Consider the following 55,057-nt stretch of genomic DNA (forward strand, 5'->3'; position numbering starts at 1 on the left):
GGAGGGTGCGGGAGGGGGCCCCGCGGGGGGCCCGCCGGCCGGCACCACTGCCACAGCCCTCCTCAGAGGTCCCTGACGACCTCGACCAGCTGGTCCAGCGCGGCGCTCCAGCCCTCGGCGAAGCCCATCTCCTCGTGCGACTTCTTCGCCGCGGCGTCGGCGTGGATCGCCGTGGCGGTGTACTTCGTGCCGTTGCCGGTGCCCTCGATGCGGATGATCGCGGTGAACGGGAAGCCGTCGTCGACGACCTGGGGACGGAAGCCGGGGCCGAGCCCCGAGGTGAAAATCAGCGTCGAGCCCTCCTCGACGAGCAGGATGCAGCCGGTGCTCGGGTACTCCTGGCCCTCCGGTGAGCGCATCACGGTGTTGAACCTGCCGCCGGGCTCGAGGTCGATCTCGCAGGAGGAGGTCGACCAGGGCCGGGGGGCGAACCACTGCACGATCAGCTCGGGCGTGGTCCAGGCCTTCCAGACCAGCTCGGGCGAGACGTCGACGGTGCGCTCCAGGACGAGGTCGAGATTCGGGTTCACGCTCGGGTGGGTGGTCATTTCTGCTGCTCCTTGAGGTCGTGGAGGAACGAGTCGAGTTGGTCGAGGCGTCGGGACCACACCGCGCGCTGGCCGGCGAGCCAGGTGTCGACGTGCTCGAGCGGCCCCGGGGCGAGCCGGTAGGTGCGCACCCGCCCCTTCTTCTCCGACGTCACCAGACCGGAGCGCTCCAGGACGCCCAGATGCTGGGTGAACGACGGCAGTGCCATGTCAAAGGGGCGGGCGAGCTCGCTGGTCGTCGCGGGCCCCCGGCCGAGCAACTCGACGACCCGGCGGCGGGTCGGGTCCGACAGCGCGTGGAACACGCCGTCCAGGGCCACGTCGCCGCTGCCGTCACCACCGCCCGATTGCTTAGGCATGAACCTAAGCATGCCCTGGCCCGAAACTTAGGTCAAGCCCTAAGTGAAACCGCCAGCCGCCCTCGGCCGGCCGTGCGGGTGGGACCCGGCCGGCACCGCGGCGAACAGTGCCGGCACGGTGAGGTCGGCCAGCCTCCTCGTCCGACCGGACCAGGCCGGCGACTCGCCGTCGCCGACCAGCACCACGGGGCAGCCGGCGGCGACCGCGCTGGATACTCCCGTTGGTGAATCTTCCACGGCAACGCATCGCGACGGTGGAAATTGCAATCGGCGCGCACCGAGCAAATAGGGGTCGGGTGCGGGCTTCGGTCGAGTGACATCGTCGCCGCAGACGACCGTGTCGAATTGGGGAACGTCATTGTGAGTCAGTAACGCGTTCACGATCTCCCGGCTGCTCGACGTGACGAGCCCGACCGGCACGCCCTGCCGTCGCAGATCCTCGACGAGGCGGAGCCCGAACCCGTCCCAGCGAGCCGCGCCGTCGAGATGGCGCTGTCGTACGAACCGCTCAACCCAGGTCACGTCGGCGCCGGTATCGACGTCCGACCAGCCCAGGCGGCGATGCACGGTGCGTACGGCAGCCAGCGCGGTGAGGCCGCGCAGCCCGTCGACCGCCCCCGCCGGCACGGCCTGCCGCCGACCGACCAGCGCGGTGAGCGCGGCCCGCCACAACGCTGCCGTGTCGACCAGTGTGCCGTCGAGATCGAAGAGCACCGCCCACTTCTTCACTTCGGCCATGTTCCATTCTTCGGCGCTGCGGGTCAATGTTCGGACATCGCGGAAGCGATGATTTCCGATAGGATGGCCATTCCGCAGCGGAACGGAGGTCCCGGTGATGTACCGGGTCGAGCGCGTCATCGCATTCGTGCTCGGTCGACGCGACGCCGAGCGCGTAGGGCTGGCATTCCTGGTCGGGGAGCGCCTGATGATCACCTGCGCCCACGTGGTCAACGCGGCGCTCGGTCGACCGGCGCGGCACGCGGAGCCGGTGCCGAGGAACACCCGCGTCTCCCTGCACTTCGCGCTGCTCGGGCCGCCGAACAGTTGGATCGAACGCAGCGCCGAGGTGGCGGCCTGGCTGCCCACCGGCGAGAGCTTCGACGGGGCGGACGTGGCGGTGCTCCGCCTCGGCGAGGGACTGGACAGCACCGGCGCCGAACCGCTGCGCGTCAGGGCCGACCTGAAGGACCGCTACAACGCCGCGGTGCAGATGTGGGGGCCGGGGCACGGGCGTGACCTCGGACGGCACGTGCGGGGCAGTCTGCTCGGCGCGGTCGGCAAGCACCGGCTCCAGGTCGACGAGACGGTGCACCGGGTCTTCCGGGTGCAGTCGGGCTTCAGCGGAGGACCGGTCTGGGACCCGGAGACCTCCCTGGTGTTCGGCATGCTCCAGGCCATCACCACGGACGCGTCCGCCGAGGTGCTCGTGCTCGACGGGGCGCTGCTGGAGCGGGCACTGGCGGCGGTCGCGACCACCCGTCCCGGCCTGGCGCTGCTGCACGACCACGGCGAGGTGCACTACGACGGCAGCCACTACACGCTGCGACAGCGCCGGCTGCTGCGCCACGGCGGCGGCAGCCCCCGCGCCAGGTACGAGATGAAGGTCTCGGTGGCGCGCTTCCTCAACGACGAGGCGTCCCGCAACCTGCGGCACCACGCGCGGCATCCGCTCAGCGTCGGCAACCCGGTGCGGGACATCGACCTCCGGGCCTGGTGCACCGTCGACGACCTCACCAGGCCGATGGACGTCAAGGCGACCAAGGTGCGCCACGAGGAGATCAACTTCGACCTCTGCTTCCCCGGGTCGGGCCTGCTCACCCCCGGTCAGCAGGCAATCATCGAGTACCGGTACCGGGTGAGCGACGAGATCTGGGGGCAGTGGTACAAGCGCAACGTCAAGCCCAACACCGACCGGCTCTCCATCGAGGCGCACCTGCCGGCCGAGCTGGAGCCGGAGTGCTGGGGCATGACCTCGCTGCCGTCGGAGACGGACCTCGAACCACTCTCCGCCGTCGAGACGCGGGCGGAGGGCGACCGGATCGTCTACTCCTGGGACCGCACCGCCGAGGAGGAGAGTCTCGCCGAGGAACGCCGCATCCGACTGGACTGGTTCTTCTGGCGCCGAATCCCCGACAGCAGCGAGTGTGACGACGCGGCGAGCGTGCTGCGGCAGTTCGGCATCCGGCAGCTGCGCGACCCGGCACGCGGGCGCGAGTCGTCGAACCTGCCGCCGAGGACGCGGCTCATCGACTTCGAGTCGCCGAACGACCGACAGCTGGCCGTCCGGGTGCTCGCCCACCTGCTCCGGGTGGCCGGCTGGGTCAACCGTTACCACGCCTTCAGGCCGGAGGTGAGCATGGGGATAGCGGCGCCGCAGCTCGGCATGGCGTACGCCATCGCGATCGTCCGTCAGCCGGGGTCGCCCGACTACCTGGAACTGGTCAACCCGAGCGTCGTCGAGCAGACCGACGAGGAGGTGCTCGACTTCGAGGGCTGCCTCAGCTTCTTCGACGTGCGGGGTCGGGTCCGGCGGCCCTACGGTCTGCGCGTGCGGCACCGCACGGCACAGGGAGACGACCGCGACGTGGTCCTGACCGGGGCCCTGGCCCGCAGCGTGGCCCACGAGATCGACCACCTCGGCGGCAAGGTCTACACCGACACCGACCGGATGCCCGACGACGAGGCCCCGATCGGCGTACGGCAGTACCGGCAGCTGCGCGACAACGACCGGTTCACACCGCCGGCGCCTCCGCAACGGCTGACCTGGCGGGCGGCGGAGCATCGGCGCGCCGCCAGGTGAGGTTCACCTTGAACGTCGCCTCGGCGGTGCCCTTCGTGAAGATCAGACCCGTCTCCCCGCCCACCGTCAGGCCCAGCTCGACGGAGATCTCGTCGGGGGTGGACGCCGCCGCCCGCAGCCCGGCGACCACGGCCCGCACGGCGGGCAACACCCTCTCCAGCGAGCTGGTCAGCGTGACGGCGGCCCACGGGGCACGCCCGTCGCCCGTCGCCACCAGCTCGATGTCGCCGAGATCCCGGCGTTCCGCCTCGACCTCGACGTACGCGTCGTCGCCGTCGGCGACCGGAACCCTGAGGATCAGCGTGGTCATGCGACCTCCGTGCGTCGGCGGTGCCAGGGGTGCCGAGGACAGTGCACCAAGGTGTAGCAGCCCAGGGTGCCGAGCGGTAGCCATCCGACGGCTTCCTTGCAGCAACGCGTCCGGTCGCCCGATGGCGGGAGCGCCGCCGGGCGTTCCGCACCGGCGGCACGTGGGCCATGCTGGTGCCATGACCGACGTCGGTGCCCCGGAACCGCTCACCCTCAACGTGTACTGCCGGCTCACCGTGGCCGTGACCGACCCGCAGGTGCTCACCGAGCACGCGGTGGCGGATCTGCGCGCCGCGGACGTCGACTGGACCGGGGAGGAGGACGACCTCGAGACGGCGGTGGCGGACCTGCGCAACGACATCGTGGTGTCGCTGGCGTCCGTGGTGGACATCGGCCGGATGGTCGACGGACTGCCGGGCGTGGCGGCCCGGGGCGGGCTGTGCTGGGCCGAGCCCGGGCCGCCCCGCGAGGCCGTCTGGCGCGCCGAGTAGGGGCCGACCCCCGAGCGCGGCCCCGCGCGCGCCGTTCCCGCGGGGCTCCGGGGAGGGCCCTGCTCAGGCCGGCGCGTCGCTGCCCACCAGGCGGGCGTCGGCCGCTGCCCGACCGTCGGCGTCCCCCGCCTGCTCGCACACGCCCGCCGCGTCCGCCCAGTGCCGCCGGGCCTCGTCGGCGTCGTCGAGGGCCGCCGCCGCGTCGCCCAGGTGCAGCAGCGTGCGCCCCAACCCGGCCGTCGGCCGGTCGCCGCGCAGCCGCCGGCTCTCCGCCAGCATCCCGTACGCCTGCCGGGCCTGGGCCGGCGTGGCGGCCAACAGCGCGGCACCCGCGTTGAGCAGCGCGGCGGCCCGGTTGGTCGGGTCGGCCACGGTGTCGTACTCCCGCAGCGCCGCCCGCCACGACTGCGCCGCGTCGAGATGCTCGCCGAGCCCGGCGTGCACCAGCACCAGGTTGGTCAGCGCCGCCGCGTAGCCCCGGGCGTCGCCGAGCGCGCGGAAGGCGTTGGCCGCGCGGACCAGGTGGTGGTGCGCGACCTCCAGCTCCCCACGGGCCAGCCGGGCGGCGCCCAGGCCCAGGTCGGTCAGCGCGTGCCCGGACCGGTCCGCCGCGGAGCGGTGCCGCCGCGACAGCTCCAGGTGCTCCACCGCGTCGTCGAGCTGCCCGAGATCCAGCAGCACCAGCCCCAGGTTCATCCGCGCCTGCGCGGTGCCGCGCCGGCCCCGCTCCGCCACCGCGAGGCTGAGCGCCGTCGCGGCCCCCTGCGGGTCGTGCCGGCGGCGGCGCAGCACCCCCAGTTCGTTGTGCGCCCAACCGGCGATCTCCGGCCGGTCGTCGGCCGTGGGCGTGGCGAGCACCGTGCGGCACACCTGCGCCCACTCGTCGAGCCGCTCGGCGTGGGCGAGCCACCCGCACAGCGCCACCGCCAGCCGGAACCACCACCGGCGCACCCGCCGTGGCAGGGTCTCCGCCGCGCCCGCCGGCACCCGCACCACGGCCAGCAGCAGCTCCTGGTGCAGGTCGAACCAGCCGTACGGGTCGTCGTCGAGCGCCAGCGTCGGCTCCCGGTCCGGTGGCGAGCCGGCCACCGCGAGGCTCGCCGCGTGCCGCTCGGCCCGCCGGGCCAGGTGCCGGGTGAGTCGGGCCTGCGCGGCGACCCGTCGCCGCGCCGGCTCCGCGTCGCGCAGGTGCATGCGGGCGTACGGGGCCAGCAGCGGACGCACCTCGTAGCGGTCGCCGGGCGCGCCGGTGACGAACCCGCCGGTGGCCAGCTCGTGCAGCAGGGCGGCCACCCGGTCCGGGCGACGACCGGCGAGCGCCGCGAGCGTCGGCCGGTCCAGCGGCACCGGGCTGAGCGACATCAGCCGCCACAACCGCCGGGACTCGCCGCCCAGCGCGTGGTACGCGGTGTCCCGTGCGGTCACCAGCAGGGTCGCCGGGGAGCCGGCGACGTGCTGGTGCGGGGGCGTGTCGACGGCGCGGCGCAGCGCGTCGAGCACGTCGGTGTGCCGCCAGCCGTGCTGGGCCGTACGCCGACCGAGCTCCGCGACGGTGCGGGGCTGGCGCCCGCAGAGCTCGACCAGGGCGCGTACCGCCGGGTCGGTGCGCGGGTCCGGGCGGTGCGGCCGGGCGACGGGCGCGGTGGCGCCCGCGGCGGCGAACAGCTCGACGGCGTCGTCGGCGTCCGGCTCGGCGAGGCCGTGCGCCACCACCCCGTCCAGGGCGGCGAGCGCTCCCGTGCCGGCCAGCAGCAGGCGGCACGTCCGCGCGGTCGGCGGCAGCAGCGGCCAGACCTGGGCCGGGTCGTCCACGTTGTCCAGCACCACGAGGACCGCCCGGCCGTCGAGGTGACCGCTGAGCTCGTCGGCGGCGTCGGCGAGGTCGTCGGCGCGCCCCGACGCCGGCGGCCGGGTGCCGAGGATCCGGGCCAGCGCGGTCAGCACCTGCCGGGCGTCGTGGCGACGGTCGCCCCGGCGCAGGTCCAGGTAGTACTGGCCGTCGGGGAAGTCCTCCCGGCACAGGTTGGCGGCCTGGATCGCGCAGGCCGACGTGCCGACGGCCCGCCGGCCGACCACCGCGACCGCGTGCTCCTTCTCCAACAGGTCGATGACCGCGTCGACGTGCCCGGCCCGCCCGCTGAACCCGGCCGGCCAGGGCAGGGTGGGCGCGCCGGCGGTGGGCGTCGCCTCGGTGTCGTCCGGCGGCGCGGCCGGCTGCCGCTGGCGGCGCCACTCCACGACGAGAGCGGCGGCGAGGCCGAGCACGATCACGCCGGCGCTGGCGGAGCCGAGCTGGGCGACGGAGAGCTCGGAGAGCAGGTTGCCGGTGACGTTGCCGAGCACCGCGCTGACCGTCCCGCCGACCACGCCGCCGATCGCGAGCAGCAGGCTCAGCCGACGGGGCCGCCGCGAGCGGCGGGCCGGCCCCGGCCCCGTCATCGGACGCCTCCGGCCACCAGGCCGGCGACGAGCTGGCGGCGGGCCAGGACCACCAGCAGCACCGGCAGGACCGAGGCGATGACCGAGCCGGCGGCGAGCGCCCCGCTGTTGGCCCCGAAGCCCCGGGTCTGGCCGGCGAGGAACAGCCCCAGCGGCAGCGCGCCCGGCCCGCTGAACAGCAGACCCACCACCAGGTCGTTCCACACCTGCACGAACTCCAGCACCGCGACCGCGACCACGGCCGGGCGGTTGTGCCGGGCGAGCAGCCGCAGGCTGCCCCACCAGTGCCGCCCGCCCACCCGGGCCGCCCGCACCTGCTCGGCGGGCAGGTCCGCGAACGCGTTGCGCAGCACCAGTACGGCGAACGGCACGCCCAGCGCGACGTGCACCAGCGCCAGGCCGCGTGCCGTGCCCGAGGAGAGCACCACGCCGAGCACCTCGTTGACCGGCCCCGCGATCACCTGCACCGGCACGATGCTGGCCGCCATCAGCAGCAGCCCGGTGGCCTGGGCGGGCGGCCCGGTCAGCCAGGCCAGCGGGTACGCGGCGAGCAGCGCGACGCCCAGGACCACGGCGGTGACCACGGTCGCCAGCACCAGCGTGAGACCCAGCGTGCGCCACAGCTCGGTGCCGGTCAGCAGGTCCCGGTAGGAGTCGAGGCTGGGCGGGCTCCACCACCAGCCCCGGGCCGCCGCGTCCACCGCCGAGTGCAGCGAGGTGGCGAGCAGCACCCCGAGGGGCACCAGCCAGGCGAGCGCCGCGCCGGCCACCAGCAGCCGGGTCGTCCGGCGTGGCGCCGGCGCCGCCGGCTCGGGCGCGACGGGCACCGGGTCCCGCGGCGGCGGCCACGCCTGCCGCACGAACAGCGCCGCGACCAGCATGCCGGCGACCACCGCCACCAGCCACACCACCCCGAGCGCGGCGCCCTCGCCGGTGGTGGCGCCGTTGGAGGTCTGCCAGACCCGCAGCGCCAGCACCGACGCCTCGTCGCGCACCGAGCCGGGGGTCATCACCAGGATCAGGTCGAACGTCCTGGCGGTGCCGAGCGCCGCCAGGGTGAACACCACCGCCACGGTACGCAGCAGCAGCGGTCGCCACTGCGCGTCCCAGAGCACGTCGCGACGGTTGCCGCCGTAGGCGCGCACCGCGTCGGCGAGACTGGGCGGCACCGCGTCGAGGGCGGCCCGGAACACCAGCACGGCCAGCCCGACCCACGCCCACACGAACGCCGACATCAGCGCCACCGTGACCAGGCCGGGGCCGAGCAGTTGCGGGGCGTCGGCGGCCGACCGGCCGGTCAGCGTCGCGGCGACCAGCGTGGCCAGCCCGCGCTCCGGGTCCGGGTCGTACATCAGCCGGAAGGTGACCCCGGTGACCACCAGCGGCAGCGCGGTCGGCACCACCAGGATGAGGCGGACCAGCCCACCCTCCTGCGAGCGGCGCGAGGCGGCGGCGAGCAGGTAGCCCAGCACGGTGACCACCGCCGGCACCAGCAGCGCCCAGAGCAGCGTGCGCCCCACCACGGCGCCGGTGCCCGGCGCGGCCAGCGCGGTGCGGAAGTGCGCCGCGCCCACCCACCGGCCGTCGGTGGTGACGCTGGCGTGCAGCGTACGCAGCACCGGCCACGCCACCAGCCCGCCGAGCAGCAGCAGGGCGGGCAGCAGCAGCGCCGAGGTGGCTCCGGCCGCCGGGTAGGCCCGCCCGCGCCGGGGCGGCCCGACGTCGTCGAGGACCGCCAGCTCGCCCAGGACCCGGCTCACCGGCCGCCACCCGCCGACCGGGCCGCCGCCGCCAGTTGCCCGACGGCCCGGCGGGTGGCCCTGCCGGCGGGGACCCCGTCGGTGACGTCGGCGAAGAAGTCCTGCATGATCCGCCAGATGCCCACCCCGTCGGAGCCGGTGAACGGGCCCGGCAGCCGGTCGGAGAGGTCGAAGCGCACCGCCCCGGCCGTACGCAGCTCGGCGGCGAGGCGGCGGCGCACGGGATCGCGGTAGTCCGCCAGCGGCACGGACACGTTGGGGGAGAGGTAGCCGCCGGCGCGCAGCCACGGCCCGAACGCGGACCCGTCGCTGAGCCAGCGCACCAGCTCCGCGCCACGCGCCGAGCCGGCGAACGCCACGGCGGCGTCCCCGCCGACGATCAGCGGACGGTCCGCCACCCGGGAGCCGGGGAACCGGAACGTCCCCGGCGGCTCGGGGCCCCGACGGAACCGGCGGCTGACGTCGTCGACGAAGTCGGCCTCGAAGAGCATCGTCGCCCGCCGGTGGTGCACCAGCTGGATGACCGAATCCTCGTACTGGGTGAGCAGGGCCCGGCGGCCGCCGCCGGGGAACGCGCCGTCGACGCTCCACAGCTCGGCGAGCCGGTCCAGCGCCGTGTGCACCGACGGGCTCCGCCAGTCGGCCTCGCCGCGGGCCAGCGCCTCGTAGTGGCCGGGCGGCGCCACGTCGGCGAGCACGTTCTCGAACCAGTCGGTGAGCACCCAGCCGTCGGCCGCGCCGACGGCCAGCGGTGCCGGGCCGTCGCCCGTACGGGCCCGCGCGCCGAGCCGTTTGGTGAGCGTCACCAGCTGGTCCCAGGTGCGCGGCGGCGTGGGGAGCATCGACGGGAAGTACCAGAACAGCGACTTGTGGGCCGCCTTCACCCAGACGCCGTAGCGGCGCCCGTCGGTGGCGCGCAGGTCGGCCATGCCGGGCGGGAGGTCGTAGCTGGGGGCCGGGCTCAGCTCGCGTAGCCAGCCGCGCCGAGCGTACTCGACGACCAGCCCCGAGCGGGGCAGGATCGCCACGTCGGGGCTGGTGCCGGCCAGTTGGCGGGCGCGCAGGAACGCGTCGATGTCGTTGCCGGCGCTGATCACCTGCACTCCGGCGCCGTAGCCGGCCACGACCTCGCGGAAGCGGGCCAGCTCGCCGCCGCTCCACACGACCGCGACCTGGACCGTCGGCGGCCCGCCGGAGCAGCCGGCGACGGCGGTCGCGGTGGTCGTGGCGGCGGCCCGCAGCAGGGTACGGCGGCTCAGCCGCGCCACCGGCGCGGCGCGACCCGCGGGCGTCACCCGCCCACCTCGGCGGCGACCGGCACGTCGGCCAGCGCGTCCGGCTCGGCGGTGCAGACCAGCACCGCCACCCCCGGCGTGTCCGGCGGGGAGAGCCGGCCGAGCAGGTCGGTCAGCCGCCCACCGTCGGCGGGCCCCGTCGGCAGGTCGACCACCAGCGCCTCGGGCAGGCAGACCACGGCCCGGGCGAGCGCCACCCGGAACCGCTGCGCCTCCGACAGCAGGTGCGGCCGCAGCCCCAGCGTCGGGGCCAGCTCCAGCCGGTCGACCACCGTCGCCGTCCACGCGTCGGCCACCTCCCGCACCCGCTCCCGACGGCGCTGGCCGTAGGCGATGTTGCGGCGCACCGTCAGGTGGGGCAGCAGCGCGCCACCGGCCGGCACGTAGGCGATGCGGCGGTGCGGCGGCGGCAGGGCGGTCACCTCCCGGGCGCCGACCAGGACCCGGCCGGTGACCGGCGCGGCCAACCCGGCCACCACCCGGGCGACGGCGGTGCCGACGGGCGGGTCGGCCACCAGCGCGGCCGAGGCGCCCGCGGCGACCTCGAGAGTCACTGCGGCGGCGCCGGGCACTGCGACGAGCTCACACAGTCGTAACGTGGCCATCACCTCCGGTGACCGGGCGGTCGCCCCCAGGGTGGCACAACCGGGCGACACGTGGCGGCCCCGGCGGACCCTCCGCTGTGGAGTCGTGGCCGGTTCAGGCCGGCGCCTGCCCGCCGCCGCCGTGCCCCGAAGGGCGCGGGGCGTAGAGGGCGGCGAGGTCGGCGGCGGTGGTGGCCAGCCGTTCGCGCAGCGCGGTCGGGGTGAGCACCTCCACGTCGGCGCCGAGCCGCAGCAGGTCGCCGTGGGCGTGGGTGAGCGACTCGATCGGAATGACGGCGGTCACCCAGCCAGCGCCGTCGGGCAGCCCGGCGGTCCGGTCCACGGAGGTCGCCACCAGCTCGCTGGCGACCTCCCGGAGCCGCTCCCGGCCCCGGGGGGAGAGCCGGATCGTCGCGTCGCCGCGGTGCAGGTGGGCCCGGAAGCGCACCACGTGCTCCCGCCACCAGGAGGGCAGGTCGAACCCGGCCGGCCGGGTGAACTCCTCGTCCAGGGTGGTCAGGGACAGGATCTGGTTGACCCGGTAGGTGGCAGGACCGTCGCGCCCGGGCCGGCCGGCGACCGTGTACCACCGGCCTCCCTTGAGGACCAGCCCGTAGGGGTCCAGCACCGGGTCGACCTCCCCGGTCCAGCTGCGGTAGCGCACGGCGATCCGGCGTTGCCGCCAGACCGCCTCGGCCACCTCGGCGAGGTGCGGTGAGGCGTCGCCGTCCGCGTACCAGTTGGGGGTGTCCAGGTGGAAGCGTTCCTGGACGCGGGCGGCCCGGTCGGCCAGCTCGGGCGGCAGCGCGGCGTGCAGCTTGAGCTGGAGCGTGGCGACCGCCGCCCCGTAGCCCAGCTCGGCGGCGGGACCGGGCAGCCCGGCGAGGAAGAGCCGCTCCGCCTCCTGCGCGGTCAGCCCGGTCAGCCTCGTCCGCCAGCCGTCGACGAGCTGGTAGCCGCCGGCGTGACCGGCCTCGCCGTAGAGCGGGATGCCGGCCGCGTGCAGCGACTCGACGTCGCGGTAGACGGTGCGGGTGGAGACCTCCAGCCGCTCGGCGAGCTGTGCGGCGGTCATCCGTCCGTGGGCCTGGAGCAGCATCAGCAGGGAGAGCAGTCGACTGGCCCGCACTCCACTGACAGTAGTTGTCAGGGGAGTGTCCGTACCGTCCCGGCATGGCTTTTCGCGACAAGGAACTTCGGGTGCCCGGACCTGTGACGGTCGCCGGCCGCCAGCTCAAGCGCTACCACGTCGACCAGCCGGGCTGCCGGATCTCCCCGGCGGTGCACCGGGCCGCGTATGCGGTGCTGCCCCGCCTGCTGCCCACGCGCGACGGCGACGACACGCCGTCGGCCGGCTGGGTGGTGCTGCACCGGGGTGCCGACACGGGGGCGTACCTGGTGGCGTACAGCTGGGTCTGGGACAACGTGGTGGAGGTGCGGATCGCGGCGGCCGGCCAGCCCGCCGTGAGCTGCCCGGACGACGACCCGACGCACTTCGTGGACCTGGCGCGCCCCTGGGCGGGCTGCGTCTGGGAACTGGGGGTGCTGGAACACGAGCGGGCCGCCTGGGTCCGGCACGTGTTGGCGCCGCAGCGTCCGGACCTGGCCGGCTGGCTCGCCGACAGCCACGCCGAAGGGCCGGTGGGGCGCTGACGGGCGACTTCGACCTCCTCGCCGACGACGTGGCCGAGCCACGCCCGGTGCGGTGCCGGAGACCAACCGGGTGATGGAGTCCGCCAGGACGTCGACTGGCTGACCGGTGCCACCGGCGGGGTGCGCAGTTCAGCCGGCCTGGCGCGGCGGCAGCCCGAGTCGCCGGCACGCCTCGCGGTACATCCGTACCACCTCCTGCCGGACCTGGGCGCGTTCGGTCAGCCGGTGGGCGAACGGCACCCGCACCGGAACCTCGACGTCGTCGACGGCGACGGCGAACTCCATGCCCTCGGCGTCCAGCCCGGTGGCCCGGGCCCGGGTGGCCGCGGGGTGACCGCCGAGCGCGCGGCAGATGAGTAGCGAGTCCTCGGCGTGGTCGTCGTTCATGTGCCGGCAGACGGCGGCGACCACGTCGGCGCCGAACGGGGCGCTCACGCCGCCGCCTCGGCGTCGGTGGCCGGCGCGAGGTGCGACAGGGCGGCGAGGACCTCGGTGTTGTGCCGGTACGCCACGAGCACCTCGGCCCGCAGCGCGGCCCGTCCCGCCTCGTCGAGCGGGAGGTCGTCCAGCCTGGCCCGGTAGGCGTCCTTGTACGCCTTCGGGCTCGGGATCCGGTCGAACCGGTAGAACGCCGCCCCGGCGTCCCCGGTCAGCCCGTAGTGCCGGGCGAGCGACCGTCCGATGTGCAGGCCACCGGAGAGGTCGCCGAGGTAGCGGGTGTAGTGGTGGGCGATGAACCGCTCCGGTGAGCCGGCACGGACCGCGCCGAGGCGCCCGGCGTAGCCGGCCGTCGCCGGGGTCGGCTCGATCCGCCGGCGCCAGTCGGGACCGAGCAGGAACTCCAGGTCCGCGGCGAGGGCGGGCAACCGGGTCAGCGCGTCGTCGACGAACGGACCGGCGAGCGGGTCGTGGCGCATCGCCTCGGCGGCGCCCTCCAGCGCCTCGTAGATCACGTGGTGCTGCATCACGAGCGCGGCGTAGGCGTCGCGGTCCAGGTCGCCCGCGACCAGTGCGGAGACGTACCGCTGGGACTCCGCGCCCTGGTGGGCCTCCTTGCTGGCGGCCCGTAGTTCGGCCGAGAACGGGGTGCTGGTCGCGCTCATGTCTCCTCCAGGGTGACGGGAGGCCGGGCCGGGTCGCCGCCGTCGGGGAACGATCAACGGTAGCCGGGTGCGGGGTCCGGCACGACCTCGGGCCCCGGCGGCTCAGGCCGGTGGGGGAGGGGTGCCGCGGTAGATCGCCGCCAGCCAGACGTCGCGCAGCACGTCGACCACGTCGCCCTCGGCCACCGCCGGCCCGTCGCCGGCGAACGTGGCGTACCAGACGCGCTCGTTCATCGAGTTGAGCGCGATGGCGAGGTCACGGGCCGCCACGCCCCCGGGGGCCGCCCCGCGCCGCCGTTCGGCCTCGATCGCGGTCTCGATCGCGTGCACCCAGCGCTCCAGCACGGCCGCCCACAGCCGGCGCACCTCGGCGTTGGTGCCGCGCACCTGCGCGCAGGCCAGCACCACCGAGCGGTGTGCGCCGAACGTCTCGTGGAACCGGTGGATCAGCTCCCGCCAGCGCGCCGGCGGATCCTCGGCCAGCCGCTCCAGCACGTCCCCGGCGGCGGCGTCGGCCTCCTCGATGACCCGGTCGAGCAGCGTCAGCAACACCGCGTCCTTGGCCGGGAAGTAGAAGTAGAAGGTGGGCCGGGAGATGCCCGCGCCGCGCGCCAGGTCGTCGATGGAGATGTCGGCGAAGGCCCGCTGCCGCAGCAGCCGCTCGGCGGTGGCCAGGATGGCCAGCTCCCGTTCGTCACCGGTGGAGCGCGCCGCGCGCCGTCCACGCCCGGTGGCGCTCCCGCTGGCCGTACGGGCGGGTGTCATGCCCGGTGACTCTACACCTGATCAACACCCTGTCGATCGTAGTCGACAGGGTGTTGACGCGCCTCGACGGCCGTGGCTAGTGTCCGGTCACACCGGCGGACGGGAGACGAGATGGCCACCGACCACGTCGACGTGCTCATCGTCGGGGCCGGCCTGTCCGGCGTCGGCGCCGCCTGTCACCTGCGCCGCCACTGCCCCGACAAGACGTACGCGGTGCTGGAGTCCCGCGACGCGATCGGCGGCACCTGGGACCTGTTCCGCTATCCCGGGGTCCGGTCGGACTCCGACATGTTCACCCTCGGCTACTCCTTCGAGCCGTGGACCGACCCGAAGGCCATCGCCGACGGCGACTCCATCCGCGACTACGTCCGCCGCACCGCCGACGAGTACGGCGTCACCGGCCACATCCGCTTCCGCCACCGGGTGCTGCGGGCCGACTGGGACAGCGACAGCGCCCGCTGGACGGTGCACGCCCACCGCGACGACACCGGCGAGACGGTCATGCTGACCTGCTCCTTCCTGTTCACCTGCGCGGGCTACTACCGCTACGACGCCGGCTACACCCCGCGCTTCGCGGGCACCGACCGCTTCGCCGGGCGGATCGTGCACCCGCAGCACTGGCCGCAGGACCTCGACCACACCGGCAAACGGGTCGTGGTGATCGGCAGCGGTGCCACCGCCGTGACCCTGGTGCCGGCGTTGGCCGAGCGGGCCGCGCACGTCACCATGCTCCAGCGCTCACCCACGTACGTCCTGGCGCTGCCGTCGCGCGACGTGCTCGCCGACGCGCTGCGGCGCTGGCTGCCGGCGAGGGCCGCGTATCCGGTGGTGCGCTGGAAGAACGTCCTGCTCTCCACCGCCAACTTCCAGCTCAGCCGGCGCGCGCCCGCCCTGGTCCGCAGGCTGCTGCTGCGCGCCGCCCGGGGGCGGCTGCCGGCCGGCTACGACGTGGACCGGCACTTCTCGCCCCGCTACGACCCCTGGGACCAGCGGCTGTGCGTGGTGCCCGACGGCGACCTGTTCACGTCGCTGGCGCGGGGGAGCGCGTCGGTGGTCACGGACACCGTCGAGACGTTCACCGAGAAGGGCGTCCGGCTCGCCTCCGGCGAGGAGTTGGCCGCGGACGTCGTGGTCACCGCCACCGGGCTCAACCTGCTCGCCCTCGGCGGCATGAGGCTGACCGTGGACGGCGCGCAGGTGGACCTGCCCGGCACCGTCGCCTACAAGGGCATGATGCTCTCCGGGGTGCCGAACTTCGCGATGACCATCGGCTACACCAACGCCTCCTGGACGCTCAAGGCCGACCTGGTCGCCACCTACGTCTGCCGGCTGCTGCGCCACCTGGACCGCACCGGCCAGCAGGTCGTCACTCCGCTGCCACCTCCCGACGGCGACCTGGAACCGATCATCGACCTGACGGCCGGCTACGTGCTGCGCAGCGTCGACGTCCTGCCCAAGCAGGGCGCCCGGGCGCCGTGGCGGCTGCACCAGAACTATCCCCGCGACGTCCTGCTGATGCGGCACGGCCGACTCACCGACCCCGGCGTGCGGTTCTCCCGCGCCGGCACACCGCAAAGGAGGACCGTCCGTGCGTAGGTTCGTCTTCACCGGCGGCACGGCCGTGGTGACCGGCGCCGCCAGCGGGATCGGGGAGGCCCTCGCCCACTCGCTCGCCCGCCGGGGCAGCGACCTGGTGCTCGTCGACCGGGACGCCGGCCGGCTCGACGCCGTCGTCGCGGCGGTCCGCGCCGCGCACCCCGACCGCCAGCTCACCGCCTACGTGGTCGACCTGGCCGACGCCGCCGCCACCGCCCGGGTGGCCGAGGAGATCCGGCAGCGGCACCCGGCGGTACGGCTGCTGGTCAACAACGCCGGGGTGGCGCTGGGCGGGCGTTTCGACCAGGTGAGCCTGGACGAGTTCAGCTGGGTCGTCGACGTCAACTTCCGGGCCGTGGTGCAACTGACCCACGCGCTGCTGCCCACCCTGCGGGTCGAGCCGGGCGCGCACCTGGTCACCGTCTCCAGCCTCTTCGGGATCATCGCCCCGGCCGGGCAGACCGCCTACTCGGCCAGCAAGTTCGCCGTCCGCGGCTTCACCGAGGCGCTGCGCCAGGAGTTGGCCGGCGACGGGATCGGGGTGACCTGCGTGCATCCGGGTGGCATCCGCACCCGCATCGCGCAGAACGTCCGGGTGGGCGCCGGCGTGCCCGCCGAGGAGTTCGAGACCAGCCGCCGGCAGTTCGAGAAGCTGCTGACCATCGACCCCGCCAGGGCCGCCGAGGTGATCCTGCGCGGTGTGCACCGCCGTCGGGGCCGGGTGCTGATCGGCTGGTCGGCGAAGCTGCCCGACCTGCTGGCCCGGGTGGCGCCGGTGTCGTACCAGCGGGTCCTGGCCTTCGGGCTCGACCGGATCGCGGGCGGCGCCGTCCGGCGGGTCAGCACCGGTCCGCACCATCCGGCGCGGCGGCAGACCGACCCGGAGCGGCGGCAACCCGAGGCGGCCCCGGCGGCCGACCCGGCCGGGGAGCCGGCGTGAGCGCCCCGGCGGCACGCCGGCACGTCACGGTGGACGGCCGGCGGGTGTGCCACCGCGTCGACGGCGACGGGCCGCCGGTGCTGCTGCTGCACGGCATCGGCCGTACCCTGCGCGACTTCACCGAGCTGCACGAACTGCTCGCCGAGCGGTTCCGGGTGCACAGCGTCGACCTGCCCGGCCACGGCGGTTCACTGCCGATGACCCGTCCCTGCACCCTGCCGGCGCTGGGCGAGTTCGCTGCCCGTTACCTCGACACCGTCGGCGTCGAGAAGCCGGTGCACGTGGTCGGCAACTCGCTCGGCGGCGCGGTCGCCATGCGCCTCGCGGTGTCCGAGCCGGCCCGGGCGGCCAGCCTGACGCTGGTCAACAGCGCCGGCTTCGGCCGGGAGGTGACCATCGCGCTGCGGCTGCTGGCGCTGCGTCCGCTGGGCCGGCTGCTGCTGCGGCCCACCCGGTGGGCCGCCCGCCGCGCCGAGCGGTCCCTCTTCCACGACCCGGCCTTCGCCACCGCCGAACGCGTCGCCCACGCCCTGGAGGTCGCCCGTCAGCCGTACGCGGCCCGGGTGATGGTGGAGACCGCGCGCAACCTCGGCACCTTCCGCGGTGTGAGCCCCCAGTGGCGGGAGGAGCTGCTGGCCGAGGTGGAACGCCTCGACGTGCCCACCCTGGTCGTCTGGGGCGACCGGGACCTGATCCTGCCGGCGACGCACCTCGACGCCGCCCGGTCCCGGCTGCCGACGGCGCGCACCCACCTGTTCGCCGACTGCGGCCACATGCCGCAGATCGAGTGCGCCGCGGAGTTCCACCGCCTGCTCGTCGACTTCTGGGCCGAGGCCGCCGCCGTCCCACCCGCCGACACCGTCCCGCCCGCTGCCGTCCCGCCCGCTGACGCCGCCGGTGACCGGCCGGGGGTCGCCGGAACCGGCTGAGCGGGCCGGCGTCCGCGACGATCGGGGGTAGTTTCGCCCGAGGAACGTGATCAGGGTGCCGGGTCAGCGCACCGACGGACGACGGCGCGACGCGTCGGCGTGGAGCAGGAGGAACCGTGAGCCAGGAGGTCAGGGGAGTCATCTCCCGCGGCAAGGGCGCGCCGGTCGAGGTGACCACGATCGTGCTGCCCGATCCGGGGCCGGGCGAGGCGATCGTGCGGATCCAGTCCTGCGGGGTCTGCCACACCGACCTGCACTACCGGGAGGGCGGCATCAACGACGAGTACCCGTTCCTGCTCGGCCACGAGGCCGCCGGCGTCGTCGAGCAGGTCGGGCAGGGCGTCGACGGCGTCGCGCCGGGCGACTTCGTCGTGCTCAACTGGCGGGCCGTCTGCGGGGAGTGCCGGGCCTGCCGCCGGGGCCGCCCGTGGTATTGCTTCGCCACCCACAACGCGGCGCAGAAGATGACCCTCACCGACGGCACCGAGCTCACCCCGGCGCTGGGCATCGGCGCCTTCGCGGAGAAGACCCTGGTCCACGCGGGGCAGTGCACGAAGGTCGACCCGGCGGCCCGGCCCGCTGCCGTCGGGCTGCTCGGCTGCGGCGTGATGGCCGGTCTCGGGGCCGCCATGAACACCGGCGGCGTCACCCGGGGCGACTCGGTGGCCGTGATTGGCTGCGGCGGCGTCGGGGACGCGGCGGTCGCCGGCGCGGCGCTGGCCGGCGCGACGACGATCGTCGCGGTCGACACCGACCCCCGCAAGCTCGACTGGGCCCGCAGGTTCGGCGCCACCCACACGGTCGACGCCCGCTCCGACGACCCGGTCGAGGCGATCCGCGCCGCCACCGGTGGCTTCGGCGCCGACGTGGTGATCGACGCGGTCGGGCGCCCCGAGACCTGGAAGCAGGCCTTCTACGCCCGCGACCTGGCGGGCACCGTCGTGCTGGTCGGCGTACCGACCCCGGAGATGACCGTCGACCTGCCGCTGCTCGACGTCTTCGGTCGTGGCGGCGCGCTGAAGTCCAGCTGGTACGGCGACTGCCTGCCCAGCCGCGACTTCCCCCTGCTCACCGAGCTCTACCTGCAGGGCCGGCTCGACCTGGACGCCTTCGTCACCGAGGAGATCGCCCTGGACCAGGTCGAGGAGGCGTTCGCCCGGATGCACCGGGGCGACGTGCTGCGCTCGGTGGTGGTGCTCTGATGGCGGCGCGCGTCGACCACGCCGTCACCTCCGGCACGTTCTCCCTCGACGGTCAGACCTTCGAGGTGGACAACAACGTCTGGGTGCTCGGCGACGACGCCGAGTGCGTCGTCGTCGACGCCCCGCACGACGTCGCCGCGATCATGGCCGCTGTCGGCGACCGACGGGTGCGGGCGATCCTCGCCACCCACGCGCACGACGACCACGTCCGGGTGGCCCCGGCGCTGGCCCGGGCCACCGGTGCGCCCGTGCTGCTGCACCCGGCCGACCGGGTGTTGTGGGACATGGTGCACCCCGACGAGGCGCCGGGCGGGGACCTGCGCGACGGGCAGGTCGTCGAGGTGGCGGGGACCGCGCTGAGCGTGCTGCACACGCCCGGTCACAGCCCCGGCGCGTGCAGCTTCCACGTGCCGCAGCTCGGCGTCGTCTTCACCGGCGACACGCTCTTCGCCGGCGGGCCGGGGGCGACGGGGCGCTCGTACAGCGACTTCGGCACGATCGTCGCCTCGATCCGGGACCGGCTGCTCGCCCTACCGCCGGAGACGGTCGTGCACACCGGGCACGGGCAGAGCACCACCGTCGCGGCGGAGGCACCCCACCTCGACGAGTGGCTGGCCCGCGGCCACTGAGCGAACCGGTCGTCGGGTGGTCCCGGACAGCCACGTGCACAGGTCCGGGGCCGCTCAGCGGCCTTCCTCCCGGGCCCGGGTCACGCCGGGCACCGCACGTACATCCGGACGGTCGTGCCGGCGGCCGTGGTGTGCACGCGGACCAGGTCGCACAGCGCCTGCACGATCACCAGTCCCCGGCCACCGGTGCCGTGCGCGGCCGGGGTCAGCCGCCCGGCCAGTGGGTCGGCCAGCCAACCGTCGTCGTGGATCTCGCAGACCAGGTGCTCGACGGTCCGCCACACCCGCAACACGCCTGCGCCGCCGCCGTGCGCGACGCTGTTCGTCGCCAGCTCGGTCACCGCGATCTGCAGGTCGGCCAGCTGGTCCGCGTCCAGCCCCACGGCCGCGCCGTGGCCGGCGACGAACCGGCGCACGGCGGGGAGCGTGTCGAGCTGGTACGCCAGCGCCGACACCGGCTCCGCCGGGCTGGACAGGGGCTCGTTGTAGCGAGCCACCACCTCCGCCGGGGCGTACCGCGCGCTCGGCCGTCGCCCGGCGTCGTCGACGAGGACGGGGTGCGTGGCGTACGCGTCGGCCAGCACGTCGGCGTCGAGCGCCACGGTGTCGTACGGGCAGAGGATGGTCGCGTCGCGGTCGGCGAACGCCAGGTTGATCAGCGCCTCGTGCTGGGCGCACGCCGGATACTCGGTGTCGCTGCGCCCGGCCCAGATCGGCTCGCCGATGATCCGTACCCGCCGGCCGGCGTGCTGATCCATGAACGCCTGCAGCACCCACGGGATGATCCGGCCCGGGTTCCGGCCGGCCTGCGTCATGTCCGCCCACTGCACGGCGTCGGCCGGGCCGACCGCGGCGCGGACCCGCCGCAGGTTGGCGACCGGCATCGCGACCAGCACCGGCTCCCCGGCGGCGAGCCCGTCGGTGATGAACGGCACCGTGCCGGCTAGCAGCGTGTCGGGGTCGCGGTAGAAGAACCCCTCGTGCACGAAGGCACCCACCGCCTCCGCGTGCCGCGTCCCGGTCATGCCGGCCACCGGAGGTGGCCCTGACGGTGCGCCAGCGTGAGCTGGGCGGTCGGCGTGGCCCCCCAGGGTCACCTGCTCGACCACGGCACCACCAGTCATTCGTCGCCTCCACTTGGCGTCCCCCACTGTAATCGCCGGTCGTGGTGCCGGCTCACCGGGTGAAACGTCGGCGCCGCCACCGTCGCCGATCCGGCCTGGCGGACGGAGTCGAAAAGGGGGTGCGTCCCGGCCCTCGCGTGCGGGAGATTCGTGGCCGTGCGACCCATCACCGAACCGGCTGCCGCGCAGGCGGCACCGGCGCTCACCCCCGCCCAACGCGCCGCCCTGACGCACGTCAGCGCGGTGGCGCTGCGTGACCGTCCCGCCGCCCTGGCCGCCATCGCCCGGGCGCTCGCCGGCTCCGGCGTCACCCACGGTCCGGAGCTGTTGATCGCCGCGGTCGGCCGGTACGGACGACTCACCCTCAACTTCCATCCCGACCGGCTGCTCGCCGACGGGCGTACGGTCGCCGAGGCCCTCGCCGCCGAGGGCGTCTACCGCAGCCAGTTCGAGACCGGCATCTCCAACGGCGGCCTGACCGCCTTCCCCGGCGGTGACCGGGACCGCTGGGAGGAGTCGCTCTTCGGCGGCGCCTACCAGGCACCCGGCGTACGCCCCGCCGACCGGCCGAAGTACGGCGGCCTGAACCTGCTCGACCATCCCGACGGCGCGTGCCCCCGGTTCGGCTCCTGCCATCTGCGGCTGCGTCCGCAGGTGCTCGCGCGTGCCACGTTCTGCTTCGGCGACAGCCACCTCGGGCCTCGGGACCTGGGCACCGTCGACGTCTTCGAGCCGGTGCTGGCGGCCCTGCTGGCCGCGACCGACGACACCGGGATCAGCCTCGGCGTGCCGGGCGACGTGGTGAGCCTGGCCCAGGCCCTGCTGCGCCGCCGGGAGGACGCCGTGTGGGCCCCCGGCGCGGCGGGGCGCGCGCTCGACGACTACATCGAGGCCCAGATCCACGGCGAGCTGAGCCTCGCCCGCGACGTGGAGGCGATGGTCGTCGACCCGTCCTTCCGCGGCACCGGGGCCGGGGAGATCCTCGCCGCGCTCGCCCGACGGCACGGCTTCGCCCTGTGCTGGCACGCCGGGTTCGCGCTTCCCGTCGACCGGATCGACGCCGACTTCCGGGGCCCGGCCATCCCGCCCCTGGCCGCCCGGGTGCATGCCGAGTTCGCCCGGCCGGGCGAACTGGTCGACGCCGCCCTGATCGGCCGCGCGGCGGCCTCGGTGGTCACGGAGCCGTCCCGCTGGGCCGATCGTGGGCCGACGCACGTGACCCTCCAGCACCTCAAGCAGCTCTGGCACGTGCTGGTCCGCTTCGGCGCCCCGCGCGACGCCTAGGAACGAACGCCCCCGCGCCCGCCGTGCTGCCGCGCGGACCGCGGCTCGTCGGGACGCGGCGTTGCTGCTCCTGCGTCCGATCCGCGTGGTGACCTCGGTCGCAGCCGACCGCAGCGGGCGCATATCCGGAATGACCGACAGGCCCGGCTGGTTGTGTCCCCCGTATCGCCGGAGCCGAAACCCGTCCGGCACGGAAGTTCCCCCTCCAGGAGTGCTCATCCAGGGAGCGCTTCGCCTGACCGAAAGGGCAACCATCGTGAGGTACGACTTCACTCGATGGCTCCCGGCCATCGCGAAGGACTCGACGGACTCGAACCGCAAGATCGCTCTGTCCGTGCTGGGTGTCGCCGCCCTCGGTGGTCTCGCGTTCGGGCCGACGGCCGTGGCCGCGCCGGTCACGTCCGCGCCCCACGAGGGTGCCGTGGCGGCGATCGAGCAGGCCACCGGCAAGAGCCGGCCGGGCGCGGCCGAGGAGTCGGCACTGACCACGGGCGGTACGACCACCAAGCCCTCCGCCGACAAGCCCAGCCGCGAGAAGCTCATCCCGCACGGCGTGCAGGGCGCCCAGTCGCGCATCCCGCTCGACGACGCGCAGCTCGCCAACGCCAGGGCCATCATCGAGGAGGCCAAGGAGAGCGGTGTGGGTGAGCGGGGCGCCGTCATCGGCGTCGCCACGTCGCTTCAGGAGTCGAAGCTCTACAACCTCGGCCACCTGGGCGTGTACAACGACCACGACTCGCAGGGCCTGTTCCAGCAGCGCCCGTCGTCGGGTTGGGGCTCGCCCGAGCAGATCACCGACCCCGAGTACGCCTCGGAGGCGTTCTACCGGGCGCTCAAGAACGTGGGCGGCTGGCAGGACCTGCCGCTGACCTCCGCCGCGCAGACCGTGCAGGTCTCGGCCTACCCCTTCGCGTACGCGCAGTGGGAGGAGCAGGCGGCGGACATCGTGGCCCAGCTCTGGTGACGAGCGCGTGACACCGGCCGGTCCCCGCCTCGGGGGCCGGCCGGTCGCGTCCATGCCGACGACGCCCCGCATCCGGACCCCGCCGCCCGTTTGCACCACACCCGCGAGGCGACCGCCGCCCGGCCGCAGCCGGCGCAGCGTCTCGTCGTGGCAACCAGCGCGAGTCCTGTCGAGCTGCCCCGTCCACGAGACCGCCTTCCAGTCCGGGCCCACGACGCCGGCGGGGGGACCCACCGGTGGAAAGTGCCCTTCCAGGGAAGCTACCAAGATGTCGGTCGGTCGCGATCACGGTCGTCTGCGTCGCGTGTCCGGGTGTGGCGTAGGCGTGCGGGGGAGTGCGGCTGGCTGTGCGGGGGGTCCGGAGGTGGGGGGATGTTCGGTTTTGGGGTGTGGTCGGGGGCATCGCGGGGGCGGAATCGTGGCGGGGACGGGGTCGTTACATGATGCGTACGACCGAGCAGGGCGCGCCGCCGCGCCGGGCCCTGGGCCGCTGGGGAATGGTGGTGGGCCGGTCGTGGTTACACATGGTCACGGTTGACGTGAGGGTGTCCTCCCGCCTCGCGGTACAGCCCCCGGTCCTTGCGGCCTGCGCGGCCTGGTGACCGGCCGGTACTGATCTTTCCTCTGGTTGCTTTCGTGGTTGCCGGAGATGGCAGCAGTTTCCGCTGAGTTGATGGGCGCCGGACGGTGCTTGCATCCGCGTGCAGCCGATCCCCCTCGGTGTGTGGGTGCCGACCCCCGAATGGAGCATTTCTGATGAACACGTTCCTGCGTAAGAGTGTTCTTGGTGTTGCGGGTCTGGCGTTTGCCGGTGGCGTGTTCGCTGGTCCGGCTGGTGCGCATGCGGCGCCGTCGGTGGAGTCGGTGCCGGTGGCGGTGGCCGTGGCGGCTGACAAGCCGTCGGTGGACAAGGCGAAGCTGGTTCCGCATGGTGTGCAGGGCGCGCAGTCGCACGTCGAGTTGTCCGACGAGCAGGTGGCCAACGTCAAGGCGATCGTCGCGGCGACGAAGAAGGCCGGTATGGACGAGCGCGCCGCGGTGGTTTCGATCGCGACGGCGTTGCAGGAGTCGAAGTTGGAGAACCTGGGTCATCTGGGTGACCGCAACGACCACGACTCGCAGGGTCTGTTCCAGCAGCGTCCGTCCTCTGGTTGGGGCACGGTCGAGCAGATCACCGACCCCGAGTACTCCACGCTGGCGTTCCTCAAGGGCCTCAAGCAGGTCGACGGGTGGCAGGACATGCCCCTGACCGAGGCCGCGCAGACGGTGCAGGTGTCGGCGTACCCCGACCACTACGCCCAGTGGGAGCAGCAGGCCGCCGACCTCGTCGCCGAGCACTGGAACAGCTGACCCGAGCAGTGTGAACGACTGCCGCTGGCCGGTACCCCACCCGGGGTACCGGCCAGACGCATGCCTTGCCTTGCCCGGAGGCGCGGAGCCGGCCTGGTCGCGCAGGCGGGAGCCGTACCCGCCGGGTTGCGGCGTGAGACAACCGGCCCGGTCGCGCAGGCGCGGGAGGGACCGACCCGGGGCGGGCGAGGGTTCGCCGGCGACCTGCGACGCGGCCCGTCGTCACACCGGTCAGGCGCGCTCGGCCGTCGTGACACCGCTCAGGGGCGTCGGCCGTCGTGACGGCGGTGGCCGAGGCCGACGTCGACCAGGGCCGCGACCAATGCGAGGGCGATCACCCCGGCGGCCAGCAGTAGGGAGTGCCGGAACGCGAGCGGGAAGTCCCCACCGCTGGCGGCCAGCGACGAGAAGAAGACCGACCCGACGGCGGCGATCCCGGCGGCGGAACCGATCCGCTGACCGGTCTGGAGCATGCCCGCCCCGCTGCCCGCCTGCGGCACCGGGACCTGGGACAGCGTCAGGGTCTGGTTCGGCGCGATGACGAGGCCGCTGCCAAGTCCGGCCACCAGCAGGGGGGCCGCGGTCAGCCACGGCACGGGGGCGCCGCCCGGGGCGAGGTCGAGCACGACGACCACCGCGCCGAGCCCGACCACCACGGTGAGCAGCCCGACCGCGACCAGCGGACGCCCGAAACGGTCCACGATCCGGCCGCCGAGCGCGGAGGCCGCGGCCGAGCCCAGCGCGAACGGGGTGATGGCCAGGCCGGCCACCAGCGCGCTGTAGCCGAGACCGTTCTGCAGGTAGAGGGTGAAGATGAAGAAGATCGCGGTGAACCCGCCGAAGTAGACCAACGCGATCAGCGAACCCAGGGCATACGACCGGAAGCCGAACAGCCCCAGGTCGAACAGTGGTTCCCGGCGGCGGGCGTACCACCGTTCCCAGGCCCCGAAGCCGGCCAGCGTGAGCAGCCCCACCGGCACGAGCAGCCACTTCGCCGGGTCCCGCCACTCCTGCTGCACCAGCGGCAACAGCACCAGCAGCACTCCGGCGCCGAGCAGCAGCACCCCGACGGGGTCCAGCCGCCGGTGGTCGGGTGGGCCGGCCGGCCGGCTGGGGAGCAGCCGCCAGCCGAGGACCACCGCGACGATGCCGACCGGCACGTTGACGAAGAACACCCACCGCCAACCGTGCTCCTCGCCGCCTACGGCGATCAGCAGGCCGCCGAGCAGCGGGCCGACGGCGGTGGAGATGCCGATGGTGGCACCGAGCAGCCCGAACGGACGGCCCCGCTCGGGGCCCTGGAAGAGTTCCTGGATCAGCCCGGTGACCTGCGGGTTGACCACGCCCGCGGCGGCGCCCTGGAGCAGCCGGGCGGCGATCAGCCAGGCGGGGGAGGGTGCCACCCCGGCCAGCACGCTGGCCAGCGTGAAGAGGGCGATTCCGAAGACGAACGCGGTACGCCGGCCATGTGCGTCGCCGATTCGGCCGGCGGAGACCAGCACCAGCCCGAACGTCAGGGCGTACCCGGAGAGCACCCACTGGAGGTCGCTGGGGGAGGCGCCGAGGGAACGGCCCAGCGACGGGACGGCGACGTTGACGATGCTCACGTCGAGCAGCGTCATGAAGGCGGCGACCAGCCCGACCCCGAGGGCCTGCCAGCGCTGCCGGTCGTCCGGGGGCGCGACGGCTCACGCCATCTGTCGGGCGCAGAACCGCGGTCCGAAGTCCAGCCCGGCCATCGGCGAGTCCTCCCGGTGCAACAGGTTCTTCTCGGTGAGTTGGTGCAGCGGCGCCAGCAACTGCTCCTCGGTCAGGCCGGCCTCCTGGGCGATGAGGTCCGGGTACGGCACCTGTCCCCGGGCCTCCAGCACCGCGACCGCGTCGTACACCCGCTGCTCGACATCCGACAGCTGCACCTGCCGCATGACCGTTCCTCCTTCGCCTGGCCCGCCCCCGTGCGAGCGGTCGCGCCGCGCAATTACCCCGTGCGCGGCCGAAGATGCCCACCAGATCGTGCGGTGCCCCGGCCGCGCCGATCGCCCCGCGCGCCGCGGCCTGCCCTTAGGCTGCACCGGTGATCGTCTGGGATCTCGCCGTCGTCGGCGCCGGCCCCGCCGGGCTTTCCGCCGCCCACGCCGCCGCCCGCGCAGGCCTGCGCACGCTGGTCGTGGAGCGCGCCGCGCATCCGCGCTACAAGACCTGCGGGGGCGGCCTGATCGGCACCTCGCTCGCGGCGGTGGCCGACCGGATCGAGGTGCCCGCACACGACCGGGTCGACCGCGTGACGTTCACCCGGGACGGGCGACGCCGGTTCACCCGCCACCATCGGGGCGGCCCGCTGGTGAGCATGGTGCGCCGGGAGGAGTTCGACGATCGGCTGCGGGCCGCCGCGGTCGCCGTCGGCGCCGAGGTGCGCGAGCGGGTCGCGGTCCGCGCGGTCGAGCAGGATCCCGAGGTCGTACGCCTCAGGCTCGCCGACGGGGACACCGTCCAGGCGCGGGCGGTGATCGGGGCGGACGGCTCCTCGGGCGTGACGGCCCGGCACGTGGGGGTCCGCCACCGGCAGGTGGACCTGGGGCTGGAACTGGAACTGCCCGTGCCGCCGGCGGAGCAGGCCCGTTGGCGGGGCCGCCTCCTGCTGGACTGGGGTCCGCTGCCCGGTTCGTACGCCTGGGTCTTCCCGAAGGGTGACCGGCTGACGGTCGGCGTGATCGCGGCCCGGGGCGAGGGGGAGCGGACCAGGGCCTACCTGCGCGGGTTCGTCGACCGGCTGGGCCTGTCCGGGGTGGAGCCGGCGCACGACTCCGGGCACCTGACCCGCTGCCGAACCGAGGACTCGCCACTGCGGCGGGGCCGGGTGCTGGTCGTGGGCGACGCGGCTGGCCTGCTGGAGCCCTGGAGCCGGGAGGGGATCAGCTACGCGCTGCGGTCCGGCGAACTGGCCGGCGCGGCGGTCGCGGCAGGTGACCTGACGGGGTACGACCACGCGGTCGCCCGGGACCTGGTGCCGTCGATGCGTGCCGGGCATCGGCTGCTCGACGTGTTCGCCCGGCGGCCGGAGGTCTTCCACGCGTTGTTGGCCAGCCCGCCGGGCTGGCGGATGTTCGTGCGGTTCTGCCAGGGGCGGGCGAGCTTCGACGAGACGCTGCACCGCGCCCCCGTCCGCGCCGCCCTGGCGCTGCTGGACCGGCTGCCGGCCGCCTGAGCCGGGCCCCGCCCGCCGCCCTGGACCGGCTGGCGGCTTGGTGCCCGCCGCGGGGCTTCAGGAGGAAACCGTCGTATCGTCTCTCACCCAGGATCCTAGGATGCCCTAGCCGTGGTGTCCCCCGCCACCACGGCACAGAATGAGAACGTCGAAAGGAAGAAGCCATGGCAGAAGAGCGCCCCGGGTCGTCGTTCAACGACGACGACTACAGCTTCCTGCGGCACGTGCGCTTCGGCGAGATGCCGCCCGCGGCCCGCCCGGAGGAACGGACCGCGCTGACCGAGACCGACCCGCGGCGCGACCAGCCGGATCCGGGCGACGAGCGGGACCGGTGGGACCTGCGGCACGGGGCCTGACCGCCCCTTCGGAGGACCGGGAGGCAGCATCCGTCCCACCGGGATGCTGCCGGCTCGACGCCGACGGGCTGGAATTCCTGATGTGCCGGTGGCACCGTGCCGGCTGTTTTCGGAGGCCGCCGCAGGGTAGGGCGAGGGGAGACCCATACCCGACCGGGGCGCGAGGAGACGTCGGTGACCGAGGACCAGCACACCCAGCAGGACCCCACCAGGCAGTACGGCCAGCAGGAGGGCCAACCGAAGCAGCAACAGACGCCGCCCGGCTCGACTCAGGAGATGACCCCGGAGCCGGACCACGGCGAGCAGTCGTACCGCGGCAGCGGCAAGCTCGACGGCCGGCGGGCGCTGATCACCGGTGGCGACTCCGGCATCGGCCGGGCGATCGCCATCGCGTACGCCCGGGAGGGCGCCGACGTGCTCATCTCGTACCTGGGTGAGGAAGAGGACGCCGACGCCCGGGAGACCGTCCGACTGGTCGAGGAGGCCGGCCGCAGGGGCATCGCCGTACGCGGCGACATCACCGACGAGGGGCACTGCCAGGAGTTGGTCGAGCGGGCCCTGCGCGACCTCGGCGGGATCGACATCCTGGTCAACAACGCGGCCTACCAGATGGCGCAGGACGAGGGCATCCTCGGCATCAGCGACGAGCAGTTCGACCGGGTGCTGAAGACCAACCTGTACGCCATGTTCTGGCTCTGCCGGGCGGCCGTGCCGCACATGCCCGAAGGCTCGGCGATCATCAACACGTCGTCGATCCAGGCGTTCGACCCGTCGCCGCAGTTGTTGGACTACGCCACCACCAAGGCGGGGATCGCCAACTTCACCAAGGCCCTCGCCGCCGACCTGGCCGAGCGGGGGATCCGGGTGAACGCGGTGGCGCCGGGCCCGGTCTGGACGCCGCTCATCCCGGCCACCATGCCGGAGGAGAAGGTCGAGAAGTTCGGCCAGGACACCCCGGAGGGGCGCCCCGGCCAGCCGGCCGAGCTGGCCCCGGCGTACGTCTTCTTCGCCTCCCAGGAATCCAGCTACGTCACCGGCGAGATCCTCGGCGTGACGGGCGGCCGCCCCACGAAGTGACCGTCCCCGCACCCGCCCGCGCCGGTGCGGGCGGGGTCAGCGGGGCCAGGGGGCCAGGCGGGTGCGGATCCGGGTCACGGCGGCGGGGTCCAGGCCGTAGCGGGCGAAGCGGCGGTCCGGCAGCCGGTCCAGGTAGCGGCCGGCGGCCCGGACGTCCTCCTCGTCCAGGCCCGAGTCGAGCTGGCGGGCCAACTCCAGCAGCTCCGCCACGTCGTGGTGTTCGAGAGCCGCCGCGACGTCGATGTAGTCCCGGACCTCCCGCCGGTTGACCAGGGCGGCGGTCTTGTTCGCCATCAGGTCCCGCACGTCCATCACCGGCCCGAGATCCATGACGACGGGGCTGCGGTGCCGGTCGAGGCGGGCCAGGCTGAGCCGGATGAGCCGCCCGTCCCGGCTCACCACGAAGTCCCTCAGGTCCCGGTCGAAGCCCTCGAACAGCTCGGCCAGCTCGCTGTCCGGGTCGGCGTCGGTCACCTCGAACCCGGCCCGCTCCAGTGCCGTCCGCACCCCGTCCGCCGCCGCGGCGGCCGCCCCCTCCACGTCCGCGAAGAGGTCGACGTCCTCCGTCGGGCGGGTCACCAGCCCGTGCGCGGCCCAGGCCACCCCGCCCCCGAGCACGAAGCGGTACGGCCGTGCGGCGGACAACGCCACCCGGGCCACCTCGCGGTAGAAGTCGTGCGGGTGTGCGCTGCTCACGCCGTACGCAGCCCCCGGTGGCGGCTCTCCCACGCCTGGCGTACGCCCCGGGGCAGGTTGAGCAGCCGCCACACCCGGCGCAGCGTGCGCCCGTGGATGAGCAGCCGGAGATCCTCCGCGCGGGTGGTCTCCCGCAGCACGTTCTCGTACATCCAGAGCAGTTCGTCCGGATCGCCCAGGTCGAAGGTGCGGTCGGCGTTCCACATGAGCCGCACCGGCAGTTCCACCACGCCACGGGTCGGGCCGGTCAGCTCGGTGAGCGTGCGGGCCACCACGGCAGGCCGACCCGGGCGGGCCAGGTGGGCCGCGCGGGCCGGGGCGGGGGAGAGGGCCTGCATGCTGTCAGGGTAACCCCAGGTCGGGCCGCTCGGGACTACGGTCACGGCCGGGTCGGGGTGTCGTGGCCGGGCGCGGATCGTCACCAGGCCCGGCTTGCGCCGGCTGGCCGGTTGCGAGGTCGGTGTCCGGGTGGGCCTGGACCGGGCCTGCGGTGGTCGAGTTCCCCGAGGGCGGGATGTCCGGTTTGGGGGTGTGGTCGGGGTCATCGTGGGGGCGGAATCGTGGCCGGGGCGGGGTCGTTACACCCTGGCGTACGACCGAGCAGGGCACGGCCACGCCGCCGCGATGGTGTGCCGGGGCCCCGGAATGTTGGCGGGCCGGTCGTGGTTACACATGGTCGCGGCCGACGTGCGGGCAACCCCCCCCGCCCCGCGCGACAGCCCGGGTCCTTGCGACCCGCACCGGTCGGACTTCCGGCCGACACGGCCGATCTGATCTTTCCCCCTTTTTTTCGAGTTCATGGGCGCCGGACGGTGCTTGCATCCGCGTGCAGCCGATTCCCCCTTTTCGGTGTGTGGGTGCCGACCCCCGAATGGAGCATTTTGATGAACACGTTCCTGCGTAAGGGCGTTCTTGGTGTTGCGGGTCTGGCGTTTGCCGGTGGCGTGTTCGCTGGTCCGGCTGTCGCGGATGCCGCGCCGGCGGTGGACACCATGCCGGTGGCGGTGGCGGTGCAGGCCGACAAGCCGTCGATCGACACGGCGAAGCTGGTTCCGCATGGTGTGCAGGGCGCGCAGTCGCACGTCGAGTTGTCCGACGAGCAGGTGGCCAACGTCAAGGCGATCGTCGCGGCGACGAAGAAGGCCGGCATGGACGAGCGCGCCGCGGTGGTGTCGATCGCGACGGCGTTGCAGGAGTCGAAGTTGGAGAACCTGGGTCATCTGGGTGACCGCAACGACCACGACTCGCAGGGTCTGTTCCAGCAGCGTCCGTCCAGTGGTTGGGGCACGGTCGAGCAGATCACCGACCCCGAGTACTCCACCCTCGCGTTCCTCAAGGGCCTCAAGCAGGTCGACGGGTGGCAGGACATGCCCCTGACCGAGGCCGCGCAGACGGTGCAGGTGTCGGCGTACCCCGACCACTACGCCCAGTGGGAGCAGCAGGCCGCCGACCTCGTCGCCGAGCACTGGAACAGCTGACCACAGACCTTCCACGCAAGGGGGATCGCTGGCCGGCACCCGAACCCGGGTGCCGGCCAGCGGCACGAATCGACCGCCGGTGGGAACATCGCGGCCCGCCGGCTGGTTGAATGAGGTGTCGGTGTGTCCAGTGTCCCCGGGCCTCACCTAAATTGCCTTCGCGGAATACCGTCCGGCTGGAGCCGCGTCGCGCCACTCGCCGAGAGGCGACATGCACACCGACACCAGCGCCGCCCCCGGGCCTCAGGGCCCGGGGGCGGCGTCGTGTCGTCCGGCACCCGTACCCCTGGCGAAGCCGACCCACCGGTCGCGGACGTGGGCTTCGGGGTGGCGATCGGGCGGCACGGGTCGCGGTGCCGCGCGGCCTGGCCTATGTTCATGGTGGCAACGTCGCCCGGGCCGGGAGAGGGGGTGTCGCGCGTGGGCCTGCGGACCTTCATCCAGGGCTGGCCGGTATACCGGCAACTCACCGGCACCGACCCGCTGGGCCGGGGCGCTGCGGCGCAGTCCGACCGGTCGGCGCGGCTGAGCGCCCGCACGGAGACCGCCGACAGCGTGGCCCGCTCGGTCTGCCCCTACTGCGCGGTCGGCTGCGGCCAGCGCGTCTACGTCGAGGACAACGAGGTCACCCAGATCGAGGGCGACCCGGACAGCCCGATCTCCCGGGGGCGGCTGTGCCCCAAGGGGTCGGCCAGCAAGAGCCTCGTGACGAGCCCGCTGCGGCAGACGAAGGTCCGCTACCGGCGGCCCTTCGCCACCGAGTGGGAGGATCTGGAGCTCGACGTCGCGCTCGACATGATCGCCGACCGGATCCTCGCCGCCCGCGCGCAGACCTGGGAGGACGTCGACGGGCAGGGCCGGCCGCTCAACCGCACGCTGGGCATCTCCAGCCTGGGCGGGGCGACGTTGGACAACGAGGAGAACTACCTCATCAAGAAGCTGTTCACGGCGATGGGGGCGCTCCAGATCGAGAACCAGGCGCGCATTTGACACTCCGCCACCGTCCCCGGTCTGGGGGCCAGCTTCGGTCGCGGTGGTGCGACGGACTTCCAGCAGGACGTCGCCAACGCTGACGTCGTCGTCATCCAGGGCTCGAACATGGCCGAGGCCCACCCGGTGGGTTTCCAGTGGGTGATGGAGGCCAAGCGGCGCGGCGCCAAGGTCTTCCACGTCGACCCGCGGTTCACCCGCACCAGCGCGCTGGCCGACTCCTACCTGCCGATCCGTGCGGGTTCCGACATCGCGCTGCTCGGTGGCGTGGTGCGGCACATCCTGCACAACGAGCTGGACTTCCGGGAGTACGTGCTGGCCTACACCAACGCGGCGACGATCGTCAGCGAGCGGTTCGTCGACACCGAGGACGGCGACGGCTTCTTCTCCGGGTTCGACCCGGAGACGGGCAGCTACGTCCAGGACTCCTGGCAGTACGCGGGCCACGAGTCGGACTCCGGCAGCGGCCACACCGCCCAGGAGCGCGACACCGCCGCCGGGCTGCGCCACGAGTCGCACGGCGCCCAGGTGGGCGGGCAGACCGTACGGGACGAGACGTTGCAGCACCCGCGCTGCGTCTACCAGATCCTCAAGCGGCACTTCGCCCGCTACACCCCGGAGATGGTGGAGCGGGTCTGCGGCATCCCCCGGGAGAAGTTCCTGGAGCTGGCCGAGGCCTGGACGGCCAACTCGGGCCGGGAGCGCACCGGCGTGCTGATCTACTCGGTGGGGTGGACGCAGCACAGCGTCGGCGTGCAGTACATCCGTACGGGCGCGATCATCCAGCTGCTGCTGGGCAACATGGGCCGCCCCGGCGGGGGCATCCTGGCCCTGCGCGGGCACGCCAGCATCCAGGGTTCCACCGACATCCCGACGCTGTTCAACCTGCTGCCCGGCTACCTGCCGATGCCGCACCACGCCGACCACCCCACCTTCGACGAGTGGGTGGACAGCATCCGCCACCCGGGCCAGAAGGGTTTCTGGGGCAACGCGCGCGCCTACGCGGCGAGCCTGCTGAAGGCGTACTGGGGGGACGCGGCAACCCCGGAGAACGACTTCTGTTACGGCTACCTGCCCCGGATGACCGGCGACCACGGGACGTACCAGCAGGTGCTGAACATGATCGACGGGAAGGTGCGCGGCTACTTCCTGCTCGGCCAGAACCCGGCGGTGGGCTCGGCGCACGGCCGGGCGCAGCGCCTCGGCATGGCCAACCTGGACTGGCTGGTGGTCCGCGACCTGTTCATGATCGAGAGCGCGACGTTCTGGCGGAACAGCCCGGAGGTCGCCACCGGCGAGATCGTGCCGGAGCAGTGCAGGACGGAGGTGTTCTTCCTGCCGGCCGCCTCGCACGTGGAGAAGGAGGGCACCTTCACCCAGACCCAGCGGCTGTTGCAGTGGCGGGAGAAGGCCGTGGACCCGCCGGGCGACGCCCGCTCCGAGCTGTGGTTCTTCTACCATCTGGGGCTGCGGCTGCGGGAGAAGCTGGCCGGCTCCGAGCTGCCGCGCGACCGGGCGCTGCTCGACCTGGCCTGGGACTATCCCACGCACGGCCCGCACGCCGAGCCGGTCGCCGAGGCGGTGCTGCGCGAGATCAACGGCTACGAGGTGGCGACCGGTCGCCCGCTGTCCGCGTTCGCCGAGGCCCGCGACGACGGTTCCACCGCCGTCGGCTGCTGGATCTACTGCGGGGTGTACGCCGACGGCGTCAACCAGGCCGCCCGCCGCAGGTCGCGTCACGAGCAGGACTGGGTGGCCGCCGAGTGGGGCTGGGCGTGGCCGGCGAACCGGCGCATCCTCTACAACCGTGCCTCCGCCGACCCGTGGGGCCGGCCGTGGAGCGAGCGCAAACGCTACGTCTGGTGGGATCCGGACGCCGGGCAGTGGACGGGCTACGACGTGCCGGACTTCGAGCGCACCAAGCCGCCGACGTACCGGCCGCCCGAGGGCGCGTCCGGCCCGGAGGGGATTGCCGGTGACGACCCGTTCGTCATGCAGGGCGACGGCAAGGGCTGGCTGTACGCGCCCAGCGGCGTGCTCGACGGCCCGCTGCCGACGCACTACGAGCCGGCCGAGTCGCCGGTGCGCAACCCGCTCTACCGGCAGCAGGCCAACCCCACCCGCAAGGTGTACGCGCACCCGGTGAACTCGGTGAACCCGAGCCCGCCGCAGGAGCACAGTCAGGTCTTCCCGTACGTGTTCACGGTCAGCCGGCTCACCGAGCACCACACGGCGGGCGGGATGAGCCGTACGGTGCGGCCGCTGGCGGAGCTGCAACCGGAGATGTTCGTCGAGGTGTCCCCGGACCTGGCCGCGGAGGCGGGCCTGGCGCACCTGGGCTGGGCGCACCTGGTCAGCGGGCGGGCGGTGATCGAGGCCAAGGTGCTCGTCACCGACCGGCTCACCCCGCTGCGCGTCGACGGTCAGATCGTCCACCAGGTGTGGCTGCCGTACCACTTCGGTTTCGAGGGCCTGGTGACCGGCGACTCGGCCAACGACCTGTTCGGGATCACCCTGGACCCGAACGTGCTGATCCAGGAGAGCAAGATCGGTACCTGTGACGTGCGGCCGGGGCGGCGGCCCACCGGCCCGGCCCTGCTGGACCTGGTGGCCGACTACCAGCGGCGGGCGGGCATCGTCCCCGGCCACCCGGCCCCGACGCTCACCCCGGGGGCGCTCGCCCCGCCGGCCCCCGCCGACGGCGCCGGGAAGGGCCGCGATGCTTCCTGACCCGCACAGCCTGTCCGGGCCGCTGGATCCCGCCCCGGAGGCCGGCTGGACCGACGCGCCGCCCCGGATGGGTTTCTTCACCGACACCAGCGTCTGCATCGGCTGCAAGGCGTGCGAGGTGGCCTGCAAGGAGTGGAACGACGTTCCCGGTTCGGGGCTGGACCTGCTCGGCATGTCGTACGACAACACCGGCGCGCTGACCGCGAACTCGTGGCGGCACGTGGCGTTCGTCGAGCAGTCCCGACCGGCCGGGCACCCCGCCGGCGTGGCGGGGGCCGGACCGCAGTTCCTGGGGATGCCCGGGGCGCAGCCGCCGGGGCGCGCAGGGGGCGCGCAGGGCCGCACCGACTTCCGCTGGCTGATGATGTCCGACGTCTGCAAGCACTGCACCCACGCCGCCTGCCTGGACGTCTGCCCCACCGGCTCGCTGTTCCGCACCGAGTTCGGCACGGTGGTGGTGCAGGAGGACATCTGCAACGGCTGCGGCTACTGCATCTCCGCCTGCCCCTACGGCGTCATCGACCAGCGTGAGGGCGACGGCCGGGCGTGGAAGTGCACGCTGTGCTACGACCGGATCGGGGCCGGGAAGACCCCCGCCTGCGCGCAGGCGTGCCCGACCGAGTCGATCCAGTACGGGCCGCTCGACGAGTTGCGGGAACGGGCGGCGGCCCGGGTGGCGACGCTGCACGAGCGGGGCGTGGGCGAGGCGCGGCTCTACGGGCACGACCCGGGCGACGGGGTCGGCGGCGACGGCGCGTTCTTCCTGCTGCTCGACGAGCCAGAGGTGTACGGGCTGCCGCCCGACCCGGTGGTCACCACCCGGGACCTGCCGAAGATGTGGAAGCGGGCCGGTCTGGCCGCGCTGGCGATGGCGGCGGCGGCCGTGGCCGCGTTCGTGGGAGGTTCCTCTTGACTGGGGTCGGGCGGCGGGGTCGCGGGCGGGGCCGGCGCGGCGGCGAGGAACTCCGGGTGCCGGAGGCCGAGTTCACCTCCTACTACGGCCGGCCGATCCTGAAGGCGCCGGTCTGGAAGTGGGACATCGCCGCGTACCTGTTCACCGGCGGGCTGGCGGCCGGCTCGTCGCTGCTCGCGGCGGGCGGGCAGCTCACCGGCCGGCCGGCGCTGCGCAGCGCCGGCCGGGTCACCTCGCTGGCGGCGGTGACGGCCAGCACCGTCTTCCTGATCAGGGACCTGGGCCGGCCCGCCCGGTTCCATCACATGCTGCGGGTGGCCAAGCCCACCTCGCCCATGTCCGTGGGCACCTGGATCCTCAGCGCGTTCGGTCCGGCCGCCGGCGTCGCGGCGGTGGCCGAGGGCGCGGCGTGGCTGCCCGAGCGGGGGCTGTCCGGCCTCGCCCGCCGGGTGCTGCCACCGGTCGGGCACGCCGCCGGGCTGGCCGCCGCGGTGACCGCGCCGGCGCTGGCCACGTACACCGGGGTGCTGTTGGCCGACACGGCGGTACCGTCCTGGCACGAGGCGTACCCGGACCTGCCGGTCATCTTCGCGGGCAGTGCCCTGGCCAGCGGCGCCGGAGTGGGGTTGATCGCCGCGCCCGTCGCACAGGCCGGCCCCGCCCGCCGGATGGCGGTGGCGGGCGCGGCCCTGGAGCTGTACGGCTCGCACCGCGTGGAGACCCGGCTCGGGCTGCTCAGCGAGCCCTACCGCACGGGGTCCGCCGGCCGGCTGCTGCGCGCCGGACGGGCGCTGACGGCGCTCGGGGTGGCTGGCGCGCTGCTGGGTCGGCGCAGCCGGACGCTCTCCGCGTTGTCCGGGGCGGCCCTGCTGGGCGCCTCGGTGGCGACCCGGTTCGGTATCTTCCACGGCGGCGTCGCCTCGGCGCGGGATCCGAAGTACACGGTGGTGCCGCAGCGCGAGCGCCTTCAGCGGCGGCGCGCCGCCGAGGGCTGAGGCCTCCCCGCACACGCCCGCCGGTCCTGTGGTTCACTGCTGCGTGGAGGCGTTCAGGCGGCTGGTGCCCCTCCCGGTCTTCAAAACCGGAGTGGTCCGGGATCCGGGCCAGGCGGGTTCGATTCCCGTCCGTCTCCGCCATGCTGCGGAAGAGGGGACCATGAGGGACGTCGCGGCCGATCCGCGCCGGCGGGTGCCGCGTACCGACGCGTTGCTCGCCGACCCCCGGCTGGCCGCCGCGGCGAGCAGCGTGGGTCGGGAGCGGGTCAAGGCCGCCGTCCACCGCGCCCAGGAGCGCGCCCGGCGGGGCGAGATCACCCCCGAGGCGGTACGCGACGCCGCGCTGGCCGCCCTGCCGGCGTCGGGGCCCCGGGTGGTGCTCAACGCCACCGGGGTGGTGCTGCACACCAACCTGGGTCGCGCCGCGCTGTCGCCCGCCGCCGTCGCGGCGGTCGCCGCCGCCACCGGGCACACCGACGTCGAGCTGGACCTGCGTACCGGGCGGCGGGCCCGGCGCGGACGCGACGCCCTCGACGCCCTCGCGGCGGCGGTGCCGGACGCGGGTGCGGTGCACGTGGTCAACAACGGCGCCGCCGCGCTGGTGCTCGCCGCCACCGCGCTGGCCGCCGACGCCGAGATCGTCGTGAGTCGGGGCGAGCTGGTGGAGATCGGCGACGGGTTCCGCCTGCCGGAGCTGCTGGAGAGCACCGGCGCCCGGCTGCGCGAGGTCGGCACCACCAACCGCAGCACCCTCGACGACTACGCCGCCGCGATCGGTCCCCGTACCGGTTTCGTGCTCAAGGTGCACCCGTCGAACTTCCAGGTCACCGGCTTCACCTCCGCCGTGCCCGTGCGGGCGCTGGCCACCCTCGGCGTCCCGGTGGTCGCCGACATCGGCTCCGGGCTGCTCGCGCCCGACCCGTTGCTGCCCGCCGAGCCGGATGCCGCCGGCACCCTGCGGGCCGGGGCGGCGCTGGTCACCGCCAGCGGCGACAAGCTGCTCGGCGGCCCGCAGGCCGGCCTGCTGCTCGGCGCCGCCGATCTCGTCGAGCGGCTGCGCCGCCACCCCCTCGCCCGGGCGTTGCGGGTGGACAAGCTGACCCTCGCCGCGCTCGCCGCCACCCTCGGCGACCCGGCCACCCCCACCCGGGCCGCGCTGCACGCCGACCCGGACGCCCTGCGTGCGCGCACCGAGCGGCTGCGCGACGCGCTCGCCGCCGACGGGTGCGAGGCGCAGGTGGTGCCCGCCGGGGCGGTCGTCGGCGGCGGCGGAGCGCCCGGCGTCGAGTTGCCCTCCTGGGCGCTCGCCCTGCCCGAGCGCTACGCGGGGCCGCTGCGTCTCGGCGACCCGCCGGTGCTGGGCCGGGTCGTACGGGGGCGGCTGCTGCTGGACCTGCGCTGCGTGCCCGCCGACGCCGACGCCGTGCTGCGCGCCGCCGTGCTGCGCGTACCCGGGCGGGGCTGAGCCGTGTTCGTGGTGGCCACCGCCGGGCACGTCGACCACGGCAAGTCGACCCTGGTCCGGGCGCTGACGGGGATGGAACCCGACCGGTGGGCCGAGGAACGCCGCCGCGGCATGACCATCGACCTCGGCTTCGCCTGGACGACGCTGCCCTCGGGCGCGACGGTCGCGTTCGTCGACGTGCCGGGGCACGAGCGGTTCGTGCCGAACATGCTCGCCGGGGTCGGCCCGGTGCCCGCCGCGCTGGTCGTCGTGGCCGCCGACGAGGGCTGGATGCCGCAGTCGGCCGAGCACCTGGCGGCGCTGGACGCGCTCGGTGTGGCGTACGGGCTGCTGGTGGTGACCCGCGCGGACCTGGCGGATCCGGGGCCGGCGACGGCGCGGGCCCGGGCGGAGCTGGCCGCCACCTGCCTCGGCGCCGTCGACGCGGTCGCCGTCAGCGCGGTCACCGGCGCGGGCCTGCCGCGGCTGCGCGCGGCCCTGGACCGGCTCGCCGCCCGGCTGCCCGCCCCGCCCGCCGACGCCCCGGTGCGGCTGTGGGTGGACCGCGCGTTCACGGTCCGGGGCGCCGGCACGGTGGTGACCGGCACCCTCGGCGGCGGGCGGCTGCGGGTCGGCGACGAGCTGGAGCTCGCCGGCAGCGCCCAGACGGTGCGGGTACGCGGCCTGCACTGCCTGGGCGTGGCGCGGCCCGAAGTCGACCCGGTCGCCCGGGTGGCGGTGAACCTGCGCGGCACGCCCCGCGACCGCCTCGGGCGGGGCGACGCGCTGCTCAGCCCCGGCCGGTTCCACCGCACGGACCTGCTGGACGTCCGGCTGGCCGGCGACCCGGCGGCGCGGCTGCCGGCCACCCTCACGCTGCACATCGGGGCGGCGGCGGTGCCGGCGCGGGTCCGGCCCCTCGGCGGGGACACCGTCCGGCTGCGGCTGGCCCGGCCGCTGCCGCTGCGGGTCGGCGACCGGGCGCTGCTGCGCGATCCGGGCCGGCACCACGTCGCGGGCGGGGTGACCGTGCTGGACGTCGCGCCGCCGCCGCTGACCCGCCGGGGCGCGGCGGTCGCCCGAGCGGCCGTGCTGGCGACCGTGGACGGCCGCGCCGACCTGGCCGGCGAGCTGCGTCGGCGGCGCCTGGCGCGGACCGCCGACCTGCTGCGCTGCGGCGTCGAGGTCACCGGCCGGCCGGTCGCCGGCGACTGGCTGGCCGACCCGGAGCACTGGCGGGTCCTCGGCGCCCGGCTGGTCGAGGAGGTCGCCCGGCACGCCCGGGAGCATCCGCTGGAGCCGGGCGCGCCGGTCGAGTTGCTGCGCCAGCGCCTGGACCTGCCCGAGCGGGCGCTGGTCGAGGCGCTGGTGCGGCCACCGCTGCGGCTGCGCGCCGGTCGGGTCACCGCTGTGGCGGCCGACGTGCTGCCGGAGCCGGTGGCCCGGGCCGTGGCGCGGGTGCGCGCCGAGTACGCCGACCGCCCGTTCCGGGCCCCCGAGGCCGAGCACCTCGCCGACCTGGGACTGGGTCCCCGGGAGATCGGCGCGGCCGTGCGGGCGGGGGCGCTGCTGCGGCTGGCCGAGAACGTGGTGCTGCTGCCCGGCGCGGCCGACGACGCCGTGCGGGTCCTGGCCGGGCTGCCCCAGCCGTTCACGCTCAGCGCCGCCCGGCAGGCGCTGGACACCACCCGCCGGGTCGCGGTGCCGCTGCTGGAGCTGCTGGACCGTCGCGGCGCCACCCGGCGGCTGCCCGACGACGCGCGGGTCGTGGTCGCGGCCGGGTCCTGAAGCCGCCCCGGCGGGGCCGGTGGTCGCCTAGCGTGGCGCCATGGACCCTTCCGCGGTCTGGCGGGACAGGCAGCACCGGTGGCGGATCGAGGCGTACCGGGCGCCGGACCTGCGTTTCGCGATCTTCGCCACCAACGGCACCACGGAGTCCGCGCCGCTGTGGCTGTTCGGGATGTCGGCGCTGGCCCGGTGGCTGATGACGCACAAGATCTCCCTCGACGACCTGGAGGTCGACTGACATGGGGGCGCAGCTCGGTCAGCTCGCGCCGGTGGCGGGGCCGGTGCTGGTCGACGCGGCCCTGTCGGGCAGCGAGATGGCACTGGTGACGCTGCGCGGCTTCGCCGCCGACGCCTGAACCGGCGCCACCCGACCGGGTGAAAACGGACAGATCCCCGGCGTCGGGCGTGCACGGGACCGTACCGTCCGGTGCGTGAAGGACCGAGGGATGCGGACGTTCGTCACCGTGCTGGCCGGGCTCGCGGTGATCTACTTCGGCACCACCGGACGCAGCGAGGAGGACGGCCGCGGTGTGTCCGGGGGCCTCGTCGTGCTCGCGCTGCTGGCGGCGCTGCTGGTGTGGCACCTGACGAAGCCGGGCGACAAGACGGTCAAGTAGACCCGCTCACCCGGCGGCGGCGCGGGTGACCTCGCCGGCGGACTCCTCGCCGAGGGACACCCGGACCAGCGCCGAGGCGAGCCGGCCGAAGTCGCCCGGGCCGACCAGCCCGGCCAGCCGGTCCGCCGAGCCGGGCAGGCCGAGGCGTGTCGCGCCGGCCAGGGCCCGCCGGTCGGCGAACGGGCGCAGGTCCGGCCAGACCACCTGCGCCTCGCGCAGGAAGATGTCGGCGCCGGTGGGGCCGATGCCGGGGAACTCGGTGAGCAGCCGGCGCAGCCCGGCCGGTTCCCCGCCGGCGTCGCGGTGCAACCGGCGCAGGTCGCCCCGCCAACGGTCCAGGCACAGCCGGGCCCCGGTGCCGAGCATCGTCGAGGTCCGCTCGTCGTAGCGGCGGTAGTGGCCCCGGCCCAGCGCGTCGACGCGGTCCTGCCAGCTCGCCGCCTCCATCGCCTGCGGGGTCCGCAGGCCGGCGGCGAACAGCTCCCGCGCGGCCGACACGGCCACCCCGGCCCGGATCCGGTTGCTCAGCAGCGTGGCGAGCACCAGCAGCTGGTAGAGCGGAGCCGGCCGGTCGGTGAGGGTGATGCCCGCCTCCTCGGCGTACGTGCGGCCCTGCCGGTCCAGCAGGACCCGCGCCACCTTCCGGTCGTCGCCCATTCCTCGCGTGTACCCGTCCTGGGCCCGGCCACCCCTGCGACCGTCCGTCCCGACGGGTATGCCGCAGGGGCGGACGGGTAACCGGCCCGGGACACGGTCGAACCCCGGAAGGAGAGACCCGTGGTGAATCCGCAGCAGGAGGAGTTCCGCCGCAACAACAAGGGCGCCACCAGCCAGGACAGCAAGGGGCCAGGGCCGACGGGGCACCCGCGCAACCGCGGCTCGTCGCACGGCGACGACGGGCGGCCGGTGCCCCGGGGACAGGTGTCGCCGTACGGCCCGGCCACGGAGCCGGTCGCCGACGACGAGAGCGCCGGCGGCTAGCCGCCCCGGCCCGAGGCGGGCGGCCGCAGCCGGTTCCAGGTGGCTGCGGCCGCCACGCCGTACGCGAGGTGCGGCACGAGGTCGGCCAGCCAGTCCGAGCGGCGCCAGGTGCGCGGATCGGTCACCCCGAGCACGGTCATCGAACCGTCGGACATCGTCATCACGCTGCCGCCGAGCACGCCGGCGGCCAGCAACAGCGGCATGCGGTGCCCGCGGGCCAGCAGGGCGTACCCGACTCCCGCGGCGACGCCGATGCCGTAGCCGAGCAGGGGGCCGAGGCCCGAGCGGCGGTTCGCCGCCCGCTCCTCGGCCCCCAGGTCGACGTGGGCCACCTGGGCCAGCCGGCCGGCGGTCTTCTCCGGCGTGCTGCTCGCCGGTCGCGCCCGCGCCGCCATGTCCAGGTAACTGACCACGTTCAGGGCGGTGCTGCCGACCGCGCCGGCGATCGCCCCGTCGGCCAGGACCGCCGCCCTCACTTCGGGTCGCCCGGTTCGCGCTCGCCCTTGGGGCCGTAGGTCCGCTCACCACGCACGATTCCCCGCTGCCCGCGGTCGGACTGCAGGATCCGGTTGGCCACGTCGTTGGCCTTGTCGTCCGGCACCCGCCGTCCCGAATCGTCGATCGCGTTGCGGATGCGCGCCCGCTGCTTGTCGTACGCGTTGCTGCCCGGCCGTGGTCCTGGCATCTCTGCCTCCTCCGGTCGTCGTCCGTTGGCGTACCGCGGTCGTCTACCCGCCTGCGCCGCGACCAACCCCGCGACCGGTTCGTCGCGGTACCGGCTCAGTGCGGCGCGCGGACCACCGCGACGGGACAGTCGGCGTGGTGCAGCAGCGACTGGCTCACCGAGCCCAGCAACAACCCGGTCAGCTCGCCGCGCCCCTGCCGGCCGACCACCAGCAGCTGTGCCCGCCGGGACGCCTCGGCCAGCACGGTCGTGGGGCGGCCCCGGGCGGTCTCCCGAGTGACCGGGACGTCCGGCCAGCGCTGCGTCAGTCCGGCCAGCGTCTCGGCGACCACCCGGTCCTCCTCGGAACGCAGCTCGGTGTCGTCGTACACCAGTGGTCGCATGTCCCCGGGCCCGGTGGAGGTCGGGTACCGGTAGGCGTGCAACGCGACCAGCGGCGCGCCGCGCACCGACGCCTCGTCGATGGCGAACTCCGCGGCCAGCCGGGCCGTCTCGGAGCCGTCCATTCCGACGATCACGGGCCCGGGGCGGTCGGTACCACGGGCGACCAGCACCGGGCAGTCGGCGTGCGCGACGACCTGCACCGCGACCGAGCCGACCACCAGGGCGGAGAAGCCGCCGAGCCCACGGTCGCCGAGCACGATCATCGCGGCGGCCGGCGACTCGCCGATCAGCACGGCGGCGGCCTCGCCGTCGATGATCTCGCCGGAGATCCGCAGTCCCGGCACGGTGGCCTCGGCCTCGTCCGTCGCGGCGGTGACGACCTGTTCCGCCTGGTGTCGCAGGCCGGCGCCGGGCGGACCGCCGGCGGGGGTGTCGACCGGGACGTGCAGCAGGGGCCAGATGAAGCCGTGCACGATCCGCAGCGGCCGGTGTCGGCGGGCCGCCTCGACGGCGGCGAGCCGTACGGCGCGCAGCGCCGATTCCGAACCGTCCACGCCGACGACCACCGCCGCGCCGTTCGCCGAGTTCACCGCCCACCTCCCGCCGGTCCCCGGCCAGTATCGCGGCCGGCCGTCCGTCGGCGGGCCGATACCGGGCAGGCCGACCGGTGGGTACGCTGTCCACGCCCAACGGGGAGGGAGCGCCGTCGATGGTTGAGCCGGACCAGCCGAGCACCGCGCGCATGATCGACTTCTGGCTCGGTGGGCAGCACCACTTCCCTCTCGACGTGGTGGCCGCCCGCGCCTTCGAGCAGGCGTACGGGCCGTGTGCACCGGTCTTCCGCGAGCTGCGCGCCTTCCTCGGCCGTACGGTCCGGGCGATGGCCGCGCGGGGGGTTGACGGCTTCCTCGTCTTCGGCGCCGGGGTGCCCAGCATGGGCAACGTGCACGAGGTCGCCCCGGAGGCCACCGTGCTCTACACCGACGTCGACCCGGTCACCATCCGCCTCGGCCAGCGTCTGCTGGCCGACAGCGACCGGGCCGGCTACGGCTACGGCGACGCCACCGACATCGGCACGGTCGACCGCGCCCAGTTGCACCGGTTCGTGCCGGGGTGGGGGAGGAGGCCGGTCGGTGTGGTCTTCCTCGGCCTGGCCGCGTTCCTGGACGACGAGACGTTGGCCCGCACCCTCGACGAGCTCCACGAGGCGACCGCGCCGGGCAGTCTGCTCGCCGTCGACTTCGACACCGAGGAGCTGGCCGGTCATCCGGAGGCCCTCGCGATGATGGGGCCGGCGTTCCGGATGCGCGCGCCGGGCGCGTTCCCGCAGCTGCTGGGCCGCTGGGCGCCCACCGACGACGGCATCGTCCCGATCACCCGGTGGCGTCCGGACGGCCCGCCGGCGCAGGTGCCGGACGCCTTCCACGGCGGAATCGCCGTCCGCTCGCCGGACTGACCGGCTCCGGGCCGGCCGCCGCGAGTGTCGTCGAGCGCGCCGCCCACGGCAGCAACGAAGAAGCGCCGGCCTCCCGCGTCGTGGTCCCGGCCTCCCGCGTCGTGGTCCCGGCGCCGCGCGTCGTGGTCCCGGTCGGTCGGGCCGGCCCGCCACGCCCGACCGCCCGCCCGGAGGTGGGGTCCGGCGCCTCCGTATGATGCTTGCCCTACGGCAAGCTTCCGGAGGATGATCATGTTGGAGGCACCGGGCCAGGTCTCGCGTGCGCTTCGTGCGGCCCCGCCCGACCAGGTGGTGGAGGCGGCGGACCGGGCCATCCGGTCCGCTCTGGGCGCCTCGCGAACGGACGTGTTCATCGCCGACTACCGGATCACCGGGCTCTGGCCGGTGCTGGACACCGACCTCGCCGACGGCGGCTCCCTCGCCTGCCACACCATGGCCCAGCGCTGCTTCAGCAGCCAGCAGCCGGTGACCGACGGCACCGACGAGGGCCGGTGCCGGCTCTACCTGCCGCTGTCGGTGTGGGGGGAGCGGCTGGGGGTGCTCCTGGTCGAGCTGCCCGGCCCGCCCCGCCCGGACGTCGTCGAGCGGGCCGCGGACGTCGCCGGCGAACTGGCCGTCGTGCTGCGCGCGGCGGACCGGGAAACCGACCGGTACCGCCGGGTCCGCCGGCGGGAGCGGCTCAGCATGGCCGCGGAGATGCAGTGGGAGCTGCTGCCGGGACGCGGCGTGAGCCACGCGGCGTTCGACCTCGCCGGCCAGTTGGAGCCGGCGTACACGGTCGGCGGGGACCACTTCGACTGGTCCGTGGACCAGGACCGGCTCACCGTCACGGTGCTCAACGGCGCCGGCATCGGGCTGGCGGCGGCGCTGCTGACCGCCGTCACCGTCAACGCGTTGCGCAACGCGCGGCGTTCCGGGGGAAGCCTCGTCGAGCAGGCGGAGCTGGCGTCCGACACGGTCTTCTACCAGCACCGCGGTCGCCGGTACGTGGCCACGCTGCTGCTCGAACTGGACACCGTCACCGGCCGGGTGCGGGCGGTGGACGCCGGCTCCCCGCACCTGCTGCGGCTGCGCGGCGGGACGGTCACGCCCATCCACCTCGAACAGCAACTGCCGCTGGGCATGTTCGCCGAGGCCCGCTACGACGTCCAGGAGTTCGACCTGGAGCCGGGGGACCGGCTCTTCGTGGTCAGCGACGGGGTGTGGGCCGCCGACCCCGGTGACCGCGAGGCGTACGGCGAGCGGGCGATGGCGCGGGCGATGCGCTCCACGCGGCTGCAACCGCCGGCGGAGGCGGTTGGTACGGTGATGCGCGAACTGCACGCCTGGCACGCGGATGTCGACCTGCACGACGACGCGGTCGTCGTGTGCCTGGACTGGCGGGGCTCCGCCGGGCGGGGCGACGGGTGAGAGCCGTCGTCGCGATGGCGGTGAACGAGCGGGACGATCGCAGGGGACACCGGGTGGAGCGACCTCCGAATCTCGCCGCGGCGATCGACGCCGCCGCGGAGGCACTCGTCGGTGTGCTCGACTCGGCGGTGTCGCGGCACCAGATGGCCGTCTCCCCGACGCAGCTGCGCGTGCTGTCGCTCATCAGCGGTCGGCCACAGACCAACGTCAACGGCCTGGCCGAGCTGCTGGACGTCGTGCCGTCCTCGGCGAGCCGGCTCTGCGACCGGCTGGAGGCCATGGGGCTGCTGCGCCGGGTGCCCGACCCCCGCGACCGGCGGGAGGTTCGGCTGGTGCCGACCGCCGACGCCGAGAGGCTGCTGGGCGAGCTTCAGGAGCGCCGGCACCGCGCGGTGCAGGCCGTGCTGGAGCGGATGCCCGGCGGGGCGCAGCACGAGCTGTTGGTGGCGCTGCTGGCCTTCGAACGCGCGGCCACCGCCGCGCCGGCCGAAGTACCGACCGACTCCTCGGTCCGTACCGCCTGACGCCACGGTTCCCGACCGGCCGCATGACTGTCCCACTAACATCCTAGGATGCTTAACGGGTAGTGGCACGCCACACAGCCTCAGCCCGAGCGCCGCAACGCGGACGCCCGCGCCCCGGGGGACCGCAGTGAGGGCCCGATATAGTGGCAGCGCAACCAGCCGGCCCGTGATCGTCGCGATCGCGGGCCGTGTCAGGCAAAGGTCCCGTCCGGGGACCGCAGGGGACGCCGGCTCGCGCCGGCCCGACAGCGCCCACGTACTCCGCGCCGCCCGTGTTCCGCCGGGCGGCGGAGCGTGTCGCGGAGGAGGTTCGGTGTCGCGTCCGCCAGCTCGGGAAGAGCACCCGAGAGCCACCACCGGCACGAGCGGGTCGGCCGTGGGCGACCGGGTGCTCACGCTGCCGAACGTCATCAGCTTCATCCGGTTGCTCGGCGTGCCGCTCTTCCTCTACCTGCTGCTCGTGGCGCGCGCCGACGTGGCCGCGGTCGTGGTGCTGGCCGTCGGCGGCACCACGGACTGGGTGGACGGCTGGGTCGCGCGACGGATGCGCCAGGTCAGCCGGTTGGGGGAGTTGCTCGACCCGCTGGCCGACCGGCTCTACATCCTCGCCACCCTGCTCGCCTTCACCGCCCGGGACGTCGTGCCCTGGCAGTTCACCGCGGCGTTGCTGGCCCGGGAGTTGCTCCTGATCGGCTCGCTGGCGGTGCTGCGCCGCCACGGTCACGGCCCGCCTCCGGTGCACTACGTGGGCAAGACCGCGACCTTCCTGCTGCTGGCCGCCTTCCCGGTCCTGCTGCTCGCCGCGGCGGTGCCGGGCGCCGCGACCGCGGCGGGGGCGATCGGCTGGGGTCTGGCCTGGTGGGGCCTGGTGCTCTACTGGGTGGCCGGCGCGCTCTACGTGGTGCAGGCCAGCCGGCTGGTGCGGGCGGTTCGGGCCGCGGGAGCGCCGGCATGACGGGTACGCCGGGCGAGGGCCGGGGCCGCCCCGACCGGGTGTACGCCCCGGACTTCCTCACCGAATTGTTCCGTAATCCGCTGGATCCCGGGTACGCCGACGCGGCGGCCCACCGGGAACGACAGGCGCCGTCGCCGGCGTGGCGGCGCTGGTCTGCGCATTCGGTGAGCCTGGTGGTGGTGCTGTCGCTGGGCTTCCTGTTCGCGGTGGCGTACCGGCAGACGCTGGAGGCCGAGCCGGGGCGCAGCCAGGCCCGCTCCGGCCTGGTCGAGCAGATCAAGCAGCGGCAGAGCGAGACGGACCGGTTGTCGGTGCGGGCCGACGAGCTGCGGGCGGAGGTGGCGCGGCAGCGGGCGGCGGCGCTGGGTGGCTCGGAGGCGGCCCGGTTGCGCAACCTGGAGGCGGGCACCGGCCTGGGGCGGGTGCGCGGTGACGGCGTGGTGGTGCGCCTGGCGGACGGGCCGCAGAAGCCGGACGCGGTGACCGGCGCGGACGTGGGTCCGTCCCGGGTGATCTACAGCGATCTTCAGGGTGTGGCCAACGACCTGTGGGCGGCGGGGGCGGAGGCGATCGCGATCAACGGTCAGCGGTTGACGGCGATGTCGACGATCCGTTCGGCGGGGCAGGCGATCCTGGTGGACTTCCGGCCGGTGACGGGGCCGTACGAGGTGTCGGCGATCGGTCCGGGGTCGATGCGGGACCGCTACGAGGACAGCCGCAGCGCGTTGACGATGCGCAAGGTGGCTGAGGACACCGGGTTGTCGTTCGGGGTGCGGGAGGCCGACGACCTCACCCTGCCGGCGGCTCCGGACCCGCGGCTACGCTACGCGCAGCCCTCGGTGAGTCCGACGCCGTCGTCGGGGGCCAAGGGTTCCGTCCGTCCTGGGCCGACCGGTTCGAGGACGTCCCCCAGCCCCTCCGGAGGTGGTCGATGATCGCGGTGCTGGCACTGCTCGCCGGTGTGGTCCTCGGGGTGTGGCTCGACCCCACGGTTCCGACGGCGTTGCAGCCGTACCTGCCGATCGCGGTGGTGGCCGCGCTGGACGCGGTGTTCGGCGGGGTGCGGGCGAAGCTCGACCGGATCTTCGACGACAAGCAGTTCGTGGTGTCGTTCATTTCGAACGTGCTGGTGGCGGGTCTGATCGTGTATCTGGGTGACCAGTTGGGGGTGGGCGGGCAGCTTTCCACCGGTGTGGTGGTCGTGCTCGGTGTGCGGATCTTCGGGAACGTGGCGGCGATCCGTCGGCACCTGTTCCGGGCGTAGGTTGGTGGCGATGAGCAGCGACGAGCACACGGAGACGGGCACGGGTTGGCCGCAGCCGGCGGGTCCGGGGCGGCCGGTTGGTCCGGCTGGTGAGCCCGGTCCGCGGCCGGGTGCGGCGGATCCGCACGAGGTGGGCCCGTCGGCGCCGCAGCGGTCCGCTCCGCCGACGGAGGCGCCCGACGAGGGCGCGACGGTGGATCTGAGCCTGGCCGTGGGTGGGGGTGGCGTCGAGCAGCCGGTGGCTGCCGGGCCGGTGCCGCGGCGGGTGAGTTCGGCCGGGGTGATGATCGCGGCTCTGCTGGCGTTGCTGGGGTTCACTCTGGTGGTGCAGTTCAAGTCGACGTCGACGGATCCGACGGTGGCGGTGACGCGGCAGGAGGATCTGGTGCGGATCCTGTACGACCTGAATTCGCGGGAGGTTCGGCTGCGGCAGGACATCGCGACGTTGGAGGAGAGCCAGCGGCAGTTGCGTTCGGGTCAGCAGGGGCGGCAGGCGGCGTTGGAGGAGGCGACGCGGCGGGCCGACGAGTTGGGCATCCTGGCGGGGACGTTGCCGGCGACGGGGCCGGGGTTGTCGGTGCGGTTCGAGGCGGGTGAGAAGCCGACGTCGGCGGCGCGGGTGCTGGACGCGGTGCAGGAGTTGCGGGGCGCGGGCGCGGAGGCGATGCAGATCTCCGGTGGTGACCGGGCGACGGTGCGGATCATCGCGTCGACGTTCTTCCTGGACGGCGACGGCGGGTCGTTGGTGGTGGACGGGCGTCGGTTGACGGGTCCGTACACGATCACGGTGATCGGTGATCCGGCGACGATGCGTACGGCCTTGAACATTCCTGGCGGGGTGGTGGCGTCGGTGACGGGTGACGGCGGTAAGTTGATCGTTGAGGATCGTGAGGCTGCCGAGGTTTCGGCGCTGCACGCGCCGATCAAGCTGGAACACGCCCGTCCGGTCTCCTGACCGGCGCGGCTCGCACCGGGTTTCCGGTGCGCCGATGGATGAAGGACGCGTCTGGTGATTCCTGAGGATCTGCGGTATACCGCCGAGCACGAGTGGGTGGCGGTTGGCGACGGTGGCACTGTCCGGGTCGGCATCACGCACTTCGCGCAGGACGCCCTGGGTGACATCGTGTACGTCCAGCTGCCCGACTCCGGTGCGGTGGTGGCGGCCGGTGAGTCGTTGGGTGAGATCGAGTCGACCAAGAGCGTGTCGGAGATCTACGCTCCGCTCAGCGGTACGGTGGCGGCGCGCAACGAGGCGCTCGGCGACACCCCTGAGGTGATCAACACGGATCCGTACGGTGCGGGTTGGTTGGTGGAGATCACCTTGGACGATCCGGCGGCGGTCGACGGGCTGCTGTCTGCGGACGCGTACCGTGAGCTCACCGAGAGCTGAGTGCGTCCCTCTCGGGCGTGGCGGGTGTTCCGCGCGTCCGGTTGCCCTGCATTTCGGCGCTGGCTAGGCTCGCCCAGTCGACCGAGAACCCAATAGTTCAGCGTTGCGGAATTGCCTTTCCGGGCACGGGGAGCCAGCCGCCGGGTGTTGGAGTGCCCGGCGGCCAGACCCGCCATTACCCGACGCCGACCGAACAGATCCGTGAGGTGGTCCCATGACGCGCCCAGACGACGAGTTCCCCCCACTCGACGTCACTTCGACGCTCAATCTCGGTTCGCTCGACGAAGTGCTGGAGGGGCCGGACACCGATGTGGTGCCGAGCCGGATGTCCGGTTCGTTGCCGCCGGGTATGGCGCTGCTGGTGGTTCGCCGGGGTCCGAACGCGGGTGCCCGGTTCCTGTTGGATCACGATGTGACGACCAGCGGTCGTCACCCGGACAGTGACATCTTCCTGGACGACGTGACGGTGTCGCGGCGGCACGCCGAGTTCCACCGTGACGGTGGGACGTTCACGGTGCGGGACGTGGGAAGTCTGAACGGCACGTACGTGAACCGGGAACGGGTCGAGGCGGCCACGTTGAGCAATGGTGACGAGGTGCAGATCGGCAAGTTCCGGGTGGTGTTCATCGCCGGTCCGCGTCCCGAGGAGGGGGCCGGCCGGGGGTGAACGAGCCTGCGGCCTCCACGCCGCCCGAGGCGGCCCGCGCCCGTCCGCTGATGAGCATCGGCGAGGTGCTGGGTCAGCTGCGGGTTGATTTCCCGGACGTGACCATTTCGAAGCTGCGGTTCCTCGAGGCCGAGGGCCTGGTGGAGCCGCAGCGGACGGCGGCGGGTTACCGGAAGTACAGCTGGGACGATGTGGCGCGGTTGCGGTTCGTGCTGACCGCGCAGCGGGACCAGTATCTGCCCTTGCGGGTGATCCGTGATCAGCTGGCGCAGTGGGACGCGTCCGGGGAGTCGCCGGGTCGGCAGCGGCCGACGTTGGTGGCGGTGGGTCCGGACGGTGAGGTTCCGGGGCGGGTGCCGGAGGAGCCGGCCGGGTCGCCGCAGGTGCGGCTCGGCCGGTTGGATCTGGTGGCGCGCAGTGGGATCGACGAGTCGACGCTGGGTGAGTTGGAGCGGCTCGGTGTGGTGGTGTCGGATCCGCCGGGTTGGTACGACGACGATGCGTTGATCATCGCGCGGGCGGTGGCGGGTCTGGCGGCGTACGGGTTGGAGCCGCGGCATCTGCGGGCCTTCCGGACGGCGGCGGATCGGGAGGTCGGTCTTTTCGCGCAGTTGGTGGCGCCGTTGGCGCGGCAGAGTGATCCGGCGGCGCGGGCGCGGGCGGCGGAGACGGCGCGGGAGTTGGTGGCGTTGTCGCAGCAGTTGCACGCGGCGTTGGTGCGGGTGGGGTTGCGGTCGACGTTGGGTCGGTGATCCGGTGGTGGCCGTGCGGAAGGATCTTCCCCGGGAAGCGTGTCGTAGGCTTGCCGGGGTAACCCCTTTCTGGCGCGGGCGTGGTGCGGGTAGCGCATGGGACGGCCGTGTCGCGGTCCGTGTACCGTGCAGGGAAGGGCGCGGTGCGGCGTAGGTGACAACGACACGGAGGCGGCGGTGCGCGAGCTGAGCGTGGTCGGAGTTCGGGTGGAGCTGCCCAGCAACCAGCCGATCGTCCTGCTCAGGGAGGTCGAGGGTGACCGCTATCTGCCGATCTGGATCGGTGCGGTCGAGGCTACGGCGATCGCCTATGAGCAGCAGGGGGTCAAGCCGGCGCGGCCGCTGACCCATGATCTTCTGCGGGACGTGTTGGCGGCGTTGAAGGCGCCGTTGCAGGCGGTGGAGATCACCGAGTTGAAGGAGAACGTCTTCTACGCCGATCTGTTGCTCGGTGACGGGGTGCGGGTGTCGGCCCGGCCGAGTGATTCCATCGCGTTGGCGTTGCGGGTCGGTGCGCCGATTCGTTGTGCCGAGGAGGTCCTCAGTGAGGCGGGGATCGTGATCCCGGACGAGCAGGAGGACGAGGTGGAGAAGTTCCGCGAGTTCCTGGACCAGGTGCGTCCGGAGGATTTCGCCGGCTGACCGGGGCCTGCTGCGGGGCGTGACGTTCGGTGACGTCCCGACGCTGTGGGTGATCTTCGTGTCGTGTCGCGGCGTGTCGTGTCGTCTCCTGCGGGGCAATTCCTCAAGGCGGCTATAGGGTTGCCGTGTCGAGGGGTGCGCGTCCCGGAAGCGACGTGTCACCGCACTGGCGGGGAGGTTGTCCGGATGCACGAGCCGCGAGATCCCGATCCGGGTACGAAGCTCAACGAGCCGGGTGTTGCGCCGCCGGGTTGGGCGACGGAGGGTGACGGTGCCGTGGGGTACCGGGGTGTGACGGCCTGCCATGCGGCGGGGATCAGTTACCGCCAGTTGGATTACTGGGCCCGTACGGGGTTGGTGGTGCCGAGTGTGCGCGACGCTTCTGGTTCGGGCACGCAGCGGTTGTATTCGTTTCGGGACCTGGTGGTCCTGAAGGTGGTGAAGCGGCTGCTGGACGCCGGGGTGTCGTTGCAGAACATCCGCAGGGCGATCGAGGCGCTGCGGTCCCGTGGGGTGGCTGATCTGGCGGGCATCACGTTGATCTCCGATGGTACGACCGTGTACGAGTGCCGGTCGCCGGAGGAGGTGGTCGATCTGTTGCAGGGTGGGCAGGGCGTGTTCGGCATCGCGATCGGTGGGGCGTTCAAGGAGATCCAGGGTTCGTTGTCGCATCTGCCGTCCGAGCCGGCGACGTCGGCGGAGCCGCCGGTGGCGGCGGATCCGGTGGGTGACGAGTTGGCGGCCCGTCGGGCGCGTCGGCGGGCCGGTTGATCCTGAGCCGGTGGCAGGCGTACCTGTCCGGGTAGTTGGAGCAGTTGCGGACCGACGCGGTGGCTGTCGGTGCGCAGTTGCGGGCCGCGCTCGGCGAGTAGCCGCGACGGCGGGTCAGCGCCGGTCGACGGCGGTGACGGCGTCGGCGATGGGGGTTTCGCCGCCGACGACTTCCAGGATCGCGCCGGCGCTGCGCGGGTGGTAGAGCAGGGCGACGAGCACCCGGGCGACGTCGGTGCGGGTGACGGCTCCCGCGGGCGCGTGTCGGGTGAGGGTGATCCGCCCGGTGGGTGGGTCGTCGGTGAGGCGGCCGGGGCGCAGGATCGTCCAGTCGAGGTCGCGGCCGCTCAGGTCGTCCTCGGCGGCCTTCTTGGCCCGCAGGTACGCGGTGAACACCTCGTCGGTGCCGGCGGGTGGTTCGTTCTCGACGCCCATGGACGACACGAGCAGGTAGCGGCGGACGTCGGCGCGTTGGGCGGCGTCGGCGAGCAGGATGGCGGCGGCGCGGTCGACGGTGTCCTTGCGGGCGGCGCCGCTGCCGGGGCCGGCACCGGCGGCGAACAGGACGGCGTCGGCGCCGTGCAGGTGGGCGGCGAGTTCGTCGACGCCGACGTGTTCGAGGTCGGCCACGACGGGGTGGGCGCCGGCGGCGCGCAGCGCGGCGGCATGGTCGGGGTTGCGGATCAGGCCGACGGCGGTGTCGCCGCGTCCGGCGAGTTCGCGGTGGGTCAGCTGGGCGATCTTGCCGTGTCCTCCGGCGATGACGACGCGCATACCTGCCAACCTAGCGTCCGCCCGGTTGGGGTGTGGCCGGTCCGCCGCGGGGGGTGTGGGCCGTTGGTGGGGTCGGTGTTCGTCGCGGGGGGTGTGCCTGAGGCAGCATGGACGGGTGACGGAGACGGTCGACGCGCTGGCCGGGCTGGTGGCTGGCGGTGGTGTCGTGGTGTTGAGCGGGGCGGGGCTGTCCACCGAGTCGGGTATCCCGGACTACCGGGGGCCCAGTGGCGCGGCGCGGCGGCACACCCCGATGACGTACCAGGTGTTCACGCGTGACACGTTCGCGCGGCGGCGCTACTGGGCGCGCAGTCATCTGGGGTGGCGGATGATCGCGCGGGCGACGCCGAACGAGGGGCACCGGGCGGTGGCGCGGCTGCAACGCGGCGGGCTGGTCGACGGGATCATCACGCAGAACGTGGACGGGCTGCACAGCGCCGCGGGCAGCGTGTCGGTGGTGGAGCTGCACGGCCGCCTCGACGAGGTGGTGTGTCTGGACTGCGGTAACCACACGTCGCGGGAGGAGGTGGATCGGCGGCTGCGGGAGGCGAATCCGGGTTTCGACGCGCGGGTGGCGGCGGTCAATCCTGACGGTGACGTGGATCTCGCCGACGAGGAGGTGGCGGGGTTCCGTACGGTCGACTGCGCGTTGTGTCGGGGTGGCATGTTGAAGCCGGACGTGGTGTTCTTCGGTGAGACGGTGCCGGCGGCGCGGGTGGCGCGCTGTTTCGAGCTGGTGGCGGGGGCGCGGCTGCTGCTGGTGCTGGGGTCGTCGTTGACGGTGATGTCGGGTCGCCGGTTCGTGTTGCGGGCGGCGAAGTCGGGGATTCCGGTGGTGATCGTCAATCAGGGGCCGACCCGTGGTGACGGGTATGCGGCGTTGACGGTGGACGCGCCGTTGGGGCGGCTGTTGCCGGCGTTGGCTGACCGGGCGATGCCCGGCGCTGGTGGCGGGCCTGGTGTGGTGGGGGCGGGTGGGCTGACGGGCGTGGGCCGGTAGCGGCCTGTCGGGGTGCGCGACAGCGGGCGCTGGTAGCGTTGACCATGCCGGTAGTACCCGCGTGGGAGAGACCGCCCAGCAGCATCCAGGGCGGCGCCGAAGGGGCAAATCCTCCCCGGAACCTCTCAGGCAAAAGGACCTCGTGGGCAGGCACTGTGGAGCGCCTTGCGGGCGCGACAGAGGGGGAGGCCGACCTGTCGACCTCGCCTTTCGGGAGCGCCACCCATGACCGCAGAGCAGTTCGCCGCCCGCCACATCGGTCCCGATCCGCACGACGAGCGCCGCATGCTGGAGGCCGTCGGTTACGGCTCGGTCGAGGAGTTGATGGATGCGGCGATTCCCGAGGTGATCCGCTGGCACGGCACCCTGGACCTGCCGGAGCCGGCCAGCGAGCACGACGCCCTCGCCGAGTTGCGGGCCCTGGCGTCGCGTAACACCGTCGTGGTGTCGATGATCGGGCTGGGCTACCACGGCACGCACACCCCGGCGGTGATCCGCCGTAACGTGCTGGAGAACCCGGCGTGGTACACGGCGTACACGCCGTACCAGCCGGAGATCAGCCAGGGGCGGCTGGAGGCGTTGCTGAACTTCCAGACGATGGTGACCGACCTGACCGGGTTGGCGACCGCGAACGCGTCGATGCTCGACGAGGGCACCGCCGCGGCGGAGGCGATGACGCTGGCGCGTCGCGCGTCGAAGAGCAGGAGCGCGGTGTACGTGGTCGACGCCGACACCCTGCCGCAGACCATCGCGGTGATCACCAGCCGGGCCGAGCCGCTCAGCATCGACGTGCGGATCGTCGACACCGGGCGCGACGAGTTGCCGGCGGAGTTCTTCGGCCTGCACCTTCAGTATCCGGGCGCGTCGGGGGCGGTGCGTGAGCAGGCGGGGCTGGTGGAGGCGGCGCACGCCGTGGGGGCGCTGGTCACCGTGGCGGCGGACCTGCTGGCCCTGACGCTGCTGCGTGCGCCGGGGGAGATCGGTGTCGA

Annotated in this window: 59 protein-coding genes, 1 tRNA gene and 1 riboswitch (1 of these 61 cut by a window edge); of the genes, 38 read left to right on the top strand and 22 right to left on the bottom strand. The window is 74.0% G+C overall.

The genetic code is table 11. From position 1 onward, the window contains the following. Positions 1-62: 62 nt before the first annotated feature. From KBX06_RS22645 to KBX06_RS22655, 3 genes are read right to left on the bottom strand one after another with little or no spacing between them, the layout of a single operon-like run. Positions 63-548 carry an SRPBCC family protein gene (locus KBX06_RS22645; protein ID WP_210838394.1) on the bottom strand — a complete coding sequence of 162 codons (486 nt, stop codon included), beginning with the start codon at positions 546-548 and terminating at the stop codon, positions 63-65. Continuing rightward, positions 545-907: a helix-turn-helix transcriptional regulator gene (locus KBX06_RS22650; RefSeq protein ID WP_210838396.1), complete on the bottom strand. Its 363-nt coding sequence runs from the start codon at positions 905-907 to the stop codon at positions 545-547. Before KBX06_RS22650 ends, KBX06_RS22645 begins: the two co-directional genes overlap by 4 nt. A gap of 39 nt (positions 908-946) precedes the next feature. Beyond that, positions 947-1,645, bottom strand: a complete 699-nt coding sequence (locus KBX06_RS22655; RefSeq protein WP_210838398.1) for an HAD family phosphatase — start codon at positions 1,643-1,645, stop codon at positions 947-949. Between the two features lie 97 nt (positions 1,646-1,742). On the opposite strand from KBX06_RS22655, the gene KBX06_RS22660 reads away from it, so the two are divergent. Then, a complete protein-coding gene (locus tag KBX06_RS22660) occupies positions 1,743-3,707 on the top strand; it encodes a peptide deformylase (protein WP_247686492.1) in 1,965 nt (654 codons plus the stop codon). Here the strand turns inward: KBX06_RS22660 and KBX06_RS22665 are convergent. Continuing rightward, entirely contained in the window at positions 3,640-4,017 is a 378-nt protein-coding gene (locus KBX06_RS22665) for a CU044_2847 family protein (protein WP_210838402.1), read from the bottom strand. The two genes, KBX06_RS22660 and KBX06_RS22665, sit on opposite strands and share 68 nt — an antisense overlap. A 178-nt stretch (positions 4,018-4,195) precedes the next feature. Between KBX06_RS22665 and KBX06_RS22670 the strand changes: the two genes are divergently transcribed. Beyond that, a complete protein-coding gene (locus tag KBX06_RS22670) occupies positions 4,196-4,507 on the top strand; it encodes a hypothetical protein (RefSeq protein WP_210838404.1) in 312 nt (103 codons plus the stop codon). A gap of 63 nt (positions 4,508-4,570) precedes the next feature. On the opposite strand, the gene KBX06_RS22675 is transcribed toward KBX06_RS22670, so the two are convergent. The 5 genes from KBX06_RS22675 to KBX06_RS22695 all read right to left on the bottom strand — a co-directional run bounded on the left by KBX06_RS22675 (position 4,571) and on the right by KBX06_RS22695 (position 11,714). After that, positions 4,571-6,946 carry a tetratricopeptide repeat protein gene (locus KBX06_RS22675; RefSeq protein ID WP_210838406.1) on the bottom strand — a complete coding sequence of 792 codons (2,376 nt, stop codon included), beginning with the start codon at positions 6,944-6,946 and terminating at the stop codon, positions 4,571-4,573. Then, positions 6,943-8,706, bottom strand: a complete 1,764-nt coding sequence (locus KBX06_RS22680; protein ID WP_210838408.1) for an ABC transporter permease subunit — start codon at positions 8,704-8,706, stop codon at positions 6,943-6,945. Before KBX06_RS22680 ends, KBX06_RS22675 begins: the two co-directional genes overlap by 4 nt. After that, entirely contained in the window at positions 8,703-10,001 is a 1,299-nt protein-coding gene (locus KBX06_RS22685; RefSeq protein ID WP_210838410.1) for an extracellular solute-binding protein, read from the bottom strand. Before KBX06_RS22685 ends, KBX06_RS22680 begins: the two co-directional genes overlap by 4 nt. Further along, entirely contained in the window at positions 9,998-10,555 is a 558-nt protein-coding gene (locus KBX06_RS22690) for an ATP-binding cassette domain-containing protein (RefSeq protein WP_210838412.1), read from the bottom strand. The genes KBX06_RS22685 and KBX06_RS22690 overlap by 4 nt, the downstream gene beginning before the upstream one ends. A gap of 145 nt (positions 10,556-10,700) precedes the next feature. Continuing rightward, positions 10,701-11,714: a YafY family protein gene (locus tag KBX06_RS22695; protein ID WP_210838414.1), complete on the bottom strand. Its 1,014-nt coding sequence runs from the start codon at positions 11,712-11,714 to the stop codon at positions 10,701-10,703. A gap of 71 nt (positions 11,715-11,785) precedes the next feature. Between KBX06_RS22695 and KBX06_RS22700 the strand changes: the two genes are divergently transcribed. Continuing rightward, on the top strand, positions 11,786-12,238 hold the full coding sequence (locus KBX06_RS22700; RefSeq protein WP_307854724.1) for a hypothetical protein: 453 nt from the start codon (positions 11,786-11,788) through the stop codon (positions 12,236-12,238). 129 nt (positions 12,239-12,367) lie between these two features. Here KBX06_RS22700 and KBX06_RS22705 read toward each other — a convergent pair whose 3' ends face one another. From KBX06_RS22705 to KBX06_RS22715, 3 genes are all read right to left on the bottom strand, one after another. Continuing rightward, positions 12,368-12,673 carry a DUF2470 domain-containing protein gene (locus tag KBX06_RS22705; RefSeq protein ID WP_210838418.1) on the bottom strand — a complete coding sequence of 102 codons (306 nt, stop codon included), beginning with the start codon at positions 12,671-12,673 and terminating at the stop codon, positions 12,368-12,370. Next, positions 12,670-13,341, bottom strand: coding sequence for a heme oxygenase (biliverdin-producing) (locus KBX06_RS22710; protein ID WP_210838420.1), 672 nt, complete (start codon positions 13,339-13,341; stop codon positions 12,670-12,672). The genes KBX06_RS22705 and KBX06_RS22710 overlap by 4 nt, the downstream gene beginning before the upstream one ends. A gap of 102 nt (positions 13,342-13,443) precedes the next feature. Further along, positions 13,444-14,106 (bottom strand): TetR/AcrR family transcriptional regulator, encoded by a 663-nt coding sequence (locus KBX06_RS22715; RefSeq protein ID WP_210838422.1) that lies wholly within the window; start codon positions 14,104-14,106, stop codon positions 13,444-13,446. A 111-nt stretch (positions 14,107-14,217) separates the two neighbouring features. Between KBX06_RS22715 and KBX06_RS22720 the strand changes: the two genes are divergently transcribed. The 5 genes from KBX06_RS22720 to KBX06_RS22740 all read left to right on the top strand — a co-directional run bounded on the left by KBX06_RS22720 (position 14,218) and on the right by KBX06_RS22740 (position 19,402). Further along, complete coding sequence (locus KBX06_RS22720; RefSeq protein ID WP_210838424.1) at positions 14,218-15,702, top strand: NAD(P)/FAD-dependent oxidoreductase; 1,485 nt, start codon at positions 14,218-14,220, stop codon at positions 15,700-15,702. Then, positions 15,695-16,642 (top strand): SDR family oxidoreductase, encoded by a 948-nt coding sequence (locus KBX06_RS22725; RefSeq protein ID WP_210838425.1) that lies wholly within the window; start codon positions 15,695-15,697, stop codon positions 16,640-16,642. Before KBX06_RS22720 ends, KBX06_RS22725 begins: the two co-directional genes overlap by 8 nt. Continuing rightward, positions 16,639-17,571 (top strand): alpha/beta fold hydrolase, encoded by a 933-nt coding sequence (locus tag KBX06_RS22730; RefSeq protein WP_210838427.1) that lies wholly within the window; start codon positions 16,639-16,641, stop codon positions 17,569-17,571. Before KBX06_RS22725 ends, KBX06_RS22730 begins: the two co-directional genes overlap by 4 nt. 116 nt (positions 17,572-17,687) lie before the next feature. After that, positions 17,688-18,773: an S-(hydroxymethyl)mycothiol dehydrogenase gene (locus tag KBX06_RS22735; protein ID WP_210838429.1), complete on the top strand. Its 1,086-nt coding sequence runs from the start codon at positions 17,688-17,690 to the stop codon at positions 18,771-18,773. Beyond that, a complete protein-coding gene (locus KBX06_RS22740) occupies positions 18,773-19,402 on the top strand; it encodes an MBL fold metallo-hydrolase (protein ID WP_210838431.1) in 630 nt (209 codons plus the stop codon). Before KBX06_RS22735 ends, KBX06_RS22740 begins: the two co-directional genes overlap by 1 nt. Positions 19,403-19,482: 80 nt before the next feature. Here the strand turns inward: KBX06_RS22740 and KBX06_RS22745 are convergent, their stop codons facing one another. Further along, entirely contained in the window at positions 19,483-20,427 is a 945-nt protein-coding gene (locus KBX06_RS22745) for a sensor histidine kinase (RefSeq protein ID WP_210838433.1), read from the bottom strand. 255 nt (positions 20,428-20,682) lie between these two features. On the opposite strand from KBX06_RS22745, the gene KBX06_RS22750 reads away from it, so the two are divergent. The 3 genes from KBX06_RS22750 (at position 20,683) to KBX06_RS22760 (ending at position 24,124) form a co-directional block, all read left to right on the top strand. Then, positions 20,683-21,810 carry a DUF3626 domain-containing protein gene (locus KBX06_RS22750; RefSeq protein WP_307854725.1) on the top strand — a complete coding sequence of 376 codons (1,128 nt, stop codon included), beginning with the start codon at positions 20,683-20,685 and terminating at the stop codon, positions 21,808-21,810. A gap of 256 nt (positions 21,811-22,066) precedes the next feature. Beyond that, positions 22,067-22,774, top strand: a complete 708-nt coding sequence (locus tag KBX06_RS22755) for a hypothetical protein (protein WP_210838435.1) — start codon at positions 22,067-22,069, stop codon at positions 22,772-22,774. Positions 22,775-23,530: 756 nt separating this feature from the next. Next, positions 23,531-24,124: a hypothetical protein gene (locus KBX06_RS22760; protein WP_210838437.1), complete on the top strand. Its 594-nt coding sequence runs from the start codon at positions 23,531-23,533 to the stop codon at positions 24,122-24,124. A 260-nt stretch (positions 24,125-24,384) separates the two neighbouring features. Here the strand turns inward: KBX06_RS22760 and KBX06_RS22765 are convergent, their stop codons facing one another. Further along, a complete protein-coding gene (locus KBX06_RS22765; RefSeq protein WP_210838439.1) occupies positions 24,385-25,746 on the bottom strand; it encodes an MFS transporter in 1,362 nt (453 codons plus the stop codon). Between the two features lie 66 nt (positions 25,747-25,812). After that, entirely contained in the window at positions 25,813-26,049 is a 237-nt protein-coding gene (locus KBX06_RS22770; protein ID WP_210838441.1) for a hypothetical protein, read from the bottom strand. A 149-nt stretch (positions 26,050-26,198) separates the two neighbouring features. Between KBX06_RS22770 and KBX06_RS22775 the strand changes: the two genes are divergently transcribed. The 3 genes from KBX06_RS22775 (at position 26,199) to KBX06_RS22785 (ending at position 28,762) form a co-directional block, all read left to right on the top strand. Continuing rightward, entirely contained in the window at positions 26,199-27,329 is a 1,131-nt protein-coding gene (locus KBX06_RS22775) for a geranylgeranyl reductase family protein (RefSeq protein WP_210838443.1), read from the top strand. A 164-nt stretch (positions 27,330-27,493) separates the two neighbouring features. After that, positions 27,494-27,685 carry a hypothetical protein gene (locus tag KBX06_RS22780; RefSeq protein WP_210838444.1) on the top strand — a complete coding sequence of 64 codons (192 nt, stop codon included), beginning with the start codon at positions 27,494-27,496 and terminating at the stop codon, positions 27,683-27,685. 174 nt (positions 27,686-27,859) lie between these two features. Then, the gene (locus tag KBX06_RS22785) at positions 27,860-28,762 is read left to right on the top strand and encodes an SDR family oxidoreductase (RefSeq protein ID WP_210838445.1); all 903 of its coding nucleotides are present in this window, start codon (positions 27,860-27,862) and stop codon (positions 28,760-28,762) included. 36 nt (positions 28,763-28,798) lie between these two features. Here KBX06_RS22785 and KBX06_RS22790 read toward each other — a convergent pair whose 3' ends face one another. Continuing rightward, positions 28,799-29,458: a nucleotidyl transferase AbiEii/AbiGii toxin family protein gene (locus tag KBX06_RS22790; protein ID WP_307854726.1), complete on the bottom strand. Its 660-nt coding sequence runs from the start codon at positions 29,456-29,458 to the stop codon at positions 28,799-28,801. After that, positions 29,455-29,796 (bottom strand): hypothetical protein, encoded by a 342-nt coding sequence (locus tag KBX06_RS22795; protein WP_210838446.1) that lies wholly within the window; start codon positions 29,794-29,796, stop codon positions 29,455-29,457. The genes KBX06_RS22790 and KBX06_RS22795 overlap by 4 nt, the downstream gene beginning before the upstream one ends. A 546-nt stretch (positions 29,797-30,342) precedes the next feature. Between KBX06_RS22795 and KBX06_RS22800 the strand changes: the two genes are divergently transcribed. From KBX06_RS22800 to KBX06_RS22845, 9 genes are all read left to right on the top strand, one after another. After that, positions 30,343-30,936 carry a hypothetical protein gene (locus KBX06_RS22800; RefSeq protein WP_210838447.1) on the top strand — a complete coding sequence of 198 codons (594 nt, stop codon included), beginning with the start codon at positions 30,343-30,345 and terminating at the stop codon, positions 30,934-30,936. Positions 30,937-31,356: 420 nt separating this feature from the next. After that, positions 31,357-34,656, top strand: coding sequence for a formate dehydrogenase (fdh, locus tag KBX06_RS22810; protein ID WP_307854727.1), 3,300 nt, complete (start codon positions 31,357-31,359; stop codon positions 34,654-34,656). Next, positions 34,646-35,569, top strand: coding sequence for a 4Fe-4S dicluster domain-containing protein (locus KBX06_RS22815; protein ID WP_210838450.1), 924 nt, complete (start codon positions 34,646-34,648; stop codon positions 35,567-35,569). The genes fdh and KBX06_RS22815 overlap by 11 nt, the downstream gene beginning before the upstream one ends. Further along, positions 35,566-36,564, top strand: a complete 999-nt coding sequence (gene nrfD, locus KBX06_RS22820; protein ID WP_247686488.1) for an NrfD/PsrC family molybdoenzyme membrane anchor subunit — start codon at positions 35,566-35,568, stop codon at positions 36,562-36,564. The genes KBX06_RS22815 and nrfD overlap by 4 nt, the downstream gene beginning before the upstream one ends. Before the next feature lie 45 nt (positions 36,565-36,609). Next, positions 36,610-36,705 (top strand) — tRNA-Sec (locus KBX06_RS22825). 19 nt (positions 36,706-36,724) lie between these two features. Then, entirely contained in the window at positions 36,725-38,029 is a 1,305-nt protein-coding gene (gene selA, locus KBX06_RS22830) for an L-seryl-tRNA(Sec) selenium transferase (RefSeq protein WP_210838453.1), read from the top strand. 3 nt (positions 38,030-38,032) lie between these two features. Then, positions 38,033-39,796: a selenocysteine-specific translation elongation factor gene (selB, locus tag KBX06_RS22835; protein ID WP_210838455.1), complete on the top strand. Its 1,764-nt coding sequence runs from the start codon at positions 38,033-38,035 to the stop codon at positions 39,794-39,796. A 40-nt stretch (positions 39,797-39,836) separates the two neighbouring features. Continuing rightward, positions 39,837-40,034, top strand: a complete 198-nt coding sequence (locus KBX06_RS22840; RefSeq protein WP_091106973.1) for a hypothetical protein — start codon at positions 39,837-39,839, stop codon at positions 40,032-40,034. A gap of 193 nt (positions 40,035-40,227) precedes the next feature. Next, on the top strand, positions 40,228-40,413 hold the full coding sequence (locus KBX06_RS22845; protein WP_210838630.1) for a hypothetical protein: 186 nt from the start codon (positions 40,228-40,230) through the stop codon (positions 40,411-40,413). 6 nt (positions 40,414-40,419) lie between these two features. Here KBX06_RS22845 and KBX06_RS22850 read toward each other — a convergent pair whose 3' ends face one another. Then, the gene (locus KBX06_RS22850; RefSeq protein WP_210838457.1) at positions 40,420-41,070 is read right to left on the bottom strand and encodes a hypothetical protein; all 651 of its coding nucleotides are present in this window, start codon (positions 41,068-41,070) and stop codon (positions 40,420-40,422) included. 120 nt (positions 41,071-41,190) lie between these two features. Here KBX06_RS22850 and KBX06_RS22855 point away from each other — a divergent pair, with 120 nt between their 5' ends. Next, on the top strand, positions 41,191-41,394 hold the full coding sequence (locus KBX06_RS22855) for a hypothetical protein (protein ID WP_210838459.1): 204 nt from the start codon (positions 41,191-41,193) through the stop codon (positions 41,392-41,394). On the opposite strand, the gene KBX06_RS22860 is transcribed toward KBX06_RS22855, so the two are convergent. From KBX06_RS22860 to KBX06_RS22870, 3 genes are all read right to left on the bottom strand, one after another. Continuing rightward, complete coding sequence (locus KBX06_RS22860) at positions 41,391-41,870, bottom strand: hypothetical protein (protein WP_210838461.1); 480 nt, start codon at positions 41,868-41,870, stop codon at positions 41,391-41,393. The two genes, KBX06_RS22855 and KBX06_RS22860, sit on opposite strands and share 4 nt — an antisense overlap. Further along, on the bottom strand, positions 41,867-42,079 hold the full coding sequence (locus tag KBX06_RS22865) for a phosphatidylethanolamine-binding protein (RefSeq protein WP_210838463.1): 213 nt from the start codon (positions 42,077-42,079) through the stop codon (positions 41,867-41,869). The genes KBX06_RS22860 and KBX06_RS22865 overlap by 4 nt, the downstream gene beginning before the upstream one ends. Positions 42,080-42,174: 95 nt before the next feature. Continuing rightward, on the bottom strand, positions 42,175-43,053 hold the full coding sequence (locus tag KBX06_RS22870; RefSeq protein WP_210838465.1) for a universal stress protein: 879 nt from the start codon (positions 43,051-43,053) through the stop codon (positions 42,175-42,177). A gap of 119 nt (positions 43,054-43,172) precedes the next feature. Here KBX06_RS22870 and KBX06_RS22875 point away from each other — a divergent pair, with 119 nt between their 5' ends. The 12 genes from KBX06_RS22875 to KBX06_RS22930 all read left to right on the top strand — a co-directional run bounded on the left by KBX06_RS22875 (position 43,173) and on the right by KBX06_RS22930 (position 52,294). Next, positions 43,173-43,919, top strand: coding sequence for an SAM-dependent methyltransferase (locus KBX06_RS22875; protein ID WP_210838467.1), 747 nt, complete (start codon positions 43,173-43,175; stop codon positions 43,917-43,919). A 231-nt stretch (positions 43,920-44,150) separates the two neighbouring features. Then, entirely contained in the window at positions 44,151-45,329 is a 1,179-nt protein-coding gene (locus KBX06_RS22880; protein WP_210838469.1) for a PP2C family protein-serine/threonine phosphatase, read from the top strand. A 53-nt stretch (positions 45,330-45,382) separates the two neighbouring features. After that, complete coding sequence (locus KBX06_RS22885; protein WP_210838471.1) at positions 45,383-45,853, top strand: MarR family transcriptional regulator; 471 nt, start codon at positions 45,383-45,385, stop codon at positions 45,851-45,853. 313 nt (positions 45,854-46,166) lie between these two features. Then, positions 46,167-46,808 (top strand): CDP-alcohol phosphatidyltransferase family protein, encoded by a 642-nt coding sequence (locus KBX06_RS22890; protein WP_210838473.1) that lies wholly within the window; start codon positions 46,167-46,169, stop codon positions 46,806-46,808. After that, on the top strand, positions 46,805-47,743 hold the full coding sequence (locus tag KBX06_RS22895; RefSeq protein ID WP_210838475.1) for a DUF881 domain-containing protein: 939 nt from the start codon (positions 46,805-46,807) through the stop codon (positions 47,741-47,743). The genes KBX06_RS22890 and KBX06_RS22895 overlap by 4 nt, the downstream gene beginning before the upstream one ends. Then, the gene (locus KBX06_RS22900) at positions 47,740-48,072 is read left to right on the top strand and encodes a small basic family protein (RefSeq protein ID WP_089000302.1); all 333 of its coding nucleotides are present in this window, start codon (positions 47,740-47,742) and stop codon (positions 48,070-48,072) included. The genes KBX06_RS22895 and KBX06_RS22900 overlap by 4 nt, the downstream gene beginning before the upstream one ends. Before the next feature lie 10 nt (positions 48,073-48,082). Then, entirely contained in the window at positions 48,083-49,027 is a 945-nt protein-coding gene (locus KBX06_RS22905; RefSeq protein WP_210838477.1) for a DUF881 domain-containing protein, read from the top strand. A gap of 54 nt (positions 49,028-49,081) precedes the next feature. Further along, a complete protein-coding gene (gcvH, locus tag KBX06_RS22910) occupies positions 49,082-49,462 on the top strand; it encodes a glycine cleavage system protein GcvH (protein ID WP_210838478.1) in 381 nt (126 codons plus the stop codon). Between the two features lie 214 nt (positions 49,463-49,676). After that, positions 49,677-50,129: an FHA domain-containing protein gene (locus KBX06_RS22915; RefSeq protein ID WP_089000305.1), complete on the top strand. Its 453-nt coding sequence runs from the start codon at positions 49,677-49,679 to the stop codon at positions 50,127-50,129. A 50-nt stretch (positions 50,130-50,179) separates the two neighbouring features. Further along, a complete protein-coding gene (locus KBX06_RS22920; protein WP_210838610.1) occupies positions 50,180-50,881 on the top strand; it encodes a MerR family transcriptional regulator in 702 nt (233 codons plus the stop codon). A 177-nt stretch (positions 50,882-51,058) separates the two neighbouring features. After that, positions 51,059-51,523 (top strand): bifunctional nuclease family protein, encoded by a 465-nt coding sequence (locus tag KBX06_RS22925; protein ID WP_132237713.1) that lies wholly within the window; start codon positions 51,059-51,061, stop codon positions 51,521-51,523. 186 nt (positions 51,524-51,709) lie between these two features. Continuing rightward, on the top strand, positions 51,710-52,294 hold the full coding sequence (locus KBX06_RS22930; protein WP_210838480.1) for a MerR family transcriptional regulator: 585 nt from the start codon (positions 51,710-51,712) through the stop codon (positions 52,292-52,294). 114 nt (positions 52,295-52,408) lie between these two features. On the opposite strand, the gene KBX06_RS22935 is transcribed toward KBX06_RS22930, so the two are convergent. Beyond that, on the bottom strand, positions 52,409-53,068 hold the full coding sequence (locus KBX06_RS22935) for an NAD(P)H-binding protein (RefSeq protein WP_210838482.1): 660 nt from the start codon (positions 53,066-53,068) through the stop codon (positions 52,409-52,411). A 115-nt stretch (positions 53,069-53,183) separates the two neighbouring features. Between KBX06_RS22935 and KBX06_RS22940 the strand changes: the two genes are divergently transcribed. Next, complete coding sequence (locus KBX06_RS22940) at positions 53,184-54,068, top strand: NAD-dependent protein deacetylase (protein WP_307854728.1); 885 nt, start codon at positions 53,184-53,186, stop codon at positions 54,066-54,068. Positions 54,069-54,120: 52 nt separating this feature from the next. After that, positions 54,121-54,219, top strand: a riboswitch (glycine riboswitch). A 74-nt stretch (positions 54,220-54,293) separates the two neighbouring features. Then, positions 54,294-55,057, top strand: partial view of an aminomethyl-transferring glycine dehydrogenase gene (gcvP, locus tag KBX06_RS22945; RefSeq protein ID WP_210838486.1) — the beginning only. The gene runs 2,083 nt beyond the window's last position; the window shows 764 of its 2,847 coding nt (coding positions 1-764); its start codon is at positions 54,294-54,296; its stop codon lies beyond the right edge, outside the window.

This window comes from Micromonospora sp. C31 (assembly GCF_018070575.1).
Classification (GTDB): domain Bacteria; phylum Actinomycetota; class Actinomycetes; order Mycobacteriales; family Micromonosporaceae; genus Micromonospora.

Bases quoted from the DNA above. Each gene is read 5' to 3' on its own strand.
- KBX06_RS22645 (WP_210838394.1), bottom strand. From the start codon at position 548: ATGACCACCCACCCGAGCGTGAACCCGAATCTCGACCTCGTCCTGGAG.
- KBX06_RS22650 (WP_210838396.1), bottom strand. From the start codon at position 907: ATGCCTAAGCAATCGGGCGGTGGTGACGGCAGCGGCGACGTGGCCCTG.
- KBX06_RS22655 (WP_210838398.1), bottom strand. From the start codon at position 1,645: ATGGCCGAAGTGAAGAAGTGGGCGGTGCTCTTCGATCTCGACGGCACA.
- KBX06_RS22660 (WP_247686492.1), top strand. From the start codon at position 1,743: ATGTACCGGGTCGAGCGCGTCATCGCATTCGTGCTCGGTCGACGCGAC.
- KBX06_RS22665 (WP_210838402.1), bottom strand. From the start codon at position 4,017: ATGACCACGCTGATCCTCAGGGTTCCGGTCGCCGACGGCGACGACGCG.
- KBX06_RS22670 (WP_210838404.1), top strand. From the start codon at position 4,196: ATGACCGACGTCGGTGCCCCGGAACCGCTCACCCTCAACGTGTACTGC.
- KBX06_RS22675 (WP_210838406.1), bottom strand. From the start codon at position 6,946: ATGACGGGGCCGGGGCCGGCCCGCCGCTCGCGGCGGCCCCGTCGGCTG.
- KBX06_RS22710 (WP_210838420.1), bottom strand. From the start codon at position 13,341: ATGAGCGCGACCAGCACCCCGTTCTCGGCCGAACTACGGGCCGCCAGC.
- KBX06_RS22715 (WP_210838422.1), bottom strand. From the start codon at position 14,106: ATGACACCCGCCCGTACGGCCAGCGGGAGCGCCACCGGGCGTGGACGG.
- KBX06_RS22720 (WP_210838424.1), top strand. From the start codon at position 14,218: ATGGCCACCGACCACGTCGACGTGCTCATCGTCGGGGCCGGCCTGTCC.
- KBX06_RS22740 (WP_210838431.1), top strand. From the start codon at position 18,773: ATGGCGGCGCGCGTCGACCACGCCGTCACCTCCGGCACGTTCTCCCTC.
- KBX06_RS22745 (WP_210838433.1), bottom strand. From the start codon at position 20,427: ATGACCGGGACGCGGCACGCGGAGGCGGTGGGTGCCTTCGTGCACGAG.
- KBX06_RS22760 (WP_210838437.1), top strand. From the start codon at position 23,531: ATGAACACGTTCCTGCGTAAGAGTGTTCTTGGTGTTGCGGGTCTGGCG.
- KBX06_RS22765 (WP_210838439.1), bottom strand. From the start codon at position 25,746: ATGACGCTGCTCGACGTGAGCATCGTCAACGTCGCCGTCCCGTCGCTG.
- KBX06_RS22770 (WP_210838441.1), bottom strand. From the start codon at position 26,049: ATGCGGCAGGTGCAGCTGTCGGATGTCGAGCAGCGGGTGTACGACGCG.
- KBX06_RS22780 (WP_210838444.1), top strand. From the start codon at position 27,494: ATGGCAGAAGAGCGCCCCGGGTCGTCGTTCAACGACGACGACTACAGC.
- KBX06_RS22795 (WP_210838446.1), bottom strand. From the start codon at position 29,796: ATGCAGGCCCTCTCCCCCGCCCCGGCCCGCGCGGCCCACCTGGCCCGC.
- KBX06_RS22800 (WP_210838447.1), top strand. From the start codon at position 30,343: ATGAACACGTTCCTGCGTAAGGGCGTTCTTGGTGTTGCGGGTCTGGCG.
- KBX06_RS22815 (WP_210838450.1), top strand. From the start codon at position 34,646: ATGCTTCCTGACCCGCACAGCCTGTCCGGGCCGCTGGATCCCGCCCCG.
- selA (WP_210838453.1), top strand. From the start codon at position 36,725: ATGAGGGACGTCGCGGCCGATCCGCGCCGGCGGGTGCCGCGTACCGAC.
- KBX06_RS22840 (WP_091106973.1), top strand. From the start codon at position 39,837: ATGGACCCTTCCGCGGTCTGGCGGGACAGGCAGCACCGGTGGCGGATC.
- KBX06_RS22850 (WP_210838457.1), bottom strand. From the start codon at position 41,070: ATGGGCGACGACCGGAAGGTGGCGCGGGTCCTGCTGGACCGGCAGGGC.
- KBX06_RS22865 (WP_210838463.1), bottom strand. From the start codon at position 42,079: ATGCCAGGACCACGGCCGGGCAGCAACGCGTACGACAAGCAGCGGGCG.
- KBX06_RS22875 (WP_210838467.1), top strand. From the start codon at position 43,173: ATGGTTGAGCCGGACCAGCCGAGCACCGCGCGCATGATCGACTTCTGG.
- KBX06_RS22880 (WP_210838469.1), top strand. From the start codon at position 44,151: ATGTTGGAGGCACCGGGCCAGGTCTCGCGTGCGCTTCGTGCGGCCCCG.
- KBX06_RS22895 (WP_210838475.1), top strand. From the start codon at position 46,805: ATGACGGGTACGCCGGGCGAGGGCCGGGGCCGCCCCGACCGGGTGTAC.
- KBX06_RS22900 (WP_089000302.1), top strand. From the start codon at position 47,740: ATGATCGCGGTGCTGGCACTGCTCGCCGGTGTGGTCCTCGGGGTGTGG.
- KBX06_RS22905 (WP_210838477.1), top strand. From the start codon at position 48,083: ATGAGCAGCGACGAGCACACGGAGACGGGCACGGGTTGGCCGCAGCCG.
- KBX06_RS22915 (WP_089000305.1), top strand. From the start codon at position 49,677: ATGACGCGCCCAGACGACGAGTTCCCCCCACTCGACGTCACTTCGACG.
- KBX06_RS22920 (WP_210838610.1), top strand. From the start codon at position 50,180: ATGAGCATCGGCGAGGTGCTGGGTCAGCTGCGGGTTGATTTCCCGGAC.
- KBX06_RS22930 (WP_210838480.1), top strand. From the start codon at position 51,710: ATGCACGAGCCGCGAGATCCCGATCCGGGTACGAAGCTCAACGAGCCG.
- KBX06_RS22935 (WP_210838482.1), bottom strand. From the start codon at position 53,068: ATGCGCGTCGTCATCGCCGGAGGACACGGCAAGATCGCCCAGCTGACC.